The organism is Actinotalea sp. Marseille-Q4924 (genome assembly GCF_916618755.1).
In the GTDB taxonomy this organism is placed as follows: Bacteria; Actinomycetota; Actinomycetes; order Actinomycetales; family Cellulomonadaceae; genus Actinotalea.
Window position 1 is genome coordinate 341677 of sequence record NZ_CAKAKB010000004.1, and the last position, 55722, is coordinate 397398.

Annotated in this window: 54 protein-coding genes (1 of these 54 only partly in view); 20 read left to right on the forward strand and 34 right to left on the reverse strand. The window is 73.2% G+C overall.

Going from position 1 to position 55722, the window contains the following annotated elements:
• On the reverse strand, positions 1-686 hold the beginning of the coding sequence (locus tag LG379_RS14335) for a right-handed parallel beta-helix repeat-containing protein (protein WP_225755271.1). It extends 1294 nt beyond the left edge of the window; 686 of the gene's 1980 nt are visible here — the first part of the coding sequence; its start codon is at positions 684-686; its stop codon lies off the left edge, out of view.
• A 197-nt stretch (positions 687-883) separates the two neighbouring features.
• Here LG379_RS14335 and LG379_RS14340 point away from each other — a divergent pair, with 197 nt between their 5' ends.
• Complete coding sequence (locus LG379_RS14340) at positions 884-1969, forward strand: LacI family DNA-binding transcriptional regulator (protein ID WP_225755272.1); 1086 nt, start codon at positions 884-886, stop codon at positions 1967-1969.
• 144 nt (positions 1970-2113) lie between these two features.
• On the opposite strand, the gene LG379_RS14345 is transcribed toward LG379_RS14340, so the two are convergent.
• On the reverse strand, positions 2114-3073 hold the full coding sequence (locus LG379_RS14345) for an alpha/beta fold hydrolase (protein ID WP_225755273.1): 960 nt from the start codon (positions 3071-3073) through the stop codon (positions 2114-2116).
• A 61-nt stretch (positions 3074-3134) separates the two neighbouring features.
• Here LG379_RS14345 and LG379_RS14350 point away from each other — a divergent pair, with 61 nt between their 5' ends.
• Both LG379_RS14350 and LG379_RS14355 read left to right on the forward strand, forming a co-directional pair.
• Complete coding sequence (locus tag LG379_RS14350; RefSeq protein ID WP_225755274.1) at positions 3135-3770, forward strand: TetR/AcrR family transcriptional regulator; 636 nt, start codon at positions 3135-3137, stop codon at positions 3768-3770.
• A 190-nt stretch (positions 3771-3960) separates the two neighbouring features.
• Positions 3961-5127: an endo-1,4-beta-xylanase gene (locus LG379_RS14355; protein ID WP_225755275.1), complete on the forward strand. Its 1167-nt coding sequence runs from the start codon at positions 3961-3963 to the stop codon at positions 5125-5127.
• A 160-nt stretch (positions 5128-5287) separates the two neighbouring features.
• On the opposite strand, the gene LG379_RS14360 is transcribed toward LG379_RS14355, so the two are convergent.
• Entirely contained in the window at positions 5288-6685 is a 1398-nt protein-coding gene (locus tag LG379_RS14360; RefSeq protein WP_225755276.1) for a hypothetical protein, read from the reverse strand.
• A 219-nt stretch (positions 6686-6904) separates the two neighbouring features.
• Here LG379_RS14360 and LG379_RS14365 point away from each other — a divergent pair, with 219 nt between their 5' ends.
• Positions 6905-7726 (forward strand): nuclease-related domain-containing protein, encoded by an 822-nt coding sequence (locus LG379_RS14365; protein WP_225755277.1) that lies wholly within the window; start codon positions 6905-6907, stop codon positions 7724-7726.
• A gap of 13 nt (positions 7727-7739) precedes the next feature.
• Here the strand turns inward: LG379_RS14365 and LG379_RS14370 are convergent, their stop codons facing one another.
• From LG379_RS14370 to LG379_RS14415, 10 genes are all read right to left on the reverse strand, one after another.
• Complete coding sequence (locus LG379_RS14370; protein WP_225755278.1) at positions 7740-8960, reverse strand: ABC transporter permease; 1221 nt, start codon at positions 8958-8960, stop codon at positions 7740-7742.
• On the reverse strand, positions 8957-9850 hold the full coding sequence (locus tag LG379_RS14375; RefSeq protein ID WP_225755366.1) for an ABC transporter ATP-binding protein: 894 nt from the start codon (positions 9848-9850) through the stop codon (positions 8957-8959). Before LG379_RS14375 ends, LG379_RS14370 begins: the two co-directional genes overlap by 4 nt.
• Positions 9851-10019: 169 nt before the next feature.
• On the reverse strand, positions 10020-10895 hold the full coding sequence (locus LG379_RS14380) for a bifunctional 2-polyprenyl-6-hydroxyphenol methylase/3-demethylubiquinol 3-O-methyltransferase UbiG (RefSeq protein ID WP_225755279.1): 876 nt from the start codon (positions 10893-10895) through the stop codon (positions 10020-10022).
• A gap of 77 nt (positions 10896-10972) precedes the next feature.
• The gene (locus tag LG379_RS14385) at positions 10973-12085 is read right to left on the reverse strand and encodes a hypothetical protein (RefSeq protein ID WP_225755280.1); all 1113 of its coding nucleotides are present in this window, start codon (positions 12083-12085) and stop codon (positions 10973-10975) included.
• A 59-nt stretch (positions 12086-12144) separates the two neighbouring features.
• The gene (locus LG379_RS14390; RefSeq protein WP_225755281.1) at positions 12145-12333 is read right to left on the reverse strand and encodes a hypothetical protein; all 189 of its coding nucleotides are present in this window, start codon (positions 12331-12333) and stop codon (positions 12145-12147) included.
• Between the two features lie 243 nt (positions 12334-12576).
• A complete protein-coding gene (gene yicI, locus LG379_RS14395) occupies positions 12577-14844 on the reverse strand; it encodes an alpha-xylosidase (RefSeq protein WP_225755282.1) in 2268 nt (755 codons plus the stop codon).
• Positions 14841-15737 carry a carbohydrate ABC transporter permease gene (locus LG379_RS14400; RefSeq protein ID WP_225755283.1) on the reverse strand — a complete coding sequence of 299 codons (897 nt, stop codon included), beginning with the start codon at positions 15735-15737 and terminating at the stop codon, positions 14841-14843. The genes yicI and LG379_RS14400 overlap by 4 nt, the downstream gene beginning before the upstream one ends.
• Before the next feature lie 3 nt (positions 15738-15740).
• The gene (locus tag LG379_RS14405) at positions 15741-16709 is read right to left on the reverse strand and encodes a carbohydrate ABC transporter permease (protein WP_225755284.1); all 969 of its coding nucleotides are present in this window, start codon (positions 16707-16709) and stop codon (positions 15741-15743) included.
• Positions 16710-16764: 55 nt separating this feature from the next.
• Positions 16765-18096 carry an ABC transporter substrate-binding protein gene (locus LG379_RS14410; protein ID WP_225755285.1) on the reverse strand — a complete coding sequence of 444 codons (1332 nt, stop codon included), beginning with the start codon at positions 18094-18096 and terminating at the stop codon, positions 16765-16767.
• Between the two features lie 106 nt (positions 18097-18202).
• Positions 18203-19225, reverse strand: coding sequence for a LacI family DNA-binding transcriptional regulator (locus tag LG379_RS14415; protein ID WP_225755286.1), 1023 nt, complete (start codon positions 19223-19225; stop codon positions 18203-18205).
• 254 nt (positions 19226-19479) lie between these two features.
• Here LG379_RS14415 and LG379_RS14420 point away from each other — a divergent pair, with 254 nt between their 5' ends.
• Positions 19480-20280, forward strand: a complete 801-nt coding sequence (locus tag LG379_RS14420; RefSeq protein ID WP_225755287.1) for a hypothetical protein — start codon at positions 19480-19482, stop codon at positions 20278-20280.
• Here LG379_RS14420 and LG379_RS14425 read toward each other — a convergent pair.
• Complete coding sequence (locus LG379_RS14425; protein ID WP_225755288.1) at positions 20265-20798, reverse strand: DUF4240 domain-containing protein; 534 nt, start codon at positions 20796-20798, stop codon at positions 20265-20267. The genes LG379_RS14420 and LG379_RS14425 overlap by 16 nt on opposite strands.
• 10 nt (positions 20799-20808) lie before the next feature.
• Positions 20809-21228, reverse strand: a complete 420-nt coding sequence (locus LG379_RS14430) for a glyoxalase/bleomycin resistance/extradiol dioxygenase family protein (RefSeq protein WP_225755289.1) — start codon at positions 21226-21228, stop codon at positions 20809-20811.
• A gap of 93 nt (positions 21229-21321) precedes the next feature.
• Between LG379_RS14430 and LG379_RS14435 the strand changes: the two genes are divergently transcribed.
• Together LG379_RS14435 and LG379_RS14440 are read left to right on the forward strand one after the other, a co-directional pair.
• On the forward strand, positions 21322-21798 hold the full coding sequence (locus tag LG379_RS14435; RefSeq protein ID WP_225755290.1) for a pyridoxamine 5'-phosphate oxidase family protein: 477 nt from the start codon (positions 21322-21324) through the stop codon (positions 21796-21798).
• A gap of 52 nt (positions 21799-21850) precedes the next feature.
• The gene (locus LG379_RS14440) at positions 21851-22333 is read left to right on the forward strand and encodes a hypothetical protein (RefSeq protein WP_225755291.1); all 483 of its coding nucleotides are present in this window, start codon (positions 21851-21853) and stop codon (positions 22331-22333) included.
• Here LG379_RS14440 and LG379_RS14445 read toward each other — a convergent pair.
• From LG379_RS14445 to LG379_RS14460, 4 genes are read right to left on the reverse strand one after another with little or no spacing between them, the layout of a single operon-like run.
• Entirely contained in the window at positions 22314-23498 is a 1185-nt protein-coding gene (locus LG379_RS14445) for a PP2C family protein-serine/threonine phosphatase (RefSeq protein ID WP_225755292.1), read from the reverse strand. The two genes, LG379_RS14440 and LG379_RS14445, sit on opposite strands and share 20 nt — an antisense overlap.
• Positions 23499-23504: 6 nt before the next feature.
• The gene (locus LG379_RS14450; RefSeq protein ID WP_225755293.1) at positions 23505-24305 is read right to left on the reverse strand and encodes an alpha/beta fold hydrolase; all 801 of its coding nucleotides are present in this window, start codon (positions 24303-24305) and stop codon (positions 23505-23507) included.
• 43 nt (positions 24306-24348) lie between these two features.
• Positions 24349-25503: an RNA polymerase sigma factor gene (locus LG379_RS14455; protein ID WP_225755294.1), complete on the reverse strand. Its 1155-nt coding sequence runs from the start codon at positions 25501-25503 to the stop codon at positions 24349-24351.
• Positions 25504-25510: 7 nt separating this feature from the next.
• Entirely contained in the window at positions 25511-25918 is a 408-nt protein-coding gene (locus LG379_RS14460; protein WP_225755295.1) for a YciI family protein, read from the reverse strand.
• A gap of 225 nt (positions 25919-26143) precedes the next feature.
• Between LG379_RS14460 and LG379_RS14465 the strand changes: the two genes are divergently transcribed.
• Positions 26144-26830 (forward strand): hypothetical protein, encoded by a 687-nt coding sequence (locus LG379_RS14465; protein ID WP_225755296.1) that lies wholly within the window; start codon positions 26144-26146, stop codon positions 26828-26830.
• A gap of 58 nt (positions 26831-26888) precedes the next feature.
• On the opposite strand, the gene LG379_RS14470 is transcribed toward LG379_RS14465, so the two are convergent.
• Positions 26889-27884, reverse strand: a complete 996-nt coding sequence (locus LG379_RS14470; RefSeq protein ID WP_225755297.1) for an SDR family oxidoreductase — start codon at positions 27882-27884, stop codon at positions 26889-26891.
• 99 nt (positions 27885-27983) lie between these two features.
• Positions 27984-28682, reverse strand: a complete 699-nt coding sequence (locus LG379_RS14475) for a calcium-binding protein (RefSeq protein WP_225755298.1) — start codon at positions 28680-28682, stop codon at positions 27984-27986.
• 339 nt (positions 28683-29021) lie between these two features.
• On the opposite strand from LG379_RS14475, the gene LG379_RS14480 reads away from it, so the two are divergent.
• Positions 29022-29378, forward strand: coding sequence for a hypothetical protein (locus LG379_RS14480; protein WP_225755299.1), 357 nt, complete (start codon positions 29022-29024; stop codon positions 29376-29378).
• Here LG379_RS14480 and LG379_RS14485 read toward each other — a convergent pair.
• From LG379_RS14485 to LG379_RS14515, 7 genes are all read right to left on the reverse strand, one after another.
• A complete protein-coding gene (locus LG379_RS14485; RefSeq protein ID WP_225755300.1) occupies positions 29365-30198 on the reverse strand; it encodes an HpcH/HpaI aldolase/citrate lyase family protein in 834 nt (277 codons plus the stop codon). The two genes, LG379_RS14480 and LG379_RS14485, sit on opposite strands and share 14 nt — an antisense overlap.
• A complete protein-coding gene (locus LG379_RS14490) occupies positions 30183-30899 on the reverse strand; it encodes a 2-keto-4-pentenoate hydratase (protein ID WP_225755367.1) in 717 nt (238 codons plus the stop codon). The genes LG379_RS14485 and LG379_RS14490 overlap by 16 nt, the downstream gene beginning before the upstream one ends.
• 94 nt (positions 30900-30993) lie before the next feature.
• Positions 30994-32109 (reverse strand): 3,4-dihydroxyphenylacetate 2,3-dioxygenase, encoded by a 1116-nt coding sequence (gene hpaD, locus LG379_RS14495; RefSeq protein ID WP_225755301.1) that lies wholly within the window; start codon positions 32107-32109, stop codon positions 30994-30996.
• Positions 32110-32122: 13 nt separating this feature from the next.
• Positions 32123-33691, reverse strand: a complete 1569-nt coding sequence (gene hpaE, locus LG379_RS14500; RefSeq protein ID WP_225755302.1) for a 5-carboxymethyl-2-hydroxymuconate semialdehyde dehydrogenase — start codon at positions 33689-33691, stop codon at positions 32123-32125.
• Positions 33688-34413, reverse strand: coding sequence for a GntR family transcriptional regulator (locus tag LG379_RS14505; RefSeq protein WP_225755368.1), 726 nt, complete (start codon positions 34411-34413; stop codon positions 33688-33690). The genes hpaE and LG379_RS14505 overlap by 4 nt, the downstream gene beginning before the upstream one ends.
• Positions 34410-35993 (reverse strand): fumarylacetoacetate hydrolase family protein, encoded by a 1584-nt coding sequence (locus tag LG379_RS14510; protein WP_225755303.1) that lies wholly within the window; start codon positions 35991-35993, stop codon positions 34410-34412. Before LG379_RS14510 ends, LG379_RS14505 begins: the two co-directional genes overlap by 4 nt.
• A 182-nt stretch (positions 35994-36175) precedes the next feature.
• Positions 36176-37861 carry a thiamine pyrophosphate-binding protein gene (locus tag LG379_RS14515; protein WP_225755304.1) on the reverse strand — a complete coding sequence of 562 codons (1686 nt, stop codon included), beginning with the start codon at positions 37859-37861 and terminating at the stop codon, positions 36176-36178.
• A gap of 104 nt (positions 37862-37965) precedes the next feature.
• On the opposite strand from LG379_RS14515, the gene LG379_RS14520 reads away from it, so the two are divergent.
• Complete coding sequence (locus LG379_RS14520) at positions 37966-39855, forward strand: FAD-binding monooxygenase (protein ID WP_225755305.1); 1890 nt, start codon at positions 37966-37968, stop codon at positions 39853-39855.
• Positions 39856-39876: 21 nt separating this feature from the next.
• On the opposite strand, the gene LG379_RS14525 is transcribed toward LG379_RS14520, so the two are convergent.
• Positions 39877-40632, reverse strand: coding sequence for a DinB family protein (locus tag LG379_RS14525; RefSeq protein WP_225755306.1), 756 nt, complete (start codon positions 40630-40632; stop codon positions 39877-39879).
• A 136-nt stretch (positions 40633-40768) separates the two neighbouring features.
• Here LG379_RS14525 and LG379_RS14530 point away from each other — a divergent pair, with 136 nt between their 5' ends.
• On the forward strand, positions 40769-42391 hold the full coding sequence (locus LG379_RS14530) for a cation:proton antiporter family protein (protein ID WP_225755307.1): 1623 nt from the start codon (positions 40769-40771) through the stop codon (positions 42389-42391).
• Positions 42388-43206 carry a trans-aconitate 2-methyltransferase gene (locus LG379_RS14535; protein ID WP_225755308.1) on the forward strand — a complete coding sequence of 273 codons (819 nt, stop codon included), beginning with the start codon at positions 42388-42390 and terminating at the stop codon, positions 43204-43206. Before LG379_RS14530 ends, LG379_RS14535 begins: the two co-directional genes overlap by 4 nt.
• Positions 43207-43216: 10 nt before the next feature.
• Here the strand turns inward: LG379_RS14535 and LG379_RS14540 are convergent, their stop codons facing one another.
• On the reverse strand, positions 43217-43771 hold the full coding sequence (locus LG379_RS14540) for a helix-turn-helix domain-containing protein (protein ID WP_225755309.1): 555 nt from the start codon (positions 43769-43771) through the stop codon (positions 43217-43219).
• Between the two features lie 75 nt (positions 43772-43846).
• Here LG379_RS14540 and LG379_RS14545 point away from each other — a divergent pair, with 75 nt between their 5' ends.
• Entirely contained in the window at positions 43847-45385 is a 1539-nt protein-coding gene (locus LG379_RS14545) for an FAD-dependent oxidoreductase (RefSeq protein WP_225755310.1), read from the forward strand.
• Positions 45386-45405: 20 nt separating this feature from the next.
• On the opposite strand, the gene LG379_RS14550 is transcribed toward LG379_RS14545, so the two are convergent.
• Complete coding sequence (locus LG379_RS14550; RefSeq protein ID WP_225755311.1) at positions 45406-45783, reverse strand: hypothetical protein; 378 nt, start codon at positions 45781-45783, stop codon at positions 45406-45408.
• A 100-nt stretch (positions 45784-45883) separates the two neighbouring features.
• Complete coding sequence (locus tag LG379_RS14555; RefSeq protein WP_225755312.1) at positions 45884-46291, reverse strand: NYN domain-containing protein; 408 nt, start codon at positions 46289-46291, stop codon at positions 45884-45886.
• A 202-nt stretch (positions 46292-46493) separates the two neighbouring features.
• Here LG379_RS14555 and arr point away from each other — a divergent pair, with 202 nt between their 5' ends.
• Both arr and LG379_RS14565 read left to right on the forward strand, forming a co-directional pair.
• Complete coding sequence (arr, locus tag LG379_RS14560) at positions 46494-46934, forward strand: NAD(+)--rifampin ADP-ribosyltransferase (protein WP_225755313.1); 441 nt, start codon at positions 46494-46496, stop codon at positions 46932-46934.
• Positions 46935-47027: 93 nt separating this feature from the next.
• Positions 47028-48479, forward strand: a complete 1452-nt coding sequence (locus tag LG379_RS14565; protein WP_225755314.1) for a hypothetical protein — start codon at positions 47028-47030, stop codon at positions 48477-48479.
• Positions 48480-48507: 28 nt separating this feature from the next.
• Here the strand turns inward: LG379_RS14565 and LG379_RS14570 are convergent, their stop codons facing one another.
• Positions 48508-49023 carry a pyridoxamine 5'-phosphate oxidase family protein gene (locus tag LG379_RS14570; RefSeq protein ID WP_225755315.1) on the reverse strand — a complete coding sequence of 172 codons (516 nt, stop codon included), beginning with the start codon at positions 49021-49023 and terminating at the stop codon, positions 48508-48510.
• An 80-nt stretch (positions 49024-49103) separates the two neighbouring features.
• Here LG379_RS14570 and LG379_RS14575 point away from each other — a divergent pair, with 80 nt between their 5' ends.
• On the forward strand, positions 49104-49580 hold the full coding sequence (locus LG379_RS14575; RefSeq protein WP_225755316.1) for a hypothetical protein: 477 nt from the start codon (positions 49104-49106) through the stop codon (positions 49578-49580).
• Between the two features lie 34 nt (positions 49581-49614).
• On the forward strand, positions 49615-50067 hold the full coding sequence (locus LG379_RS14580; RefSeq protein WP_225755317.1) for a hypothetical protein: 453 nt from the start codon (positions 49615-49617) through the stop codon (positions 50065-50067).
• Here the strand turns inward: LG379_RS14580 and LG379_RS14585 are convergent.
• Positions 50051-51082: an aldo/keto reductase gene (locus LG379_RS14585; RefSeq protein ID WP_225755369.1), complete on the reverse strand. Its 1032-nt coding sequence runs from the start codon at positions 51080-51082 to the stop codon at positions 50051-50053. The two genes, LG379_RS14580 and LG379_RS14585, sit on opposite strands and share 17 nt — an antisense overlap.
• 144 nt (positions 51083-51226) lie before the next feature.
• On the opposite strand from LG379_RS14585, the gene LG379_RS14590 reads away from it, so the two are divergent.
• Genes LG379_RS14590 through LG379_RS14600 form a run of 3 tightly spaced genes read left to right on the forward strand, consistent with a single transcriptional unit; the run spans position 51227 to position 55705 of the window.
• Positions 51227-54127 (forward strand): hypothetical protein, encoded by a 2901-nt coding sequence (locus LG379_RS14590; RefSeq protein WP_225755318.1) that lies wholly within the window; start codon positions 51227-51229, stop codon positions 54125-54127.
• A complete protein-coding gene (locus LG379_RS14595; RefSeq protein WP_225755319.1) occupies positions 54117-55013 on the forward strand; it encodes an ABC transporter ATP-binding protein in 897 nt (298 codons plus the stop codon). The genes LG379_RS14590 and LG379_RS14595 overlap by 11 nt, the downstream gene beginning before the upstream one ends.
• Positions 55010-55705 carry an ABC transporter ATP-binding protein gene (locus tag LG379_RS14600; RefSeq protein ID WP_225755320.1) on the forward strand — a complete coding sequence of 232 codons (696 nt, stop codon included), beginning with the start codon at positions 55010-55012 and terminating at the stop codon, positions 55703-55705. Before LG379_RS14595 ends, LG379_RS14600 begins: the two co-directional genes overlap by 4 nt.
• Positions 55706-55722: the final 17 nt, after the last annotated feature.

The window sequence follows — 55722 nt, forward strand, 5'->3', positions numbered from 1 at the left end:
GCCTGGGCCAGCTCGAAGCCGCGGACGGTGATGTAGTCGAGGTGGCTGCGCTCGGGGTAGAAGACGGCGGGGCGCACGTTGATCTCGACGAGCTCGGCGTTCGGGTCGGCGTCGTGGAAGTTCGCCCGGATCGTCGTGACGTCGTCGGACACCTCGGCGTGCCAGACGTGGACGGTCTGGTCCGGGTCGACGAGCTCCGTGTCCAGAGCGGTCCAGGAGTAGCGCGTGCGGGTGCGGCGCTCGGGCTCGTGCAGGTCGGCGCGGTCGTGCACCTCGTAGAACGAGCGCCCGTTGAGGTAGACGTCGCCGCGGTGGGCGAGGACGCCCCCCGGCCCGGGGTGCAGCCAGTCGCCGACGACGGTCTCGGCGAACGGGTTGAAGTCCCCGAAGAGGGTGTTCGGCACGTCGGCCCGCCAGACCGTGCCCTCCTCGCGCACCCAGCCGGTGACGATCTCGGAGCCCTTGATCGCGACGTGCTCACCCGGCGCGGCCTCGAAGGTGATCCGGCGGTCGTCGCCGATGCCGCCACGGACGGGTCGGACCCACTCGCGGTAGGTGCCCTCGTGGACCTGCACGGTGTCGCCGGGCATCGCCGCGCGGGCGGCCCGGTTGATCGTCCGGAAGGGGGCGTCCTGGGTTCCGTCGGCCCGGTCGGAGCCGGTGACGGCGACGTGGAACGTGGTCACGGGAGTGTCCTTCGATCGGGGCCGGGACGGAGACGACGTCGTCCTCCGGGCGTCTGCTGTGGGGAAAATGTTTCCACTGCGACGTGCTGCTGTGGCGACCCTAGGCGGCGTCCCCGGCGATGGGAAGTCCTGTGCGACCGACGAGGGCGCGACGCCCTGCACGCCTGCTCAGGAAAATGTTTCGCTAGAGTGCCTCCATGTCGCCGGTCCGCACGCGCCGCCCCACGCTCGAGCAGGTCGCCGCCGCGGCCGGCGTCTCGACGTCCACCGCGTCGAAGGTGCTCAACGGCCGGCCGAACATCTCGCCCGAGACGCGTCGTCGCGTCGAGGCGGCGATCGACCAGCTGGGCTACGCACCCACGACCGGGCCTCGTCCGGGTGCCACGCCGCGCACCGCCGTCGTCGTCTTCCGGACGCTCTCGGACATCTACGCCATGCGCGTGCTCGAGGGCGTCCTCACCTCGGCGCGGGATCACGACGTCGAGGTGCTCGTGGACGTGCTCGACCTGCCCGGGAGCGGCGCGGTGCCGCTGTCGTCGGCCTGGGTCCGCAGGCAGGCGGCTCGGGACCGGACCGGCGTCATCGTGGTCACGGCGGAGCTCACGGCCGAGCAGCACCGCCTGCTGGGGACGTCCGGCGTCGCCGCCGTGCACGTGGACCCGGCCAACCCGCTGGATGACTCGACCGTCTCGGTGGGCTCGACGAACTTCTCCGGCGGTGTGCAGGCCACGCGGCACCTGCTGAGCCTCGGGCACCGCCGGATCGCGTTCGCGGGAGGGCGGCAGGGCTTCCAGCCCTCGGCCGAACGCCTGCAGGGCTACCTCAGCGCCATGCGGTCGGGTGGGGGAGAGGTCGACGACGCCCTGGTGCGCTCGCGTGCCCACACCTTCGAGGCCGGCGTCGAGATGGCCGACGACCTCCTCGCTCTGCCGGACCGGCCGACGGCGGTCTTCGCGGCGTCGGACTCCATCGCGCTCGGGGTGCTGTCCGCGGCCCAGCGCCACGGGCTGCGCGTCCCGCAGGACCTGTCCGTCGTCGGCTTCGACGACAGCTCCGCGGCGGCCACGTCGGCACCCGCGCTCACCACCGTGCGGCAGCCGATCGTCGAGATGGGACGGGTCGCCCTGCGCACCCTCCTGCAGCTGGCCCGCGGGGAGGGCGTCGACTCCCACCACGTCCAGCTCTCGACCACGCTCGTGGTCAGGGAGTCGACCGCACCCCCCGCGACCGCTCGGCTCGACTCGTCGTCGGGGACACCGGACCGGGATCCCGGAGAGCGGTAGGCCCCGGGGGCGGACGCCGGGCCGTACCGGGGCTTGCCCCACTGTGCCGTCGGGACGATGAAGTTATCGGTCATCGGGCGAGCCGTTTCACGATGCGCGTCGACAACCTCGACTCCACGGCGGCCGGGCGGGTGTCGGGACGGCTCAACCGTCGGCCACGACCGAGGGTGAGGCGCGCGCGGCAAGCCAGCCGCGGATGGGCGTCGCGACCGCCGCCGCGTCGGACACCCACGGCGCGTGCCCGTACGGCACCGTGGCGATGGTCGCCGTCGGCATGAGTTGGACGGCTCGCCCGCCGACCGCGGGCGCACCGAAGGCGTCCCGCTCGCCCCAGACGAAGAGCGTCGGCGTGCGGATCGTCCGCAGGTCGTCGGGGGTTATCGACATCCCGCGGCGCGCGCCGCGGGGGCCGACCGTCGCGTGCAGGAGGTCTAGCCACGCGCTGCGGCAGTACGGCAGGCGTTGCATCGCGACCAGTACCTCCACCATCGCCCGGTCCGCCGCCGTCTCGCCGAGGGGGTCTCCGGACATCCGCAGCTGCATGCGGGCGTTCTTCGGCGACGGTCGCTGCATCGCGAGCAGAAGCCGCCCCAGACCACGGACGCCCATGACCCGCATGGGCAGCGGTGCTGATGTGGTGAGGAGCAGGGCGGGGCAGCCGACGTGGACCATGCCGTGGACGCGGTCGGGGCGAGCCAGTGCATATCGAGTGATCCACCACGAGCCCATGGAGTTCCCGAGAAGCACCGCGGAGCGCAGCTGGAGGGCGTCCAGGACGTCATCCAAGAAGCGGACGGCGACGTCTCCCAGGGGAGTCGTGCCGAGGTCGGCAGGTGGCGTGAGCCCGAACCCGGGCCTGTCGACGGCGATCGCGCGGTAGCCGTGGAGATGAGCGAGGAGAGGACCCCAGGTGGCGCCGGTCGCGCCGCCGCCGCTGACGAGCACAACAGGGGGCCCGTCACCGCCCGTGTCGATCATGTGCACCGGTCCGCCGGCGGTCTGGAGGTCGCGCACCTCGCCACGGACGTGGTGCGCGTCGAGGAGGTCACGCTCTGCCCCGACGTACGTCGCCATGGCGGCCTCGTCACGCTTGACCTCATCCATCACGGCTCCTCAGACGCGGTTGACAGGATGTCAAGTGCAGTCTGCGCTTACGCTTGACGACGTGTCAACCAAGTCGACGGACGAGTCATCCCGGCGGGTCACCGCGACACGTGGCGACTACGGCGACCCCGCCACCCGGGCGAGGATCCTCGAAGCCGCGTGGCGACTCGTCGAAGAAGGCGCCGAGGCGTCCATGGGTGCGGTCGCGCGGCGAGCAGGTGTCTCCCGCCAAGCGGTGTACCTGCACGTCGGCGATCGAACCGGCCTCCTGGTCGCCCTGGTGGACCACATGGACCGCTCGCTGGGCCTCGAGGAGCGCGGGCGCGAGGTGTTCGCGGCGCCGTCAGCCGTCGACGGCATCGAGCGGCTGCTCGGCATGCTCGCTGTGGCGCACGAGGGGATTGCGCCCGTCGCGCGCATCCTCGAGGCAGCCCGGCGGACGGACCCTGATGCCGAGGCGGCATGGGCAGACCGGATGGGCCGACGACGCGCAGGCTCTCGGCATCTGGTCGAACGACTCGCCGCGGAGGGAGGCCTCGCGGCCGACTGGGACGTCGAGTCGGCGGCGGCGCTGCTCTACGCGTTCACGCTGCCGGCCATGTGGGACGCCCTTGTCGTCGAGCAGGGGTGGACCGCGGAGCAGTACCGAGACCGGCTGACCGCTGCGCTCAAGTCCGCCCTGGTGCGAGGCGCGTGATCGTTTGCGGGCGCGAGGCCCGGATGACAGCTGCCCGCCCTCGAGCACCCGCGCCGTGGCTGCGCAAGAGACGAAGGTCATTCCGTTCGACGTCTTGCGAAATCGTTATCGACATCGTTACCTTGCTCACACCGGATTAGTTCGGCGGCTGACCTAATGCCGCCGAACCTGTGATCGGAGAGGAACAACGATGTCCCATCCCACGACCATGAGGCGCGTCGCCGCCGTCGCCGCGACGGCGATCACGGCTGTCGCCCTGACGGTGCCCGCGGCTCAGGGCGCCCAGCCGGAGGAGACGCTGCGCTCCGAGGCCCCGCGCGACCTCAAGATCGGCAGTGCCGTCTGGGGGCAGAACGAGCTCCTGGACTACGACCGCAAGAACCCCACCGAGTTCCAGCGCATCCTCGCGGCCGAGTTCAACTCGATCACGCCCGAGAACGACATGAAGTGGGCCGAGATCCACCCGGAGCCCGGCGTGTACGACTTCTCGGGCGCGGACGCCGTCGTCGCGTTCGCCCAGGCCAACAACCAGGAGGTCCGGGGCCACACGCTGCTCTGGCACAGCCAGAACCCGCAGTGGGTCATCGACGCCAGCGCCACCTGGACCTGTGAGGAGGCGCGCGACGTCCTCGAGGAGCACGTCCGCACCGTCGTCGGCCGCTACGCCGGCGAGATCTACGAGTGGGACGTCGCCAACGAGATCTTCCAGGACGACTGGGACAACGGTGGTGTGCGCCTGCGCACCGAGGCCAACCCGTTCCTGAAGGCATGCGCCGAGGACCCGGTCGCCCTCATCGGTGACGTGTTCCGCTGGGCGCACGAGGCGGACCCCGAGGCGGTGCTCTTCCTCAACGACTACAACGCCGAGGGCATCAACAACAAGACCAACGCCTACTACGCGCTGGCGCAGGAGCTGCTCGCCGACGGCGTGCCCCTGCACGGCATGGGCGCCCAGGGTCACCTGAGCCTGCAGTACGGCTTCGACGACTCGATCCAGGCGAACTTCGAGCGGTTCGCGGCCCTCGGCCTGAAGGTGGCCGTCACCGAGGCCGACGTCCGCATGCCGCTCGGCGAGGACGGCGAGCCGACGGCCGAGCAGATCGCCCTCCAGGCGGAGCGTTTCGACAAGATGCTGCAGGCCTGCATCAACGTCGCGGCCTGCACCAGCTACACCGTCTGGGGCTTCGACGACGCGCGCTCCTGGGTCCCGGGGGTCTTCCCCGAGGGCTACGCCACGATCATGACCGAGGAGTTCGAGAAGAAGCCGTCGTACTACGCGCTGCTCGAGAGCCTCAAGGAGGCGACCCCCGGCAAGTCCCCGCGGACGCCCCCGGGTCTGAACAAGCTGAACCGGTGACCTCACCGCGTTGACGCGACGATGGCGCGTGGGCCCACAGGGTCCACGCGCCATCGGCGTTAAGGGGTCCGACTCTCGTCTACCTGTGATCTGCGACGACGCCAGCGCCGGCTTCGTGAGAGTCCCCGCAGGCTCGTCATGCCCGAGCTCGGCCCAGTCCCTACTCCGACGCCTGAGCGTCCCGACGATCGGCGACCGATGCTGCCTCCGCACCGTCCTGCGATGAAAGGGCGGTGGAGATGAGAGCGGGAGCAACGGACTCCTGTTGCGCTGTCGCCTCGGCGTCCGAACGCATCCGCGGTGGTGCGGCAGACCACGCCTTGAGGTTCTGCATGACGTGCGCATAGAAGGTGTCGATCGCGTCGAGGACCGAGTCGATGAACGAGCCTCGGCCCCGCCCACGCTTCGTTCCCATCGGGCTGGTCAGCGCGACCCGGAACATCCGGATCTCTCGCGCCGGATCGGCGACGAGCGACCCTGGGTCTTCCCGGACGTCTCGCAAGAGCTCGGCCGTGCCGGACCCGCGACTGTGGGCCGCAAACGCCTCAACCCTGAGCACGTCAGGCGCGTTCTTGAGCTGCCGGATCAGCCAGTTGACCCTCGTCGTCGCACGCCCCTCCTTCGGAGCGTCGATGTCGACGTGGCACGTGACCGTTCCAGCGCGGAGGTCGGCAGTGAGCACCATAGGCCCGACCGTGGAAGGAATCTTGATCGAGCCCTCGAGGCGGCCGTCATGACACAGCGATGCGATGAGCGACTGCGTGCGCAGTGCGGGCTCAGCAAGCTCCTTCCGTGAAAGAGCTGGAGTGACCTCGGCTCCCAGTTGCCGACCCAGGTTCAGACTGGCGAAGCGGAGCAACGCGTCGAAGCGCGAGGCCACCTCGGCGACGCCCTTGTCCCCGTTGCGCAAGGTCGCGCTGCGGACGGACTCGCGGACGGTGACCCAGGAGTCGCTCATGTCCTCGAACTCCATAGCACCGGACTTTGGGTGCTCCAGATATCGGATGAGCTCGCCGAGGATCCACGCCTGGTCCGGGTCTGCGACTCCCCGGAACTCCTTCTGCATCACGGCTTCTGAGAGCACCTGGGTCCAGGAGAGATGGTGCAGCGCGACCTTACGGGTCTTGCGCTTGTCCACCTTGGTGGGGTGCTGGCCATCGACCGCGGGGATCTCGTTGGAGATCGTGAGGACGGCGTCGTAGCTCCTCTCGCGCGCGATATCGAGGTAGTTCTCCAGCTGCTCGGCGACGAGTGCGTTGTTGCCGGTCTTGACCTCGACGAGAGCCGTCCAGGTTCGCTGCCCGCGGCTAACGCGGATCAGCCCGTCCGGATAGAGCCTCTTCTCGCCTAGGACGAAGGGAACCTCGATGTAGGTGTCGACGGAGCCGGCCGGCGCGCCGAACGGCTTGGTCAGTGACCTGCCGAACTCCTTGACTGACGTCATCACGGCGAGAAGTGCGGATGTGGCGCGACGCTCCTGCTCCTCTGCGCCGTTGATGCCGGAGGTCGGAATGAGTCGGGCTTCATTCCAGGCCTGCTCGACGGTCGACTCGTTCACGGTCCGCACTGACGCCATGAGTCATCACCCTAGTGACGCCAGACGACACGATGTCCCAACAGGGTCCCCCCGGCGTGGCGTCACGCCTGTCCCACGCTCAGGTACGACGACGAAGGGGGACAGGCCGGGCCTTCAGCGCGAACCTGCAGCGGATCCGGACGAGGCCGCGGCCGGCAGAGGTTCCTCAAGACCCTGTGTTGGGCAGACGATGAGATTGGCATGCTCACTACCGTTGGAGACCGGCTCGCAGCCAGACGCAACCGTCGGCGGGCAGGCTCCCGGGCCCGAGAGAAGTACACGGAGATGCGGCGCGCCTGGCTGCGCCGGAACCGAAAGTTCTGGGTACTGGTCGCCGTCGTCGTCTGGCTGATCTTCTGGTGGCTGATGCGACTCTTCCCTGGCGATCACTCCTGGTCCACCGCCGCCTTTGCAGGAGCACTCACCGCGACGTTCTTCGCGGTGCGTCAGAGCCCACCGGTGGGTATCGCGTCCTGGGAAGAGGGCGCCTTCGGGGAGGAGGAGACGGCCAAACAGCTGGGCCACCTGGAGAGGGAGGGATGGGTCGTACTCCACGACCTGGCCAACGGTTCCGCGAACTTCGACCACGTCGTCATCGGTCCGAACGGCGTGTTCTGCCTGAACTCCAAGTGGTCGGCTTACCGGCTGGAGGCCGGTCCCGACGGACGTCTCCTCGCGCGGCACAGGTACGACGAGGACGTCTATCAGGACATCCACGGCAAGGTGCGGCGCGCTAAGGCGGAGGCGGCAGCATTGAGCGAGCGAATCGCTCAGCGGTGTGGCACCAAGCTCTGGGTCCAGCCCGTGATCGTCTGGTGGGGAGAGGTCGAGAACGGTGGGCGGCTCGTCGACGGTGTCGGTGTGGTCCAAGGAAAGCGCTTGGCTGAGCGACTGAGAGCTCAGACAGGCCGGCCGGTCCAGGGCTTTGACGTCGTCGTCGCGTGCCTTCGCCCGGGCCGTCACTCACGCCGTCGTGCGAGCGATCGAAAGGCAGGGCTCAGCGATTCCGTCCGGGGGTCCTGACGCTGTCATCTGGTCACCCCCGGTTGCCCAGGACGGTGCGCACGGGAAGCCGGGTCGAGTACTGGATCGAGCCGTAGCGGAACAGGCGCACGGCCAGCCGGAGCGCGAGGACGCCGAGCACGAAGAGCTCGACGACGACGATCGTCGCCTCCCACCCGCTGAGCGTGCCCAGCGCGTTGCGGAGCAGGGCGGTCGACGGCGCTGTGTACGGGAAGTACGTGAACACCTGCACGACGAACGACTCCGGCTCGCTGATGACCAGCCCGACGACGTACAGCGGCAGGAACACCAGGATCGCCAGCGGGGCGAACCAGTTGCCGGCCTCCTTGACGGTGGGCACGGAGGCGCCGATCGCGACGAGCGAGCCCGTGAACAGCACGAACCCGCCGGCGAAGAGCAGGAACGCGACGGTCAGCGTCCGCGGGTCGACCACCAGGCCGGACAGGTCGAGGTCCGGGAGGTCGAGGTTCTCCCGGAAGAAGACGAACGCCACCACGCCGGGCACGAGGAGGATGCCGAGCTGCACCAGGCCCAGCAGGAACACCGACACGATCTTGCCGACGATGAGCGTCGTCGGGTTCATGGTGGTGAGGATCATCTCGGTGACGCGGTTCTCCTTCTCCTCCAGCGTGCTGGTGAGCATCTGGTTCCCGAGCATGATCACGCTGAGGAAGAAGAGGAGCAGGAAGGACAGGGGCAGCACTGCGGCCTCGAAGCCGGGGACGGTCTGCCCGGCGTCGTCGTAGGTCTGCGCCGTGACGGTGATGTCCCCGCGGGCGAGCGCGACGAGCTCCGGGGAGCCGATCCGGTCCTGCGCGGCCGTTCCGAGCAGGCTGCGGGCGACGGCGGCGTAGCGGTCGTTCGCGAGGGGACCGGCGTCGACGCCGTGCACCTCCACGGCCGTGGTGGTCGGGTCGGCGGGGACGACGACGTGCGCCTCGACGCGGCCGTCTCGCACGTCCCGGATCGCCGCGTCGTCGTCGGGGACACGCGTCCCGCCGAAGTCCGCAGCGAGCTCGTCGTCGACCAGGCCGGAGGCGTCGGTGAAGGTGAACGAGAACGCTTCCGGTTGCCCGGGGACCTCCTCCTCGAGCCGCTCGTTGCTCATCACCACCAGTGCGAGCACGGCGACGACCAGCAGCGGGACGCCGAGGGAGGCCAGCCAGAAGAACCGCCTCCGGAGCACTCGCAGGACCTCGAAGCCGACCACCGTGCCGAGGTTGTGCCGTCTCATCGGGAACCCACCTCGCCGTACACGCGCAGGAAGACGTCCTCGAGCGAGGTCCGGACCGGGGTTGCCGCGCGCACCTGCACCCCCTGCTCGACGAGCGCCCGCACGACCGCTGCCGTGTCCACCCCGTCCCGCAGGGCGAGGTCGGCGACGTGCTCGCCGGCCGCGGCTCCGGGAGGAGCCGGTCGCGCGACGACGTCGTACCAGGGGCTGGGTAGCAGCGACCCGGCGTAGCGGACCCGGAGCGCGGGGGAGCCGTACTGCTCCTGGACCTCAGCGACGGTGCCGTACGCCGCGGCCACCCCGTCCTTGAGCAGCACGATCCGGTCGCAGAGCTGCTCGACCTCCTTCATCTGGTGGGTCACCATGACGACGGTCGCGCCGGCGCGTCGCTGCTCGTCGATGAGGTCGAGGAGGAGGCGGCGGTTGACCGGGTCGAAGCCCTGCGTGGGCTCGTCGAGGACCAGGAGCTCCGGTGACCGCATGATCGTCACGCCGAGCTGGACCTTCTGCTGCTGCCCGCTCGACAGGCGGTCGACGCGTACCGCGGCCTTGTCCGCCAGGCCCACCCGTTCCAGGTAACCGCGGGACCACGACCGGGCGGCGGCGCGGTCCATGCCCTTGAGGCGCCCGAAGTAGGTCATGACGTCGAGCACGGGCTCGCGCTTGTACAGGCCGCGCTCCTCGGGCAGGTACCCCAGCCGCACACCGCGCTCCGGGCTGAACTCCGCCCCGCCGACGTGGAGCACGCCGGCCGTGGGCCGGTAGATGCCGAGCAGGGCCCGCAGCGTCGTCGTCTTGCCCGACCCGTTGCTGCCGAGGAAGCCGAACGTCTCCCCGGCGCGGACGTCGAAGGAGAGGTCGCGGACCACCGTGACCGCGCCGAAGTCCATCCGGAACCCGGCGACGTGCACCAGTGCCTCAGCCACCGAGTCACCTCCCGCAGGCCGGACCGCACCGCGCCTGCCAGTGTGCTCGCGGGTCCCGGGGTCCGCGACGGACCAAGGGCCGGGGTGGGAGGGCCCCGCTAGTCGGTGGCGGTCGGTGGTGCGGCCGGCGCGGTCAGCGGCGCCGGGCGGTCAGCGTGAAGGTCGCCGGGAGGCGCTCGGGCCGGTCGCGCAGGCGGTACTCGTCGACGTCCTCGTCGAGGACCATGAAGCCCGGGAGCGCGTCCCAGGGGACGCTGTCGTGCTCGGTCAGCGACGTGAGCTCCAGGCCCGCGTCGAGCACCGCGGTGACGATCTCGCCGATGCCGTGGTTCCACTCCATCGAGCGGGGCTGCGCGACCTTGTCGGTGCCGGCGTAGGTGTACTCGTCGCTCCAGACCAGCGGCTCCGGCCGCTCGAAGTAGGACAGCTCGAGCGCGACGGTCGTCCCTCCCGGGCCGGTGATCCATGGCTGCTGCTCGCGGTCCGGGTGCTCGGCGCCGACCGTCATCGCCAGGGCCGCGTTCAGCACGGGGTGGCCGTCGCGGATGAACAGCCGGCCGCCGGGGCGCAGCAGGTCGGCGACGGTCTGCGCCCAGCGCCGGATGTCAGGCAGCCAGCAGATGGCGCCGATCCCGGTGTAGACGAGGTCGAAGCGGCGGCCGTCGAGCGCGGTCGGCGCGGCGTAGACGTCGGACTGGACGTACTCGATGTCCACGCCCGCGCGCTGCGCCAGGCTGCGCGCCTCGTGGAGCGACGCGCCTGACAGGTCGACGCCCGTCATACGAGCGCCGAGTCGGGCGAGGCTCAGGGTGTCGGTACCGATGTGGCACTGCAGGTGGACGCCGTCCAGCCCGGTGATGTCCCCGAGCCGCGGGCGGTCGAACGCGACGACGGCCGACAGCGCGTCCGGGTCGGCCAGCAGCCGGTCGATGTCGTAGCCCTGCGCATGGATCACCGCACGGCTGTCCCAGTTCGTGCGGTTGAGCTCCAGGTACTCGTCAGCGGGCACGTCCGGGACGCTAGCAGCGCCCTCGCGTCACGCCGAGCGGCTTCACAGCCCGAGGTCACACCGGCACGGCGGAGGTGTCATCCGTCGCCCGAATCGTCCTCGTCTGGTTCCCCCGCGGCTGTGGCGTCGTCCGCCGCCTGAACCGGCAACCCGGCGCAGAGGGAGATGGCCATCGCTGCCCGCTCCTCCCATCCCTCGACACGGTCCGCTGTCGACGCGGGTCGGGCGACCGCGTCCTCGCACGCGGCCAGCCGCTCGAGCATGCCGACGTCGGCCGTCGGCTCCTCCTCGTCGGCCGCCGACCCGTCGCCCGCCACGAGCGAGGCCGGTGCGACGAGCCGTCCCCGCGCGTCGCACGAGTAGCCCGCCAGCTCTGCGCCCGCCAGCGCGACGAGCTTGTCGGCACAAGCCAGCTGCGCGGCGTCCAGGGCACGCGCCCCGCGGCTGTAGTCGGCCACCACGAAGAGCCCGACGATCCCCGCCACGACGACGAGGCTCAGGATCCGAGACTGCCGGCCGTCGAACACCTGACGCTGACGCGTCTCCAGGACACGGACGGCGGCCTGGACCGCCGCGGCACGGTGCGCGTCCGCGAGCCGGTCGGCCTCGGCCTGCAGCTGCTCGGCTCGCGCGGTCGCCCGGGCGCGCTCCGACGAGCCGGCCTCGAGCGTCGCAGCCTGCGCGGCGTACCGTCGCGCCGTCCGGGCGAGCCGGTACTGCCGCCCCTCCACAGCGGCGACGTCGGCTGCGAGCTCCTCGTCGGCGAGGTCGTCGAGCGGAGCCCGGGCGGCACGGGCCTCCCGGTGCGTGAGGTCGTTGGACCTCCCCGCCTCCTTCCGCGTCGCGTCCCAGGGGGTGCGCGCGTCGGGGATGGTGTCGGTGTCGAAGACGATCCGGCGCTGCGCCGCGAAGAAGAGGCCCACGAGAAGGACGGCGCCGCCCAGCGCGGCGAGAGCGGCCACCCCGGCGACGACGATGAGCCACTCCCGGCCTTCCGGCACCGGTGCGATGTCCTTCAAGGTCGCCCAACCCACGCCCGCCAGGACGGCCGTGGCCAGCGCCCCGACGGCCGAGCCGTACGTCCTGAGGTGCTCACGCATCTTCTCGAGCTGGGCTCGGTTGTGGGCGATGCCGGCCTCCAGAGGAGACGGCGCCGTCGCTCCTGCCGCCGGCTCGTCGGCCTCCTTCACGGGGGCCGTCCCGACGAACCGATCCCAGAGCTGTCTCAGCCCGGTGCCGAGCCGCCGGATCATGGCTGGCGTCGACGCGTCACGAGGCCGGCGAGCCGGAAGAGGATGTCGTCGAGCTCGTCCGCGAGCCCCACGAGGTCGTCCGCGACGTGGTCGTGAACGGGGGCCGCGGCTCGAAGTTCCTCGCGGAAGGCGTCGCCGTGTGCCAGGAGGGCGGCGAGGTCAGGCGCGGTGCGCTTCTCTGGCATGCCCCTGCGTCCGTTGTGAGTCATGACGCCTCCCCCGGGCGGTCCGGTCACCCTCCGAGCATGGCCAAGTTCCCCCGCGATGGAAAGGGGCAGTGGTCCTCACCGGGTGCTCGCTGCTGCATGGGCGTGGCTGCTGACGGCGGAGGAACCCGGGCGGACGCGCCTGGTGACCCGGCTCGAGGCCCGGTACGAGCCCGCGCGCAGCAGTCGGTCCACCTCACGAGGAGACCCTGACCAGCGGTCTCAGCGCACCCGGACCCGGGCAGTCCTTCCGGTCGCCGCAATGGCGACCTGCTGACCGGAGCCTGAAACCTCGAACGTGACGCGGAGCCCGTCGGGGTTCACCACGTCGACCTCGGCTCGCGTCTCCCCATCGCCGGCGTACACCTCCAGCGTGAGGCCGTCGAGGTAGTCGTAGTCGGGTCGGTCCTCGCGGGCGCCGCGGGGAAGCACCGCGCCCTCGCGGACGTACAGCGGCAACGAGTCGAAGCCGTGGGTCTCGCGGACCCATCGCTGGCCGGTGACCTTGTCCCCGGTGAGCAGGTGCGTCCACGTGCCTGCGGGCAGGTACACGTCGACCGTGCCGTCCGCGGACATCACCGGGGCGACCAGCAGGTCGGGACCGAGCATGTACTGGCGGTCCAGGTGCGTCACGGCTGGGTCGTCGGGGAACTCGAACAGCATGGGCCGGGCGACGGAGACGCCGGTGCGGGCGGCGTCGGCGCCGACTGAGTACAGGTACGGCATGAGGGAGTTCTTCAGCCGCGCGAACTGCCGGGTGACGGCCACGGCCTCGTCGTCGAAGGCCCACGGGACCCGGTAGCTGTCCGAGCCGTGCAGCCGGGAGTGGCTCGAGAGCAGGCCGAAGGCGGTCCAGCGCTTGTACACGGCCGGGTCGGGTGTGCCCTCGAAGCCGCCGATGTCGTGGCTCCAGTAGCCGAAGCCCGACGCGGCCAGCGACAGGCCGCCGCGCAGGGTCTCGGCCATCGAGGCGAAGGTCGAGGTGTTGTCGCCCCCCCAGTGGACCGGGAACTGCTGGCCGCCGGCGGTGGCGGAGCGCGCGAACAGCACCGCCTCGCCCTCGCCCTTGACCTCCCGGAGCACCTCGAAGACGGCCCTGTTGTACAGCTGGGTGTACAGGTTGTGCATCACCCGCGGGTCGGTGCCGTCGTGCCACACGACGTCGGTGGGGATCCGCTCGCCGAAGTCCGTCTTCAAGGCGTCCACCCCCTGTGCGAGGAGGCGGCGGAGCCGGTCCTGGAACCAGCGGACGGCCTCGGGGTTGGTGAAGTCGACCAGGCCCATCCCCGCGACCCACATGTCCCACTGCCACACCGAGCCGTCGGGCCGGCGCACGAGATACCCCTGCTCGGCGGCCTCGGCGAACAGCCCTGATCGCTGGGCGATGTAGGGATTGACCCAGGCGCACACCCGCAGGTCTCGCTCCTCGTGCAGGCGCTTGAGCATCCCCTCCGGGTCGGGGAACACGCGGGCGTCCCACTCCAGGTCGGTCCAGCTGAACTCGCGCATCCAGAAGCAGTCGAAGTGGAAGACGCTCAGCGGGATGCCCCGCTCACGCATCCCGTCGACGAACGCGTTGACGGTGGCCTCGTCGTAGTCCGTGGTGAAGGAGGTCGACAGCCACAACCCGTAGGACCAGGCGGGAACGGCGGCCGGCCGGCCGGTCATCCGGGTGTACCGGTCGATCACCTCCTTCGGGGTGGGCCCGTCGATCACGAGGTACTCCAGCGCCTCGCCGGGGACGGAGAACTGCACGCGCTCGACGGACTCGGACCCGACCTCGAAGGAGACGTGCTCGGGGTGGTTGACGAGCACCCCGTAGCCGCGGCTGGTGAGGTAGAACGGCACGTTCTTGTAGGCCATCTCCGAGCTGGTGCCGCCGTCCGCGTTCCAGATGTCGACGGTCTGGCCGTTCTTCACCAGCGGGCCGAACCGTTCGCCGAGGCCGTAGACGGTCTCGCCGACGGCGAGGTCGAGCTGGCCGTGCAGGTAGGCGCCCGGGGCGGCCAGTCCGGTCGACGTCACACCCGTCAGCCCCGCGGGCTCGGCGCTCACGGTGGAGTGCTCGGCCAGGGTCAGGTAGCCGATCGACTTGGGACCGGAGCCGGTCAGCCGCGTCCCTTCGTGCCAGAACGAGAGGTCCCACGGCTCCCCGTCCCGGATCTCCGCGCGCAGTGCGCCCGACGTCAGCGAGGCGCCGTCGGCAGTGGTCGCGACCCGGCCGGCGTCGGCGGGCTCGTCGAGCTCGAAACCGCGCCGCGGGCGGCCCCCGGTGTGGTGCTCGACGCGGACCTTGATCACGCCCTCCGCGGGTGCGGTCAGCGTGACCGTCAGCACCGGCAGGTTGAGGACGTTCCCCCGCGACCGTATCGGCCGCGTGGGGGCGGTGATCACCAGCCGGTCGTCGTCGGCGGCGACGTCGTAGGCCTCCCGGGCGTAGGCCGCCGTCACGCCCGGTCGCAGGGCCCAGAACCCGTCGGTGAACTTCACTTCACTGCTCCTGCCGTGATGCCGCGCGTGAGGGTGCGCTGGAAGATGAGGAAGAAGACGATCGTCGGGATGACGCAGAGGAGCGTCGCCGAGATGAGGGTGGTGACGTCGGTCTGCCGCTCGCCGGACAGCTGCTCCAGGACGAGCGGGACCGTCTGCGAGGCCGGCTGGTTCAGGAACGACAGCGGGAGCAGGAACTCGTTCCATGTCCAGATGAAGAAGAACACCATGAGCACGCTCAGCGTCGGCCGGGAGATGGGCCCGATCACCGAGCGCAGGGTGCGCCACCGGCTCGCGCCGTCCAGCGCCGCCGCCTCGAGGATCTCCTTGGGGAAGGTCCCGTACATGCTCGCGAGCAGGTACGTGCCGAAGGCGCCCTGGATGACGGTGAACGTGATGATCACCGACCAGGGGTTCGACAGCAGGTGCGCCCTGTCGTACATCGTGAACAGCGGGTAGACGAGCATCTCCTGCGGCAGAAGGTTCGCCATGAGGAACAGCAAGGTGAGCCACGTGCGCCCCCGCACCCGGCCGATGCCGATCGCGAACGCGTTGAGCACCGAGATCACGACTGCCAGCAGCGCGACCATCCCGGCGATGAAGACCGAGTTCCACAGCGCCCGCGGGAAGTTCTTCGTCACCCAGAAGTTCACGACGCCGTCGGTGTAGAACGACCGCGGGAAGTCCAGCGGGCCGGATGTGGCGTAGTCCTGCGGCGACTTGAACGCGTTGAGCAGCAGCATGATCAGCGGGAACGTGATGACCAGCGCGAGCACGACGGCCAGGGCCACGAGCAGCCACTCACCGACGCTGTGCGGACGACGGCGTCGCGGGACGGCGGGCGCTGGGGCGCGCTCGGTGGAGGTGCGGGCGGGGATGTCGACGGTCGCCACGGGTCACGCTTCTCTCTGCTCGGCCCGGCGCTGAGCGCGCAGGAACAGCACGGCGACGACGGAGACGACGACGGTCACCGAGGTGGCGATCGCCGCTGCGTAGCCCTTGTCGGTGCCGTTGCCGAAGAACTGGATGTAGGCGTAGTAGGACGGCACGTAGGTCGCCTTGTTCGGGCCGCCCTGGGTGAGGATGAACACCGGGCCGAAGACCTTGAGCGCCGCGATCGTCGTCGTCAGGGTGACGACGAAGATCTCCGGCCGGATCATCGGGCGGGTGATCGCCTGGAAGCGCCGGAACCAGCCGGCTCCGTCGAGCTCCGCGGCCTCGTACAGCTCGGGGTCGACGCGCTGGAGGGCGGCCATGAAGATCACGACCGGGTAGCCGATCTGGACCCAGACCATGAGGAGCATGATCGAGAACAGTGCGGTCGCTCCGGTGCCGCCCACCCAGTTGATCGCGGTCTCCTGGCCGGTGATCGCGGTGAGGAACTGGTTGAGCACGCCGCTGGAGCTCGGGTAGAGGACCCAGCCGAAGAGGACACCGGCCACCGCGATCGGGATGACCTGGGGCAGGTAGTACGTCGCCCGGAGGAAGCTGGCCGCCTTGCCGGAGAAGCGCCGGCCGATGACGTCGAACAGGATCGCGGCGAGCAGGAGGCCGACCAGCGTCGGCACCACGACCATCGCGATGATCATGAAGAAGATGTTGCGGAACGACATCCAGAACGCGGCGTCCCCCATGAGGTCGGCCCAGTTCGCCAGACCGACGAACTCCGGTGTCGTGAACCCGCCGCGCCAGGACATGAAGCTCAGCGAGACGTTGTAGAGGATCGGGTAGACGACGATCGTCAGCGTCAGCAGGATCCCGGGGATGAAGTAGACCCAGTAGCCGATGGACCGCCCGTTCCCCGTGGGGATGCGGGGGAGGTCCTCCGGGGTCCGGGTGCGTGCGGCACGTGTCCAGGCGCTCATGTGTGCGGTCTCCGTCCGAGGGTGCCCGGGCCCTGGGGGCCCGGGCGCCGTTGGCTCAGCGGTACTGCTCGGTACCGGTGTCGTAGTCGGACTGGAGCTGGCTCTCCGTCTCCTCGACGGTGAGGGAGCCGTTGATGAGGCCCTGCATCCCGGCGTTGAGGTCGTCGTAGAACGTCGAGGTCGGCCAGTCGGGGTAGAAGGCGAGGCCGTCGCGCTCGAGGACGGTGTTGAACAGCTCGATGAGCGCCTGCGCGTCGGGGTCCGTGATGTCCTCCGGGTCGGCGGCGACCGGCAGGCCGCCGGCGTTGCCGAGGATCGCCTGGACCTCGGGGCGCATCGTGATGTCGATGAAGTACGCCGCCATCTGCGTGTGCACCTCGTCGGTCACGGTGGGGATCACCCAGAGGTTCCCCGAGCTGCCCGGGACCAGCGTGGACCCCGGGAAGTCCGTGACGCCGAAGGTGAAGTCCGTGATGTCAGCCAGGAAGCGCCCGTACCACCAGGAGCCGGAGTAGAAGAACGGCGACTCCCCGTTGATGAAGGCGAGCCCGGCGTCCTCAGCCGTCATGCCGGTCGAGGTCGGGGCGATGAAGCCCTGCTCGACCCAGTCGGCGATGGCCTGGGTGCCCTGGTCGACAGGGTCGGCGGCGAAGTCGACGGGGGCGTCGTAGAGCTGGTACGCGTCGACGAACTCACGGTCGGCCTCGTTGAGCGTGAGCTGGTACCACAGCTGTCCCGCGGGGTACTCCTGCGCCGACGTCGCCAGCGGCGTGACGCCCTCGTCGACGAACGTCTGCATCGCGGACTCGAGCTCGTCCATCGACGTCGGGACCTCGACGCCGTACTCGTCGAGCATGTCCTGGTTGTAGTACAGGAAGACGAACTCGCCGTAGTTCGGGACGCCGTAGTGCGTGCCGGAGCCCATGACGCCGTTCTCCGCGTACATCGTCGTGGTCTGCAGCGACTCGGCCAGCTTGTCGCCCCAGCCGTAGGACTCGTAGAAGCCGTCCAGGCTCTGCAGCACACCGAGCGAGGACAGCGCTCCTGCTGTCCCGTTGCCCTTGTTGTACTCGGACAGGTCCGGTGCGTCGGAGGAGACGAACAGCTGGCTGGCGGTGTCGCTGAGGTCCTCGAAGGCCGTGATCTGGTAGTCGACCGTGGCGCCTGTCTCCTCCTCGAACGTCTCGGCGGCCGCGCGCCACGCCTGGCCCATCGCGGACTCGTCGTTCTCGTACACCAGGACGGTGAGGGTCTCACCGGCGAAGTCGTTGTCCCCGGACGCCTCGGCAGCGGTGCCCGACTGCCCGGAGCCGCCGGACGAGCACGCCGCGAGGGAGAGGGCGCCGACGGCGGCGATCGCCGTCATCCCGTGCTTGCGGTACTTCATGGTCCTACCTCCTTGTAGATGGCCCGTGGGCCGGCTGGGTCGTGCGTGTGAATCGTCGAAGCGCTTCGACAGTGGGTGTGGGGGACGGGCAGCGGAGTGCGGGGCGTCACGTGATCCGGCGGGGCGGTGGTGCCGGGGCCGTCGAACCGTGCGGCCGGTGCGACGCGGGGACGAGCGTGACGCCGCCGGGGGCAGCGGTGCCTTCGATGAGGCCGACGAGCATGTCGACGGCGACCGGGCAGGTCAGCGCCGGGTCGAGCGGCCAGGCGTCGAACGGCAGGGGTGCTCGGCTGGGGTCGGGGGTCATCCCGACCGCGACCACCGAGACATCTTCGGGGACGCGCAGGCCGCGGGCGGCGAGGACGGCGGGCAGTGACGCCGCGGTCTCCTGCACGGTGCTGAGGACGATGGCCGTGAGGTCGGGGTGGCGGTCGAGGAGCTCCTCCACGACGCCGTCCGGTGCCGCCGGGTCCGGGTGGACGACGGTGTGCCGGATCCCGAGCTCCTCCGCGCGCTCGATGAACGCCTGCTCGATCCGGAGCGGGTAGTTCGCCTCGCGGGCGATGACCTCCTGCGTCTGCGAGATCAGGCCGATGCTGCGGTGGCCGCCGGCGTGCAGCCGGTCGATCGCGTCGACGGCTGCGGCGCGGAAGTCCAGGTCCACGCAGGACAGCCCGGTGGTGTCGAGGGGCAGGCCGATGAACACGACGGGGCAGTCCAGCGACCGGGCCAGCTCGGCGCGCTCGTCGTGAGCGGCGACGTCGAGCACCACGATGCCGTCTGCGAGCGACGTCGCGGCGGACCGGCGCATCCCTTCGAGGGCGTCGTCCTGGACGAGGAGGAGGGTGTCGTAGCCCTGGTCACGGGCCGCCGTGGTCACGGCCATCGCGAACGCCATGTGCGCGCTGTGGTCCGTGTCGGGATGCAGGGGGGTCGTCACGGCGATGACCTGCGTGCGCCGAGCGGCCAGCGCGCGCGCTGCCGCCCTGGGGGCGTAACCCAGCTGCGCCGCCGCCGCCAGCACGCGCTGCCGTGTCTCCTCGGTGATGGCCCGCTTCCCCGAGAGCGCGTACGACACCGTGGAGATCGACACGCCCGCAGCGCGAGCCACGTCGTCGATGGTTGGCATGTCGGAACTTCGTCCTTGAGCGGTGTCGAAGCGCTTCGACGGAAGAATAAGTTCAACGAGTCGCCGAATGCAAGAGGCGCGGCCGGATCGTTTGGCGTCCCCGATCCCCGTGAGCCGGTCCAGCGCCTCTGGCGCACCGGCCTCGCGTTCCGCCCGCGGGACTGAGGAGCCGCCGGGCGGCCGGCGCCTCGCCGTGACGGGCCGCCGGTCCTTCGTCCCTGCCCGGAGGTCCGCGGCGTCCCTATGGTCGGAGCGTGGGAACGGTGCCGGCCCCGGTGGGCGAGGTGGGGCCCGGCTGCGAACCGCTCGCCGAGGGGTTCCTGCGTGAGCCCGTCTCGACCTGGTCGAGCCTGGCGTTCGTGGTCGCCGGCGTCGTGATCGTCGTGCTGGCTCGCCGGCGACGACGGCGCCTGGGGGTCCCGGGCGAGGGGGGACTCGTCGAGCCGCCGTCCACCGCGTACGCCGCCCTGGTGGCGGGGATCGGCCTGGGCTCGGTCGTCCAGCACGGGCCCAACCCGATCTGGGCCGACCTGGCCCACGACCTCCCGCTCCTCGGTGCCCTCGTGCTCATCGCCGCCGACGCCGTGGCCGACCTCTCCGGACGGGCACGGTCGTGGTGGTGGTGGGCCCTGCCGACGGCGGCGCTCGCGCCCGTCATCCACCTCTGGCCGACGGCCGGGGACATGGCGCAGGGCGGCGTGGCTGTGATCGCGGTGGTGATCAGCCTCGTCAGGGCCGGGCGGCGGCCGCTGCTGCGGCCGCCGATCCTGTGGACGCTGGTCCTGCTGGCGACCGGAGGGCTGATCGAGATCCTGTCGAGCCCGGGGTGGCCGTTGTGCGACCCCGCGACCCGGTGGTGGTTCGGCCACGCGGTCTGGCACGTCCTCGTCGCGGCCGGCCTGGCCGTCCTCTCCGGGGCGCTCGGCCGGCGACAGGCTCGGACGGGCCCAGCCGGTCCCGTCCGCGGGACGGTGAGTGCGATGCGGCGTCGACCCGGGCGACGGACGCCGGTCACCGCGCCCCGTCGTCCTGCGCCGCGTCAGTCCTCGTCGTAGGCGAGGGCCGCGAGGCGGGGCAGGCGGACGCGCATCTCGTGCTCGTCGTCGAAGTCCCACATGGCCTCGAGCTGAGGCAGGGCGGCGCGATCCGTGTCGGGGAGCTCGTCGCCCGTCAGCGACTCGTAGACGTCCCACGCCACGGCGAGCATCGCCTCGCTCTCCAGCTCCTCGCCCGCGGCCATCGCGGCGCGCACGGCGGGGACGTCGGCGAGGCTGTCCGGCTCACCGACCGCCGACTCGAACGTGTCCCGGCCCTGCGCGACCAGCCACCCGCGGAAGTAGTCGAAGCCGTCGTCGGACGCCCCGCCGTTGACGAGGTACGCCGCCGCCCACAGGTCGGTCGTGTAGGAGTCGGCGAGCAGGTGGCTCAGCGCGGCGTCGAACGCGAGGACGTCCTCGGGACCACGCTCGGCGAGCTGTGCCGCGAGCGCCTCCACCACGGCGTCGGTGTCGGTGGGGTCCTCCACCTCGTCGCGGGCCGTCTCGACGAAGTCCCAGAGCTCCGTGGGGTTCACACCCGCAACGCTAGCCCTCGCCGACCTCTCCGCGGTGGGCCTCACCGTCGTCCTGGATCACCAGGAGCATCGTGCCCTGCGGGTCCCGCAGGTACGCGACCCGCTCGCCCCACGGGGTGTCGGTCGGTGGCACCGTCACCTCTCCACGGGCTCGGGGCGCCGCGACCACCGCGGCGTCGAGGTCCGGGACGTAGATGCACAGGTCGACGGCGTGGCCGCTCGCCGGGAGCGGGACCTCTCCGTACATCGTCGGCGAGGTCCCCAGCGCCAGAGCCACGCTCGACCGTCCGATCCGGAGCGTCAGGTACTCCGGGACACCGTCGTCCGGGAACCGGTAGCTGACCTCGGCCGCGAAGGTGTCGCGGTAGAACGCGAGAACGGGCTCGATCGCGTCGACGTGGAGGATCGGGAACACCTCGCCGCTGCTCATCCCGTCACGCTACGCCGATGTCCCGGCGCGATCGCCACCACCTGGGGACGGCGGTCCCACGCCGGCGACGCACCTCGCTGCCACGATGGCGGCATGGCCACCTGGGGTGAGCTCTCCCGAGGCGATCCCGACCTCGCCGCCACGGCGAAGGGCCTGCTCACGGTCCCCGGCACGGGCTTCGGCTACCTCGCCACCGTCGGCCCCGACGGCGCGCCCCGCATCCACCCGGTCATGCCGGTCTGGGCGGCCGGGTCGATGTTCGCCTTCATCGGCCCCTCACCGAAGCTCCGGGACCTCGAGCGCGACGGCCGCTACGCGCTGCACTCGACCGGCTCTGAGGACGTCGACGACGAGCTGATGATCGTCGGCCGGGGCGTCGTCCGGGGCGAGGAGGAGCTGCGGGCGGCGGCCACGGCCGCGTGCCCGTTCGTCCCGGCGGAGGACACGGCGCTCGTCGAGCTGTTCCTGGACCGGGTGATGTGGGCGCACTACGCGCCCCGCGGCGTGTTCCCGCCGCAGTACGTCGTCTGGCGCGACGGCGCGGGTGGCCCCGGGTCCTCCGAGCGGTGAGGAGCGGTCCTTCGTCCCTGGCGCCGCAGGCCGCCGGTGCCAGCCTGACCGTATGAGCAGTGATGCGGTCCAGGTGACCCCGACGCGGTCCGCACGCGTGACGACGCTGGTCCTCGAGGCGCTCACCGCCGTGGGCGCCGCCGCCGGCGTGCAGGGCTTCCTGTCCGGCACCTTCGACGTGCTGGTCGACCAGCTGAACGACGCGTGGCCGCTCGTGCAGGGCCGCGTCCTCCCCGCGGTCGCCCTCGGCGCGTTCGTCGCCCTGCCGCAGGCCGCCGCGTTCGTCCTCGGCGTGCGGCGCCATCGCTGGGCCGCCGAGGCCGGGCTGGCCGTCGGCGCGACGCTCGCCGCGTGGGTGACGCTCCAGCTGCCGCTCATCGGCTGGACCTCACCGGTGCAGTGGGCGTTCTTCGCCGTCGGCGTCGCGGAGGTGGTCGCCGCGAGCGTCTGGCGGCGTCACGAGCGGAGGCCGGGGCTCCCGGCGGGGACTCGTGCCGCGACGGCGTCGCCGCAGGTCACTCCACCGCGACGGTGACCACGGCGATGTCGTCGCGCGCGTTGCCCGACTGGTAGGACATGACGTCCGCGAGGATCGCATCTGTCACCTCCGCGGCGCTGCCGCGGTGCTCGTCGACGACCGACACCAGGCGCGAGCTCCCGTAGAAGTGCCCGCGGCGCCGGCCCTCGGTGACGCCGTCCGTGAAGAGCACGAGGGCGTCGCCGGGGCTGAGCGTGACCTCGGTGTCGGTGAACGTGGCGCCCGGCAGCGCGCCGAGGAGGGCGCCGTGCTCACCGACGGCGACCGGTGGCTGCCCGCGCCGACGCAGCAGGGGCAGGGGGTGCCCGCCGCACGCGACCGTCGCACACCAGCGGTCGTCGGCCCGCCGCAGCCGCACGACCACCACGGTGCAGAAGCGGTCCGTCTCGGCGTGGTGGAGCACCTGGTCCAGCGTGTGCAGCACCTGGCTGGGGGAGTCGTGGTCCACCGACGCGGCGCGCACCGTGTAGCGCGCGAGCGCGGTGACGGCAGCCGCCTCTGCGCCCTTGCCCTGGACGTCGCCGAGAGCGATGACCCAGTCGTCGGTCGAGACCTGGAAGACGTCGTAGAAGTCCCCGCCGACGTACCGGCCGTCGCCCGCCGGCCGGTACGCGGCGGCGAGGTCGAGGCCGGGGATGTGCGGGGGCGTGGGCGGGATGAGCGTCTGCTGGAGGGTCTGCGCGAGCTGGAGCGCCCGCTCCTCGGACTCCTCCGCGCGGCGCTTGGCGGCGAGGACCTCCTGCTCGTACCGGCGGCGCTCGGTCGCGTCGAAGACGGCGGTCCGGATGACGAGCGGCGCTCCGTCGGCGTCGCGGTCGAGCACGGAGTTGACGAGGACGGGCAGCCGGCGACCGTCCGCGCACACCACCTCCAACGCGATCTCGCGCGCGGTCCCCTGCATGTGCAGCGTCGGCGCGTAGTGCGTCTCGTGGTAGATCCGGCCGCCGACCGGCAGCAGGTCGATGAACCGCCGTCGGCCGACGAGGTCCTCGCGCCGGTGGCCGGTCCACGCGAGGAACGTCTCGTTGACGCGCACGACGACGCCGTCCGGCGTGGTCGACAGGTACCCGCACGGCGCGCGGTCGTAGAGCAGCTCCGGGTCGTCCTGGAGGAGCGCCTCGTGGAAGGCGGCGTCGGCGCGCTCGCGCTGCGGGGTCGGCACGGGCGCTCAGTCCCGCACGAAGGCGGCGATCGCAGCCGTCGTCGCCTCGGGTGCGCTGAGGTTGGGGCAGTGGCCGGTCACGTCGAGCAGCACGAGCTCGGCACCGGGGATCGCGTCGCGGACGTACTCGCCGACGGCGACGGGCGCGATGACGTCGTCGGTGCACTGCAGGACGAGCGTCGGCACGGTGACGTGAGGCAGGTCGGCGCGGTTGTCCGAGAGGAACGTCACGTGGGCGAACCGGCGGGCGATGTCCGGGTCGGTCCGGCAGAAGCTCGCGGTCAGCTCCGCGCCCAGCTCCGGACGGTCGGGATTGCCCATGATCACCGGGGCGATGGCGCTGGACCAGCCGAGGTAGTTGCTGTCGAGGGAGTCGAGCAGCTCGGTGATGTCGGCCTCGGTGAAGCCGCCGGTGTAGCCGTCGTCGGCGTCGGTGTACCGCGGTGACGGGCTGACGAGGACGAGCTTGTCGAAGCGGTCGGGCTCCGCGGCGGCGGCGAGCACCCCGATCATCGCCGAGACGGAGTGGCCCACGAAGACGACGTCCGCGAGGTCCAGCCCGTGGAGGATCGCCAGGACGTCCTCGGCGTAGCCGTGCAGCGAGCCGTGCCGGACCGGGTCGTACGCGGAGGGGTCGGAACCCCCCGCGCCGACGTGGTCGAACGCCACGACCCGGAACGCGTCCTCGAAGTGCGGGGCGACGTGCCGCCACATGTTCTGGTCGCAGCCGAACCCGTGCGCGAAGACGACCGGCTGCGCCCCGGGCACGCCGGAGACGCTGATGTTGTGCCGGTCGACCAGGTCCACCCGTCGAGGGTACGGACTTCGTGTAGGGACGGCTCGGGGAGCGTCAGCGTGGCCCGGCGTGGAGCCGCGCCGCCTGATGCAGCAGGTGGTCGCGCTCCGCGGTGCTGGCCGCCGTCCGCGCCGCCTCCGCGTACAGGCCGGCCGCCACCACCACGTCGCCGGCCCGCTCGCGCAGGTACGCCGAGGCAGCGGTGTGCCGGGGCAGCGACGGGTCGACGTCGGCGAGCGCGGCGAGGCCGGCATGCGGACCGTCGGCCTCTCCGACGGCGACCGCGCGGTTGAGCCTGACCACCGGGCTGTCGGTGAGGCGCAGCAGCTCGTCGTACCACTCGACGACCTGCAGCCAGTCCGTCTCCGCCGCGGTGGGGGCGTCCGCGTGCAGGGCCGCGATCGCGGCCTGCGCCTGGTACTCCCCGAGGCGGTCCCGGGAGAGGGCCGCCTGCAGCAGGTCGACGCCCTCCCTGATCAGCGGCGTGTCCCATCTGCTGCGGTCCTGCTCCGCGAGCGGCACGAGGGCGCCGTCGGGGGTCGTGCGGGCGGCCCGCCGCGCGTGGTGCAGCAGCATGAGCGCGAGCAGCCCGCTCACCTCCGGGTGGTCGACGACGGCGGCCAGCTGGCGGGTGAGCCGGATCGCCTCGGCCGCCAGGTCGACGTCGCCGGAGTAGCCCTCGTTGAACACCAGGTACAGGACGCGCAGGACGGTCGCGACGTCGCCCGGCTGGTCTAACCGCACGCCGGCGACCGTGCGCTTGGCGCGGCTGATGCGCTGGGCCATGGTGGCCTCGGGCACGAGGTACGCCGCCGCGATCTGCCGGGTGGTGAGACCGCCGACGGCGCGCAGCGTCAGCGCCACCGCGGAGGCGGGCGTGAGCGACGGGTGCGCGCACAGGAAGTACAGGTGCAGGGTGTCGTCCGCGGAGGGTGCCGGCCCCGCCGCCGGCTCGGCGTCCACGGCAGCCTCCCGACGGCGGCGGGACGCCTCCGAGCGCGTCGCGTCGAGGAACCGGCGCCACGCCACGGTGATGAGCCACGCCTGCGCGTCGCGCGGGGGATCGGCAGGCCACGCGCGGACCGCCTCGACGAGCGCATCCTGGACGGCGTCCTCGGCCGCCGCGAAGTCGGCTCCGCGGCGGACGAGCACCCCGAGCACCCGTGGCGCGAGGGTCCGCAGCAGGACCTCGTCCACGGGGGTGCTCATCGCCGGCTCACTCGGTGATGGTGGCCGGCATCGACAGGAAGGGACGCAGCTCGAGCCACTCGTGGATCGGCCGGCCGCCGGCGCCGGGTGCGGCCGACAGCTCGCCCGCGAGCTCGACGGCCCGCTCCTGCGACTCGACGTCGATGATCATCCAGCCGGCGATGAGGTCCTTGGTCTCGGCGAACGGGCCGTCGGTGACCGGCGGACGTCCGTCACCGTCGTACCGCACCCACAGGCCGTCCGGTGCCAGGGCCTGGCCGTCGACGAACTCGCCGGTCTCGCGGAGCCGGTCGGCGAAGTCGTCCATGTACTGGATGTGGGCCGTGACCTCCTCGGGGGTCCACTGGTCCATCGGCACGTCGTTCAGGGCCGCCGGGTTGCCGCGGTAGTGCTTGAGCAGCAGGTACTTGGCCATCGGTCCGTCTCCTCGTGGTGGTGCGGCCCATTCTGGCCGCGCTCGAACCAGGGACGCAGCCGCGCGGCGGTTCTCGACATCGGCGCCGGGATCTCGAGCCCTCTGTGTGCTCAACGGCGGCGGCGACGTGCTCCCTGAGTTGCGGGACGTGCTCGTGGCACGCACGGTCAGGGCTCGCACTGCCGACGTCCGAGGCTCTCTCGGGCAGAAGAAGGGGACAGCATCTTGGCTCACGAGAACAGCAGCACCGCCCGCGGACCCGTCACGGACCGCACGCCCGGGCAGACCCGGGTCGACGACGGCGTCCACGGCGCGACACCGGCCCACGACGTCCACGTCGTCGACCACGACCACCGGGACCGGTTCACGCAGCCCACGCGGCGTCAGGAGCTGGTGAGCTGGGGTGCCGTCTGGGCCGGCCTTGTCGTGACCATCGCCGTGTTCCTCCTCCTCCAGCTCGTCTTCTTCTCCCTCGGTGCGCTCGGCCTCGGCGAGGGCTCCGAGGCCTCGGGAGGCATCATCAGCGCGGTCATCGCCCTGGTGGCGTTCTTCCTCGGCGGCATCACCGCCGGTGCCACCAGCGTGTGGCGCGAGGGCAGGGGCGGGCTGTTCCACGGCATCGTCCTGTGGGCCCTGGGCATCGTCGCCATCGTGTTCCTCACCCTCTTCGGGGGCGGCGCGCTGTTCGGCAGCCTCGCGGACGTCCTGGGCCAGACCGCGCGGATCCAGCAGTCCGCCGGTGCGCCCGACGTCGACATCCAGAGCGCCATCGACTCCGCCCGGACCGGCGCACGCTGGGCCGTCCTCGGCCTGCTGCTGCCGCTCGTGGCCGCCGCGGTCGGCGGTCTCGTCGGCGGGAAGCTCGGCTCGAAGGCGCCGGACGCCACGCCGGACCCCGTGACCTCGCACTGATCCCGCTTCATCCAGCGGTGACCCAGCGCTGACCCAGCGCTGACCGGCGGGGCGCGCGTCAGCGCACCGCGAACCGCTCGACCAGCCGGTCCATGAGCGCGTCCGTGCGCTCGTCCACCACGCGCCGCGCCGGGTCCGCGTCGTGCCACTCGACCATCTCGCGGGCGCCCTGCTCGAAGCGGACCGTCGTCGCGAAGTCCGGTACCAGGGTGCGCAGCTTGGTCGTGTCGAAGACCGACGAGTGGGTCTTGTCGCCGAGCAGGCTGGCGCCCCACTCCGGGTCCTCGGCGGCGATGACGTCGGACGGGACGTGGACGATCCGCAGGTCGTCGACGCCGGCCGCGTCCGCCAGGGCGCGGGCGATCTGGTCCCAGGTGAGGACGTCGTCGCCGGTGATCGTGAAGGCCTCGCCGAGCGTGCGCGGGTCGCCCAGCAGGGGCACGAGGCCGCGGGCGAAGTCCGTGTGGTGGGTGAGCGTCCACAGCGAGGACCCGTCCCCGTGCACGACGACCGGCTTGCCCTGGCGCATCCGCTCCACGACCGTCCAGCCCGCGTCGAACGGGACGAGGGTCCGGTCGTACGTGTGCGACGGGCGCACGATCGTCGCCGGGAACCCCTCCTCGCGGTACGCCTGCACGAGCAGGTCCTCGCAGGCGATCTTGTCGCGGGAGTACTGCCAGAACGGGTTCCGCAGGGGAGTGGACTCGGTGATCGGCAGGCGCTCGGCCGGCGTCTGGTACGCCGATGCCGAGGAGATGAACACGTACTGACGCGTGCGTCCACGGAAGAGGTCGAGGTCCGCGCGCACGTGGTCGGGGGTGAAGGCGACCCAGTCGACGACGGCGTCGAACGTGTGGTCGCCCAGGGCGTCCCGAGCGGACGCCGGGTCGCGGACGTCGCCGTGGAGCACCGTCGCGCCCTCGGGGAGCGGCCGGGACGACGTCGTGCCGCGGTTCAGGACGTACAGGTCGAGGCCGCGCTCGACCGCCAGGGCAGAGCACGCGGAGCTGATGATGCCGGTGCCGCCGACGAACAGGACCTTGAGGGGGCTCATCCCCGTGACGCTAGACCTCGAGGTCGGCTGTCGCAGAGGAGACGGCGGGCGACGGGCCGGGAGCCGAGCACCCGGCCCGTCGCACCGCGGTGCCAGCGGTCAGCCGGTCATCTCCGCGGACGCGACGACGTCGCAGTCCTCTGCGGAGTCGGTGCCTTCCGCACCGATGCACCTGTCGTGGCTGCTCGCCTCGGGGAGCGGGACGCCGGGCGGTGGTCCGCCGGCACCCGGCGGCAGCTCACCGGCCATGGTGTCGTCGCCGCGTCCGCCGTTGATCTGGTCGTCACCGGGGCCGCCGGCGAGCAGGTCGTCCCCGTCCTGACCGAGGATGACGTCGTTGCCGAACCCGCCGATGATCTCGTCGTCGCCCGCCCCGCCGTGGCCGACGTCGTTGCCGACCGCCAGCGCGAGGAAGTCGTTGCCGGGGCCGCCCGCGACGTGGTCGTCACCCGGCCCGGGGAGGATCTCGTCGTTGCCGGCACCGCCGTCGATGTGGTCGTCCCCGCCCGGTGCGCGGACGTTGCCGAAGAACGTCGTCGTGTCGCCGAGGATGATGTCGTCCCCGCCGCCGCCGCGGATGAGGTCGTCCCCGAGGAGACCGCAGATGAAGTCGTCGCCCTCGGTGCCGATCAGCCGGTCGCGACCGTCGGTGCCGATGATGACGTTGTACTGACTGAGGTCGATGAAGGGCGGGACGGCGCAGTCCTCCGGGACGGTGACGTCGGCGAGCGCGGGCGCGGCTCCCAGCAGGGGCAGCGCGAGCGCCAGGGGCAGGGCAAGTGCGCGGGGTCTTCTCATGGGTGTGGCTCCTCGTGACACGACGCTGGGTGACGAGGCGGGGCGCCGGGCTGCGAGGCAGCGGGGCCAGTCCGCGTGGGAGGAGGGCAGCCCGCGGGCGGCCCACTCCGGTGACGTGCGGCACTCGTGGCGGGGAGGGTCCGGCCGTGTCCCCTCGCCGACGTGAACGGGCCCCATGCTCGTCCTGGCCCCGTCATGGTCACAAGGGCTGTGGTCGGGCATATCACTCGAAAGAGGGCGTCGTCGACGGCCGCGTGCGGTGACGACACCCGGGCGGACCACGCGGTGCCCGTCGGCCCCGTGGGAGCGTCGGGGTGGTCCGACACCCAGGGGGCAGTGGTGCGCGCACGACAGCACGAGGCGTCGCCGGTGGGTCCGCAGGGGCGCGGCGGGGTGCCGCTGGGGCGGGTGCACCTGCTGTGGGCCGTGCCGGTCGCGCTCCTCGGCGCCCTGGCCCTGACGGTCGCGGCCGGGGTCCTCGCGTGCGGCATCAGCGGCTGCTCGGGCGGCGGGTTCGGGCCGGTGACGGACTACCGGCTGATCGCCGTGGCTCTCCTGCTGGTCGCCGGCGTCGTCCTCGCCGCCCCGGTCGCGCTCATCGCGTGGACGGGGCGACGAGCGGTGCGGTGGACGGCCGCGGCAGCCGTCGGGCTCGCCTGGGTGCTGTGGGCGGCGCCGGGGGTCATGGGGCTGTGACGGCCGGGGCCTCCTCGCCACCTCGACGGTAGCCCGACCAGTCCGCGGCGAGGGCCTCGGAGCCGCGCGCCAGCAGCGCGACGTCGGCGCCCACGGCCACGAACGACGCGCCGGCCTCCAGGTACTCCCGCGCCACGGCCGGCTCGAACGCGTTGACGCCGACCGGCGTGCCGGCCGCCCGCACGGCGTCGAACGTCCGGCGGACGGCGGCTACGACGTCGGGGTGGCGCTGCTGCCCGAGCAGGCCCATCGACGCCGACAGGTCGGCCGGGCCCACGAAGACGCCGTCCACGCCGTCGACCGCCGCGATCTCGGCGGCGTTCTCCACGCCCTCGGCCGTCTCGACCTGCACCAGCAGCGACACGTGGTCCGCCGCCTCCGCGAGGTACCCGTCGACCCGGTTCCACCGCGCCGAGCGGGCGAGCACCGAGCCGACGCCGCGGCGACCGTGCGGCGGGTAGCGCACGGCCTGGACGGCGGCGCGCGCGTCGTCGGCGGAGGACACCATCGGCACGAGGACGTTCTGCGCGCCCAGGTCCAGCACCTGCTTGAGGACGACGACGTCGCCGATCGGCACCCGCACGACGGGCGTCACGGGGTAGGCGGCCACGGCCTGCAGCTGCGCGAGGACGGACTCCAGCCCGTTGGGGGAGTGCTCCATGTCGACGAGCAGCCAGTCCAGTCCCGCTCCGGCGCAGATCTCCGCCACCAGCGGGCTGCCCGAGCACACCCACATCCCGACGAGCGGTCGGCCGCCGTCGGGCGCCTCCTGCTGCGCCTGGAGCGCGTGGCGGAACGTCGGGGTCAGACGAAGCGGCATGAGACGGTCCCCTGCTCTCGGAAGTCGGCCAGCACGGTGTCCCCAGGGTGGACCCAGACGGGTCGGGTGAAGGAGCCGGCCAGGACGAGCTCTCCGGCCTCGAGCCGTTCGCCGTGCTGGGCGAGCTTGTCCGCCAGCCACGCGACGCCCCGGGCCGGGTGGTCGAGCACCGCCGCAGCGACGCCCGACTCCTCGATCGTGCCGTTGCGACGCAGCACGGCGCACACCCACGGCAGGTCGACGTCGCCCGGCCGCACGCGGGTGTCGCCGACCACCATGCCTCCCATCGCGGCGTTGTCGCTGATCGTGTCGACGATCGTGCGGCCGGCCATCTCGATGCGGGAGGAGAGGATCTCCAGCGCCGGGACGACGTACTCGGTCGCGCGCAGGACGTCGTCGTCGGTCGCGCCCGGGCCGACGGGCTCGGCGAGCCGGAACGCGAGCTCGACCTCGATGCGGACGTTCGAGAACCGTCCGTGCTCGATCTCCGCGCCGCTGGGGAACACCATGTCCTCGAAGATCGCGCCGTAGTCCGGCTCGTCGATGCCGGTCGCGGCCTGCATGACCTTCGACGTCAGCCCGATCTTGCGGCCCACCGGCCGGCGGCCCGCGCCGATCGCCCGACGGCGCCACTCGCCCTGGACCGCGTAGGCGTCGTCGACCGTCATCCCGGGGTGGCGCACGGTGAGCAGCGGGACCATGGTGCGGTCGCGCTCGGCGGCGGCGAGCTCGTCGGCGACCGCGGCGACGTCGTCGGCGGACAGCGTGCGGGGGGTCACGGCCGGATCCTCGCGTTCACAGCTGGTGGCCCAGCTTGTACTCGCCCTGCTTCCACGACGGCAGGGCGTCGGGCTCGTCCGCGGGGCGGGTGTAGGAGAACCCGTCGGCGCCGATCGTCACCGCCATCTCGCTGGTGTCGGTGCGCGCGACGACCGGCTGCGGGTCGCCGTCGAGGTCGAGGACCAGCGACGCCTCGGTGTACCAGGACGGCACGACGGGGTTGCCCCACCAGTCGCGGCGCTGGTTGTCGTGCACGTCCCACGTCACGACGGGGTTGTCCGGGTCGCCGGTCCAGTAGTCCTGCGTGTAGATCTCCACGCGGTGCCCGTCCGGGTCGCGCAGGTACAGGTAGAACGCGTTGGAGACGCCGTGCCGCCCCGGCCCGCGCTCGATCCGGTCCGACAGGCGCAGGGCGCCGAGCTTGTCGCAGATCGCGATGATGTTGTGCTTCTCGTGCGTCGCGAACGCGATGTGGTGCATGCGGGGCCCGTCGCCGCCGGTCATGGCGGTGTCGTGCACGGTGGGCTTGCGGCGCATCCACGCGGCGTAGGTGGTGCCCTCGGCGTCCTGGATGTCCTCGGTGACCCGGAAGCCGAGGGTCTCCATGAACGCGACCGCCCGCGGGACGTCGGGGGTCACCTGGTTGAAGTGGTCCAGCCGCACCAGCGCGCCCGGCGTGTGCAGGTCGTAGCGCCACGCGAGGCGCTCGACGTGCTGGACGTCGTGGAAGAACTCGTACGGGAACCCCAGGGGGTCCTCCACGCGCACCGTGTCGCCGAGGCCCCGCACGAACCCCTGCGCGCGACGCTCGACGCGGCAGCCCAGCTCGGAGTAGAAGGCCACGGCCTTGTCCAGGTCCTCCGGCGTGCGCACGCGGTAGGAGAACGCGGCGGCCGCGGCGACGGGACCCCGGCGCAGCACGAGGTTGTGGTGGATGAACTCCTCGAGCGTGCGCAGGTAGACGGTGTGCTCGTCCTCCTCGGTGACGACCAGGCCGAGCACGTCGACGTAGAAGTCGCGGGAGGCGGCCAGGTCCGTGACGACGAGCTCCATGGACGCGCAGCGGACGATGTCCGGCGGCGGGGCGGCCGGGGTGGGGATGCGGCCGCCGTCGGGCGTGAGGTCGGTCATCGCTGGTGCCCTCTCACTCGTCGGCCGTGGCAGCGACCTGGTCGGCACTGGCGGGCGACCGGGGACCTGTCTTGCCAAAGGTGGGGTGGTGCGCCTCGCCCAGCGTCACGTGCACCGCCTGCTGGTGCGTGTAGAAGTCGATCGACCGGTAGCCGCCCTCGTGCCCGAGCCCCGACGCCTTGACGCCGCCGAACGGCGTGCGCAGGTCGCGGACGTTGTTGCTGTTCAGCCACACCATCCCGGCCTCGACGGCCTGGGAGAAGGTGTGGGCGCGCCGCAGGTCGTTCGTCCACACGTACGCGGCGAGGCCGTACCTCACGCCGTTTGCCAGGGCCAGCGCCTCCTCGTCGGTGTCGAACGGGGTGATCGCGACGACCGGCCCGAAGATCTCCTCCTGGAAGATGCGGGCATCCGCGGCGACGTCGGCGAACACGGTCGGCGCGACGTAGTTGCCGGTCGGGAAGCCGTCGGGCCGCCCGCCGCCGGCGACCAGGCGCCCCTCGCCCTTGCCGATCTCGACGTAGCGCATGACCTTGTCGTAGTGCTCCGGGTGCACCAGCGCACCCACCTCGGTGGTCGCCTCGTGCGGCGGGCCGACGACGACGCGCCGGGCCTGGGCCGCGTAGCGCTCCACGAACTCCTCGTACACCTCGCGCTGGACGAGGATCCGGCTGCCGGCCGTGCACCGCTCGCCGTTGAGCGAGAACACCCCGAAGATCGTCGCATCGATCGCGGCGTCCAGGTCCGCGTCCGCGAAGACGACGGCGGGCGACTTGCCGCCGAGCTCCATCGACAGGCCCTTGAGGTGCGGGGCGGCGTTGGCGAAGATCAGCTGTCCGGTGCTGCTCTCGCCGGTGAAGGAGATCAGCGGGACGTCCGGGTGCTTGACGAGCGCGTCGCCGGCCTCCTCGCCCAGGCCGTTGACGAGGTTGAACACCCCGCGTGGCAGGCCCGCCTCCTCGAAGATGCCCGCCCACAGCGATGCCGACAGCGGCGTGAACTCCGCCGGCTTGAGCACGACGGTGTTGCCCGTCGCCAGCGCCGGACCGAGCTTCCACGACTCGAGCATGAACGGCGTGTTCCACGGGGTGATGAGGCCCGCGACGCCGATCGGCTTGCGGTTGACGTAGTTGATCTGCCGGCCGGGCACCTTGTACGCGTCGTCGGCCTGGGCGACGACGAGGTCGGCGAAGAACCGGAAGTTCTCGGCGGCGCGGCGCGCCTGTCCGAGGGCCTGCGTGATGGGCAGGCCGGAGTCGAAGCTCTCCAGCTCGGCGAGGCGGGCGTCGCGCGACTCGACGATGTCCGCGATGCGGTGCAGCACGCGCGAGCGCTCGCGGGCGAGCATCCGCGGCCACGGCCCGTCCTCGAAGGCGCGCCTCGCGGCCGCCACCGCCCGGTCGACGTCGGCCTGCTTCCCGGCGGCCGCGTGGACGTACGTCTCGTTCGTCGTCGGGTCGAGCACCTCGAAGGTGGCGCCGTCGGCGGAGTCGACGTGCTCGCCGTCGATGTAGTGCCGGACGCGGTCGGGCAGGTCGGCGGGGGCGTGGGCCGTCGCCGGCTCGGTGCGGGTCTCGCTCATGGGCTTCCTCCGGTGAGGGCCGTGGGGTGCTCGTGGTGCAGGTAGGCGGTGAGGGTCGCGGAGCGGTGCTCCCGGGCGGCCCGCTCGATGTCGGCCAAGGCAGCGCCGGCCTCGATGAGGGCGACGATGCCCTCGTGCTCGCGCACCGACTCCTGCGCGCGGCCGGGCACGAAGCTGAACGTCGAGTCCCGCAGCCGCCCGAGGCGGGACCACTCCGCCGTGACGAGCTCGAGGAGGCGGGGGTTCGGGCAGGAGGCGAAGAGGACCGCGTGGAACTCCTGGTTGAGCGCCGTGAAGGCGTGGGGGTCGAAGTCGTCCAGCGTCGCCACCAGCCGGTCGTTGACCTCCCGCGCGCGGCGCAGGTCGGACGCGGTGAGGCGCCGGGCCGCGAGCGCCGTCGCCGCGCCCTCGAGGACGGCGAGGGTCTCCATGCTCTGCCGGTACTGCGAGTCGTCGATCATCGCGACGTGCGCGCCGACGTTGCGCTCGAACGTCACCAGGCCCTCGGCCTCGAGCCGCCGGATCGCCTCGCGCACCGGCACGACGCTCATCCCGAGCTCCGCCGCGATCGCGGCGAGGACGAGCCGGTAGCCGGGCGCGTACTCGCGGCTCGCGATGCGCTCGGCGAGCCAGTCGTAGGCGCGCTGGGACTTGCTCGCCGCCGCGGAGGTGGCGACGGGCGCCGTCGTCGGTGGCCGCCTCTCCCCGGCGCGGGCGCTCATCGCTGCGCCCGCCACGCCTCGTACTGCTCGCGCCACTGCGCGTTCATGGGGAACAGGCCGTCGACGGGGTGCCCGGCCGCGACCTGCTCGGCGATCCACGCGTCCTCGTCCTCCTGGGCGAGGGCCGCGTCGACGACCTCCTCGACCAGGCCCGGCGGGATGACGACGACGCCGTCGCGGTCGCCGACGACGACGTCGCCGGGCTGCACCGTCGTCCCGCCGCAGGCGATGGTCAGGTCCGCGTCCCACGGCACGTGCCGGCGGCCGAGCACCGCGGGGTGGGCGCCGCGGGAGTAGACGGGGATGCCGACCTCGGCGACCGCGTCGTGGTCCCGCACGCCTCCGTCGGTGACGATGCCCGCAGCGCCACGGGCGTGGGCGCGCAGCGCGAGGATGTCGCCCAGCGTGCCGGAGCCCTCCTCGCCGCGGGCCTCGATGACGATCACCTCGCCCTCGCCGACGGCGTCGAACGCGCGCTTCTGGGCGTTGTAGCCGCCCCCGTGGGAGGCGAACAGGTCCTTCCGGTGCGGCACGAAGCGGAGCGTGCGGGCGGTGCCGACGAGCTTGGTGCTCGGGTGCATCGGCCGGACGCCGTCGATCGTCACGTCGTCGAGGCCGTGCCTGCGCAGCTGCGCGCTGAGGCCGGCGGTCGGCGCACGCATGAGCTTGTCGCGCAGGTCGGGTGTGAGGCGGAACGGCGCGCGCCCCGGGTCGGGTCCCGGCGCGGCGTCCGACGCCGGCTCCGGGTCGAGCCCCGCCGCCTCGCGCGACCCCCACGCCTCGGCGCGCTGGACGTCGTCGGCGGCGGGCAGCGAGCCCAGGTCGCCGTCGAACGGGTGCTCGCCCTGGGTGACCGTCGTGACGAGCCGGCCCGTGCTGGGCGCCCCCGGCGCCGCCGGGGCGTCGACCTCGACCTCGACGACGTCGCCCGGGGCGAGCACGCTCGAGCCGGCCGGCGTGCCGGTGAGGACGACGTCGCCGGGCTCGAGGGTGAGGTGCTGGGAGAGGTCGGAGACGAGCTGGGCGAGCGGGAAGATCAGCCCGTCGGTCGTGCCCTCCTGCCGCAGCTCGCCGTTGACCCAGGTGCGCACGCGGAGGGCGTCGGGGGCGAGCGCGCGGGCGTCGAGCAGGGCGGGGCCGAGAGGCGTGAACCCGTCGCCGCCCTTGGACCGCACGTTCGAGCCGCGGTCGTTCGCGCGCAGGTCGTACAGGCCGAGGTCGTTCGCCGCGGTGACCCAGGCGACGTGGTCCCACGCGCGGTCGAGCGGGACGCGGCGGGCGGCCGTGCCGATGACCAGCGCGACCTCGCCCTCGAACGCGAGCAGCTCGGTGCCCGCGGGTCGCTCGACGGTGCCGCCGCTCGCCGCGACGGAGCTGGAGGGCTTGAGGAAGTACGACGGGTGAGCCGGCCGGCGGCCGCGCTGGTCCGCGCGCGAGGCGTAGGACAGGTGGACGGCGACGACCTTGCCGGGTCGCTGGGGGAGGGCCGCGAACCGCTCGTCCGCGGCGGCGAGGGCGCCGTCGTCGGCGGGGTCTGCCGCGCGCGCGGCGTCCGCACCGGTGCTGGTGTCGTGACTCATGAGCTCCCTCGCTCCTGGATCCCTCGGATCGTATACGACCCCGCCCGCCGAGGCGTCGGGGCCCGTCCTCCCGCCGGCCTCACGCGAGACAGCGGGTCGCCGCCGAGACAGCGGCTCCCCACCCGCTGTATCGGCGCACGTCCGCTACCTCGGCGGCTCCGGATAGCGGGAAGGGTGGGTGGTCAGGGGTTCGTGCCGGCGATCTCCTCCCAGTACGGGGCGACGACGGCGCCCGAGATGCGCAGGTCCAGCAGCAGGAAGGGGCGCTCGGCGGCCGGCCGGGCCACCCACGCCGCGAGCACGTCGAGGTCCTCGACCGTGCGGACGACGACGCCCTGCGCGCCCAGCGCCGCTGCCAGCCCCGCGAAGTCGACGTCGGGGATGAGCATCGGCTCGCGGGCCAGGCCCTTGCGCCCGTAGTTGTGGATCTCCGCGCCGTAGGCCCCGTCGTTCCAGACCACCGCCAGCCCGCGGCCACCGGCGACCCGGACCGCCGACTCCAGGTCCGACAGCGCCATGAGCCCCCCGCCGTCGCCGGTCGTCAGCACCACCGTCGCCTCGGGCCGGGCGAGGGCCGCACCCACGACGCTGGGGAAGCCGAGCCCGATGGCCTGGAACGCCGTGCCCACCATGACCATGCGGTCCGGTGAGGCGACCGGCCAGTACATGTTCGACCAGCCGAGGAAGTGGCCGCCGTCGGAGACGACGACCCGGTCCTGCGGCAGCAGCGCCGCGAGCCGCGCCGCCGCCGAGCGTGGGTCGAGGCGCCCGTCCGGTGCGATGCCGTCGCCCTCGTCCCGCCGCAGCACCGCCGCGACGTCCACGGACTCGCGCCAGCCGCGGAGCGCCGCGCGGCCGGAGGCATCGGCCTCGCGCTCGGCCTCGCGCACCCTGCCGAGCTCGTGGAGCACGGCCTCCGCCACCACCGCGGCGTCCCCGCGGACGTACCCGGCCACGTGCGGGTGCGTCGCGGCCGGGGCGACGTCGACCTGGAAGACCCGCGTGCCGGGTGCGAACAGCTCGCCGAACCGCATGGTGAACGGGTTGAGCGACGCGCCGAGGACGACGGCGACGTCGGCCTCCCGCACGAGCGCCATCGCGCCGTCGGCGCCGAACCCGCCGGCGACACCGAGGTCGAACTCCGCCCGCGGGAACACCCCGCGCCCGAGCGCCGTCGTCGCGGTGAGGGCGCCGGTCGCGTCGGCGAGCGCACCGAGCACCTTGCCCGCGTCGGCCACCCACGCGCCGCGACCGGCCAGCAGCAGGGGCCGGCGTGCGGAGGCGAGGGCGCGCGCGACGTCCCGCACGACGCCGTCGGCGAACGGCCCGCGCGGGGCGAGCGGCGCCGGCAGGTGGGGTGCGGTCGTCTCCGGGACGGGTCCGGCGTCGAGGGTCGCGACGTCGTACGGGATGGCGAGGACCGTGGGGACGCGGTAGGTCAGCGCGTGCTCGACGGCGATGACGGTCGTGGCGGCCGCGTCCGCGCGGCCCACCGTGTAGGTGCGGGCCCCGACGGCAGACGCCATGGCGATCTGGTCGACGTCCCAGGGCCGGGGCCCGGAGGTCGGCTCGTCGCCCACCACGAGGACGAGCGGCACGTGCGCCTGGACCGCCTCGGCGAGCGCGGTGAGGGTGTTCGTGAAGCCGGCCCCGTACGTCGTGGTCGCGGCGGCGAGACGCCCGGAGGCGCGGTGGAAGGTGTCGGCGGCGACGACGGCGCCCGCCTCGTGCCGGACCGCCGTGAAGCGGGCGGCGGTCTGGCGCTCGAGGGCGTCGAGGAAGTACGCGTTGCCGTTGCCCATGACACCGACGACGTGGTCGACGTGGGCGGCGAGCGTGACGGCGACGTGTGCTGAGACCGTCGGCATGGGGCGGGCCTCCACCTGCGGGCGACCAGGGGCCTCGTTGCCCCTGAGGTGGGCATCATATACGATCCGTCCACCTCGACAGCGGCGTCAGGAAGTCGGTTGCCATGCAGTTCCACCACCACGGCTACGTCTCCGGCGACCCGCGCGTCCAGCCCGCCGCGGGCATCGGCCTGGACCGGCCGGAGGAGCTCCCCGACGAGGTCGACGTCCTCGTCGTCGGGACGGGGCCGGCCGGCATGATCGCCGCCGCACAGCTGTCGCAGTTCCCCGACATCCACACGCGCGTCGTCGAGCGGCGGGACGCCCGCCTTGCGATCGGGCAGGCGGACGGCATCCAGGCGCGCAGCGTCGAGACGTTCCAGGCGTTCGGCTTCGCGGGACGGATCGCCGAGGAGGCGTACCGCATCACCGAGATGTGCTTCTGGCACCCTGACCCGGCGGACCCCTCGCGGATCGTCCGCGGCGAGCGGCCGCCGGACGACCCGGCCGGAATCAGCGAGTTCCCGCACCTCATCGTCAACCAGGCCCGGGTGCTCGACTACTTCGCCGAGTTCATGGCCCACTCGCCGAGCCGCATGAGGCCGGACTACGGCTACGAGTTCCGCGGTCTCGAGCGCACCGACGACCCCGACCACCCCGTCACCGTCACGCTCGTCCGCACCGCGGGGGAGGCGGCCGGGCAGGAGAAGGTCGTGCGGGCGAGGTACGTGCTCGGGGCCGACGGCGCCCGGAGCGCCGTGCGGGCGTCGATCGGCTGCACGATGGAGGGGACGTCGGCGCTGCACGCCTGGGGCGTCATGGACGTCCTCGCGGTCACCGACTTCCCCGACATCCGCCTCAAGTGCGCCATCTCGGCCGAGCGGGGGAACATCCTGCTCATCCCGCGCGAGGGCGGGCACCTGTTCCGGATGTACGTCGACCTCGGCGAGGTGACGCCGGAGGACCACCACGCGATCCGCGCCACGACGATCGACCAGATCGTCGCCCGGGCCGACGCGATCCTGCACCCCTACTCGCTGGACGTCCGCGACGTCGCCTGGCACAGCGTCTACGAGGTCGGGCACCGGATCACCGACCGGTTCGACGACGTGCTGCCCGAGGAGGTCGGTACGCGGACACCCCGGGTCTTCATCGCCGGCGACGCCTGCCACACCCACAGCGCCAAGGCGGGCCAGGGCATGAACGTCTCCATGCAGGACGGCTTCAACCTGGCGTGGAAGCTCGGCTACGTCCTGTCCGGCCGCAGCCCGGAGAGCCTGCTCGCGACGTACTCCGCCGAGCGACAGGTCGTGGCGCAGGCCCTCATCGACTTCGACAAGCAGTGGTCGACCCTCATGGCGAAGAAGCCGGGGGAGGTCGACCCCGCCGAGCTCGCCGCGTTCTACGTGCGCACCACCGAGTTCCTCTTCGGCTTCATGACGCAGTACGCGCCCTCGATGGTCGTCGCCGAGCCGACGCACCAGGGCCTCGCCACCGGCTTCCCGGTCGGCAAGCGTTTCAAGTCCGTGCCGGTGGTCCGCGTCGCGGACGCCAACCCCCTGCACCTGGGCCACCAGCACCGCGCGGACGGCCGCTGGCGCGTCTACGCCTTCGCCGACGACGGCGCCCCGGCGCCCGGCTCCGCGTTGGTGCGGTGGGCAGAGTGGATGGCCGGCTCGCCGGACTCGCCCGTGCAGGCGCACACCCCGGAGGGCGCGCAGCGGGACAGCGTGCTCGACGTCAAGGCGGTGCTCCAGCAGCGGCACGCGGACGTCGACCTGGCGCAGGTGCCCCGTCTGTTCCTGCCGCGGACCGGGCCGTTCGAGCTGGTCGACCACGAGAAGGTGTTCGCCGTCCACCCCGACGAGGACATCTTCGAGCTGCGGGGGGTCGACCGGGGCGGGTCCGTCGTCGTCGTGCGGCCGGACCAGTACGTCGCGGGGGTGTTCCCGCTGGACGCGACGGCGGAGCTCGCCGCCTTCTTCCGACAGCACCTGCTGGTGCGCGGCCGGTAGCTCAGGGCTGCGCCCGGTCGCTCACGGCTGCGCGGCGATCGCGTCGAGGTCGCGGACCGCGTACCGGTGGTGCTCCCACTCCTCCTCGAGGATCGTGTGCAGGCAGCCCAGCACGGTCACGGAGTGGTCCGGTGCCCAGGGGTTGCGGCGCGGTGCCGCCAGGTCCTCGCGCGTGACCGTCGCCAGGAGGTCCCGCACCATCGCGAGCCGCTCCGCCCGCACCTCCAGCACCTCGGCGTACGTCGGCGTGCTGTGCGAGAACACCGACATGTCGTGGCCGTCGGTCCCGTACTCCTCGTTCGGCTGACCGATCGGGTGGAACGGCTGGTCGACCTCGAGGACCGCGCGGCGCAGCCAGGTGTCGGTCGCCATGACGAGGTGGCGCAGGGTCTGGGCGAAGGACCACTCGCCGTCGACGGAGACGTCCGGGGTGCCCGGCGGCATGGCGGCGACGCGGTCCAGCGTCGCCGCCCAGGTGCTCTCCAGCGCCGCCCAGGCGGCGCGGAGGCCGGCCGGGTCGGGGGCACGGCGCTGCGAGCGACCGGGGAACCGGCGGTCGAGCTCGGCGTCGACGAACGGGGCGACGTCGACACCGTTGACGAGCAGGGCGGCCTCCTCGCCGGTGAGCCACGGCGCGTCGATGTCCGCCCCGGCGACGTCGGCCCCGCGCATGACCACCCCGGACAGGTCGGACCGGACGAACCGTGCACCGCGCAGGTCCACGTCCTCGAACCGCGCGCCCCGCAGGTCGTCGGCCCGGGTGAAGGTCGCCCCCATGACGTCTCCTCGTCGATCGCCGCGATGACCCGCCTGCGGGCCGAGGCCCACCCTGGCGCAGGACTGCGCGGAGCGAAAGGTTCCCTCGGGGCCGGAGCGCCCGCGACAATGTCCCCAGCACCGGGCAGGAGGCCGCATGGAGCTGGGCCTGTACCTCGCGGCCGCCGTCGTCGGTGGCCTCGTCGCCACGGCCGTACGCCTCCCGCCGCTGGTGGGCTACCTCGTGGCGGGGTTCGCCCTGGGCGCCCTCGGTGCGCCCGAACCGGCCGGGCTCGAGCAGATCGCCGATCTCGGCGTGGTGCTCCTGCTCTTCGCGATCGGCCTGAAGTTCGACGCGCGGACGCTGCTGCGCCGGGAGATCTGGCTGACGACCAGCCTCCACCTGGTGCTGTCGACCGCCGTCGGCATGGGGTTCCTCGGCCTGCTCGGGGTGGTGGGTCCGGCGCTGGTCGCCGGTGAGTCGGTGGGCGGGCTCGCGCTCGTGGGGTTCGCCCTGTCCTTCTCCTCGACCGTCTTCGTGGTCAAGGTCCTCGAGGACCGCTCCGACGCGACGTCGCTGTACGGGCGCATCGCCGTCGGCCTGCTCGTGCTGCAGGACGTCGTCGCGGTCTTCTTCATGGCGTTCGCCGGCGGCGAGGTGCCGTCCCCGTGGGCGTTCGCCCTGGTCCTGCTCCTGCCGGCCGCATGGCCGCTGCACCGCATCTGGGACCGGATCGGCCACGGCGAGCTGCAGGCGCTCTTCGGGGTGACGGTCGCCGTCGCGCTCGGGTGGGGACTGTTCGAGGCGGTCGGTGTTCACGGCGAGCTGGGCGCGCTGTTCATGGGCGTGCTGCTGGCGAAGCACCCCAGCGCGTCGGAGCTGTCCCGGTCGTTGATGACGTTCAAGGACCTCATGCTCGTCGCGTTCTTCCTGCAGATCGGGCTCCACGGGCGTCCGGGCCTGGAGGAGCTGCTGCTCGCGGCCGCGCTGCTGGTCGTGCTGCCCTTCCAGGTCGCGTTCTACGCGGTGCTGCTGTGGGCGATGCGGCTGCGCCGGCGCACGGCCTTCCTCGCCGGCCTGGTCCTGGCCAACTTCTCGGAGTTCGGGATCATCGTGGCCGCGGTCGGGGCGACCGCCGGGCTGCTCGACGAGCAGTGGGTGGTGGTCGTCTCCCTCGCCGTCGCGTACAGCTTCGCCGTCTCCGCCCTCATCAACCGCCGCGGCGTGGAGCTGGCGACGCGGATGGTGCGGCTGCTGCCGCACCACAGCACCGCGCAGCTGCACCCGGACGACCGCCTCGTCGACGTCGGCCACTCCGACGCCCTCGTGCTCGGGCTCGGTCGGATCGGCGCTGCCACGTACACGCACCTGCGGGACGGGTACGGCCTGTCCGTGGTGGGCGTCGAGCACGACCAGACGCGCGTCGCGGAGCTGAGCGGCCAGGGGTTCGAGGTGCTCCGCGCGGACGCCACCGACGTCGAGTTCTGGACCCGTGTGAAGCGGGCCGGTCAGGTGCAGGTCGTCGTCCTGGCGATGCCCTTCCACAGCGCCAACCTCATCGCGCTGGCCCGCCTGCAGGCGGCCGGGTTCACCGGCAGGGTCGCCGCCGTCGCGCGGTACGACGACGACGTCGCCGAGCTCCGCAAGCACGGGGCCGACGCGGTGTTCCACCTCTACGGCTCTGCCGGCACCGCGCTCGCGGACCATGCCGCCGAGGCCGTCTTCCTGGACCGGAGGGCGGCGGGGCGCGCGCCGGAGAGCACGCCGGAGAGCACGTGACGCCGGAGCCGTACGCCGGCCTGGCGCGCACGTTCGACACGGCCGCCGAGCTGTACGAGCGGGTCCGGCCCAGCTACCCCCAGGGCGTCTTCACCGACCTCGCGTCCGGCTCGGACCTGCGCGGTCGCCCGGCGCGGGTGCTGGAGATCGGCGCCGGCACGGGCAAGGCGACACGCGGCCTGCTCGAGCAGGGCTGGGCCGTCGTGGCCCTCGAGCCGGGCCCTGCCCTGGCGGCCGTGGCGCGGCGGGCGCTGGCCGGGTGGGGCGACGTCGAGGTCGTCGTCGCCCCGTTCGAGACGTGGGAGCCGGGGGAGCGCGCGCCGTTCGACCTGGTCGTCGCCGCGACGTCCTGGCACTGGCTCGACCCGGCGGTGGCGTACCGCCGTGCCGCGGAGCTCCTCCGGCCCGGGGGTCACCTCGCGATCATCGCGACCGAGCACGTGGCGCCCGCCGCCGACGGCGACCCGTTCTTCCAGGAGGTCCAGCACCTGTACGAGGAGGTCGGGATGGGCGACGGCCAGGGCGGGCCGGGCCCGCCCGAGGCGGTCCCGGCGCCCGACGTCGCGGCGATCGCGGCGAGCGGGTTCTTCACCGAGCCCGTCGTGCACCGGCACGTGTGGGGCTGCGACTACGCGGCGGAGGAGTACCTCGCGCTCCTGTCCACCTACTCCGGGCACATCGCGGCGCCTGCCTCGCAGCGCGAGGCGCTGTTCACGGGCATCCGGCGGCTCGTCGCCGACCGGCCGTCGCGGTCGGTGCGCAAGCACTACCTGGCCATGCTCCAGCTGGCCCGGCGCCGGGACGAGGCGGCCTGACCGCGGACGCCTAGGGCTGCTGGGTGTGCGTGTGCATCCGCGCGCCGGACGCGTCGAAGATGCTGATGACCTGCGCCGGCCGCGGGCCTGCGGCCGAGAGCGCGTGGGGGACGCGCGTGTCGAACTCCGCTGCCTCGCCGCGGGTGAGGGTCAGGTCCTGGTCGCCCAGCCGCAGCCGCAGCCGGCCGGAGAGGACGTAGAGCCACTCGTAGCCGTCGTGCACGCGCAGCTCCGGCAGGGTCGCGACCGGGGGGTAGGTGATCCGGTAGGTGTGGATCGCCGAGCCCTCGGGTGCGAGCGGCGCGATCTCCATCCCGTCGCGGTGGACCACGGGCCGGCGGACGCGGGGGTCCGGCGCCTGGAGCCCGACGAGGTCGTCGATGCGGATCCCCAGCTGCCTCGTCAGGGGCAGCAGGAGCTCCAGGCTCGCCTGCCGCTTGCCGGCCTCCAGGCGGGACAGGGTGCTCGCGGACATCCCCGCGCGGGAGGCCAGGTCGTCGAGCGTCCACCCCCGCGACTGCCGGGCCGCGCGCAGCCGCGGACCCACGTGCCTCAGCTCGTCCACCACGACCCCACCGTCCCGCTTGCCGATTCAGCAAGGAGTCTTGCACATTCACGACTCGCCGGGGAGGCTCGGGCCATGGAGATCGAGACGTGGGACGTGGTGGTCGTCGGTGGCGGTGCGGCGGGACTGAGCACGGCGCTCATGCTGGGGCGGGCGCGACGGCGCGTGCTCGTGCTGGACGGCGGGAGCCCGCGCAACCGGTTCGCCGCGCACATGCACGGCGTCCTCGGGCACGACGGGCTGGACCCGGCCGAGCTGGTGGCCCGGGGTCGCGAGGAGGTCGCGCGCTACGGGGTGGAGGTCCGCACCGCCGTCGTGGAGCACGTCGCGGACGTGGCGGACGCGGTCGCGGTCCGGTGTGCCGACGGCACGGAGCACCACGCGCGGGCGCTCGTCGTCGCCACCGGCCTCACCGACGAGCTGCCGGACGTCCCCGGGCTCGCGGAGCGCTGGGGCACGAGCGTCCTGCACTGCCCCTACTGCCACGGGTGGGAGGTGCAGGACCGGCGGCTGGGTGTCCTGGTCACCTCACCGCTCGGCCTGCACCAGGCGGAGCTGGTGCGGCAGTGGAGCGACCGCGTGACGGTGTTCACGGCGGCGGTCGGCGGCGTCGAGCCTGAGGTCGAGCGGCGTCTGCGGTCGCGCGGCGTCGAGGTGGTCGCCTCGTCCGTCGTCGAGGTGGTCGGGGAGGGCGACGGGATCGCCGCGGTCCGCACCGCCGACGGCGACGTCCCGATCGACGCCGTCTTCACCGCCGCGCGGCTGCGGCCGCACGACGCGTTCCTCGCCGACCTGGGCCTGGCGCGTGCCGAGGGCCCACTGGGCAGCGCCATCGAGGTGGACCCGACGGGGCGCACGAGCCACCCGCGGGTCTGGGCCGTCGGCAACGTGGTCACGCCCGGCGCGAACGTGCCGATGGTCGTCGGAGCCGGGGCGATGACCGGCGGGACCGTGAACATGGCTCTCGTCACCGAGGAGTTCGACGCCGCGGCGGCCGACGTCGCCCCGGCGACCTTCTGGGAGGAGCGGTACGCCGGGTCGGACCGGGTCTGGTCCGGCAGGCCGAACAGCACGGTCGTCGACGTCGTGGCAGGCCTGGAACCGGGCCGCGCGCTCGACCTGGGGTGCGGGGAGGGCGCCGACGCCATCTGGCTGGCCGGGCACGGCTGGACCGCCACCGGCCTGGACATCTCGCCCACGGCGATCCGGCGCTCCACGGCAGCGGCGCGGGCCGCCCGGGTCCCACCGGAGCGCATCCGCTTCGTCGCGACGGATCTCGACGCGTGGTCGGCGGACGAGCGCTTCGACCTGGTGACGGCGAGCTTCCTGCACTCGCCGGTGGCCCTGTCCCGCACCGACATCCTCCGGCGGGCCGCCGACCGCGTCGCCCCGGGTGGCCACCTGCTGATCGTCTCGCACGCGGCCGCGCCGCCGTGGTCCACGCACCAGCACGAGCACACCTTCCTGACGCCGGACGACGAGGTCGCGACGCTCGACCTGGACCCGGGCACGTGGACCACCGTGCTGAGCGAGACCCGCACGCGCGCCGCGACGACGCCGGACGGCGAGCAGACCACCCTCGACGACGGCGTCGTCCTGCTGCGCCGGCGCTGACGCGGGTCGGTCCGACCAGCTCAGCCGGCGATCGGCTCCGAGACCCACGCGGAGATGTTCGGGTTCCTGGGCGAGAACACGACGCGGAACGACCGGGGCGACGTGGCGTCGGGCAGCTCGATCGCGGTGCGCCCGTCGCGCGCGGCAGCCGTCGTCGAGAGGGTCACCCACCCGCCGTCGTCGGACCGGTGCTGCAGGAGGACGGACCCGGGGAGCTCCGCGTGCAGCACGACGCGCGACGGGCCCTCCGTCCGCAGCGCCGTCCGCGCCGCGCGCTCGCGGTCCCTGCGGCTGACCGCACCGACCGGTGCGGACACGGCGATGGACGCATCGCCCGCGTTGCCCCCCGCCCCGGGCCACGACATGGCCTTGAAGGTCCTCTCCGGCTGCTCGCTCACGGTGTCCCCCTCGTCCTCGCGCTCCGGTCCGATCAGGCTATCGCGATGATCATCCGCGCGGGAGCGCCGGACGGGTGGCGTCGGACGGGCCCGTCGCCCGTCAGCCGGACGGGGCCTCCACGGCGTCGCGGAGCCAGCCGGCCCCGCGCGTCCGGGCGCCGCGGGCCTCGACGCGCTCACGGAGCGCCCGGTCCGAGGTGACCACGAGGACGTCGTCGTCGGGCCGTGCCGCGACGACGTCGACGATCGTGGCGTCCCCGTCGCGGGGCGCACGGACCACCTCGAGGCGATCGCGCTCGGGCGCGACGGCGTCGATCGCACGCCCCTCGAGGACGACGACGAGCCGGCTCCCGGCGAGCTCCGGGTCGGCACCCGGGGCCTCGGCCGCGTCGACGAGCCCGAGCAGCAGCCGTTCGGCCGCTCCCACCCGGTCCTTCCACCAGCCGTCGGGCCGGGCGCCGACGACGTTCGCCGCGTCGACGACGAGCACGCGGGTCGGCGTCGTCATCCTGGACCTCCGGGTATGGCTCCGGGACGGCGCGCCGCACCGGGCGCGCCCTGTGGGGGGCCTTCACCGTGGCACACGCGAACGCTCTGGTCGTCCGCGGCCCGTTCTGCCACGGTGAGGAGCGGACGCCGACGACGCGAGACGGTCCGAGAGCCGCCGGCGTGCAGACCCATCAGCCCGGAGCGGCCCGGAGGGGGAGCGCATGGAGGCGGAGCGCACCACGGACGAGACGCCGACCGCCGTCGAGGACGACGGACCGTTCTTCCACGGCACGAAGGCCGACCTGCGCGTGGGCGACGTCCTCGAGCCGGGCCGGGCGTCGAACTACGGGACGCGGCGGACGGCCAGGTTCGTCTACCTCACGGCGACGCTGGACGCGGCGACCTGGGGAGCCGAGCTCGCCGTCGGCGCCGGGCGTGGCCGCATCTACCGCGTGGAGCCCACCGGACCTCTCGAGAACGACCCGAACCTCACGGACAAGCGGTTCCCCGGCAACCCGACGCGGTCGTACCGCACGCGGGACGCGGTGCGGGTGGTGGGCGAGGTCGAGGACTGGCAGGGCCACCCACCGGGGGTGCTCCAGGCGATGCGGGACCACCTCGAGCAGCTCGAGGCGGACGGCGTCGAGGCGATCGAGGACTGACCGCGCGGGCAGCGGGGCCGCCGTGGCCGCGCTGCGTGGAGCATTCGGGTGACGCCCGGTCGCATCGTCCGGACGCGGACCTACGGTGCTGCCATGACAGCAGGGGTGGGGACGAGGGTGGGCGAGATCTGCGGGATCCCCACCCTGCACATGGACAGGCCGGGACTGACCAAGGCGGCGCTGTACGTCGGCGCCGGCTGGGCAGACGAGACGTTCGCGTCCCGCGGCGTCACGCACACCGTCGAGCACCTCGTCATGCACGGCACGACGCGGGGCCGGTTCGAGGCGAACGCGTCCGTGATCATGCACCGGACGGGCTTCTGGGCGACGGGCCGCACGGAGCAGGTCGGCCGCTTCCTCGAGGAGGTCGCGGCCGGCATCCGCGCGCTGCCGCTGGACCGGCTCGAGCACGAGGCGAAGGTGCTGCAGGCCGAGGCGGGCGAGCCCGGGTACGGACCGCACGACGCGATGCTCAAGTCGCGCTACGGGCACGAGGGGCCGGGACTGTCCATGTTCTGGGGGTCCGGCCCGCTGGCGACGGACCCGGACGTCGTCCTGGAGCACGCGCGCCGGTGGTTCGTCCGGGGGAATGCGGTGCTCGCCGTCGTCGGGCCGATGCCGGACGGCCTCGACCTGACGCTGCCCGAGGGCGAGGCGCCGCCGCGGACCTTCACCGACATCAGCCGCCCGGGCGTCGTCACCTTCGACGTCCAGGACCCCGTCGTGTCCTTCGTCGTGCCCGACGGCGTCGCCGCGCGCGCCGTCGCTGGCGCCATGGGGCACCGGCTGGAGGAGGACCTCAGGCACGGCAACGGCGAGGTGTACGGGATCGTCCCCGAGGTCATCCGGCTGCCCGGCACCGGCACCCTGCTCGTCCAGCTCGCTGCCAAGAGCGGCCCCGGCGCGGCGAAGACCGTCGCAGAGGCGATGGCCCGGGAGCTGGACCACCGCGTCCGCACGGGCGTGACCGCCGACGAGCTCGAGGAGATGCTCGAGTGGTGGGACGTCGCGGACAGCGACCCGGACGAGGTCGGGGACCTGGAGATGGAGGCGGAGCGGCTCCTCAGCGGGCTGCCGCCGCTCACGTTCGCCGAGGCACGGGCCCGGGCCGAGGCGCTCCGCCCCGCCGAGGTCGCCGCGATGATGCGCGACGCGTCGGCCACCGCACTGCTCATGGTGCCGCGCGGCGTCGAGCCGGAGACGCACCTGCCCGACGGGACGAGCTGCGCCGCCTCGGACGTCATGACGACGACGCCCCTGCGACGCCGGTTCCGCGCCAAGGCGCCGCGGGGCGTGGCGCTGGGCTTCGACGGCGACGTCGTGGAGTGCCGCGACGAGGACGGTGACGTCCACAGCATCCGGGTCGAGGAGATCGTCGGGGTGGGCGTCGACGGCGCGGCCCGCGAGCTCATCGGCCGGGGTGGTTGCTTCATCACCGTGGACCCGCGCGACTTCGCCGGTGCGGACGCGATCGTCCGCGCCGTCGACGCGCGCGTCCCGGCCGGCCACCGGTTCGACCTCGCGGCGTGGTTCGCCGGGACCTGACGCGGCCGCCGCACCCGGCCCTGCCGCCTCAGCGCAGCAGCGCCTCCAGGTCGGGGGCGTAGACGGTCATCCAGTGCGGCTGCAGGCGGTAGTAGACGACGTCGGTGTCCCAGTCGAAGGCGTCCCCGCCGTAGAGCTCCTGCAGGTACGTCCGCACCTCCGCCCAGTCGGTCGCGGGGTCGGCGCCGAGGGGGTTGAGCTCCTCCACCCGGCCGTGGGCGAAGACGCCCAGGTCCTCGCCGCGCAGGTGGGCCACGCTGGCCGCCGGCCGTGCGGCGAGATGCCCCGCCTTCGCCGCCGAGCGGGCGGTGCCGAAGACCCACCGGCCGTGCCAGAAGTGGCCGTCCGCGCCGCTGATCCGCGGCTCCCCGCTCGCCGTGACGGTCGAGAGGGCAAGGGTGCACATGCCGGTCAGCACCGCGGTCAGCTGCGCCGCGGTGATCGTGCGGCTCGCCACGATCGACCTCAGGTGGCCCGTGGAGCGGGAGAGGGACGCGTCGAGCAGGGCCTGGAGCTCGACGAGCTCGTCAGTGGTCTCGTGCACGAGAACGACGGTAGACCCGCCCACCGACATCGGATCGCCCCGGTCGCTCAGGACGTCCCGGTCCCGGTCGACAGTCCTGCGTGAGCATCTTCCGACGGCGGGCCGGGCGTGACGGGGACGCGCGTGGCGCGGAGCCGTACGACGCGACGAGCGCCCCGCCCCCGCCGACCGGTGAGCCGTCGCCGCAGGTGCACGAGCTCGCCTCCTTCGCGCTCGCGCACGCCGTCCGCTCGGTGGTGCCCGAGGGCGGGCCGCTCATCCCGTTCACGCTCCTGGAGACCGCCGAGGGACGCTCGCTGCACCGGTTCGCCGGTGAGCTGGGCGCGGCGGTCGAGCACGCCCGGCACCAGGTGCGGGGCTCGGGAGCCGTGCGCGCCGCCGTGGCGTGGGACGGCTACCTCACGAGCGAGGGCCGGCGCGAGGACGCGCTGTTCGTCCAGGCGTCCGAGCCGGGTCAGCCCAGCGTCGTCGTCGCGCACCGGTACGTCGAGACGGCCGACGGCGCGCGGGCCGTCGGTGAGCCGCTCACCGTCGGCCGCGGGGCGCCCCTGCTCTGACCGGCGCACCAGGGCCGTGGGGCAGAGTGGGGCGGTGATCAGTCTCCGCTCCCTCGCCCGCACAGCCCTCGGTGGCGCCCTCGCGTTCGCCGGGACGACCCACCTGACGGTCGCGCGCGAGGAGTTCCAGGCCCAGGTGCCGCCGTGGTTCCCGGCGGACCCGGACGCCGTCGTCGTGGTGTCGGGGTGGGTCGAGATCGCGCTCGGGCTGGCCCTGCTGGCGGCGCCACGGCGTCACCGGTGGGTCGTCGGGTGGGTCGTGGCGGCGTTCTTCGTGGCGATCTTCCCAGGCAACGTCTCGCAGCTCGTGACCCGCACCGACGGGTTCGGGCTGGACAGCGACGCGGCCCGCGCGGTCCGGCTCCTGTTCCAGCCGCTGCTCGTGGTGTGGGCCCTGTGGTCCACGGGTGCGTGGGGGGAGTGGCGGGCGCGTCGTCGCGGGACGACGACGGCGCGCCCGCGGGACGCCGTCAGCGACCACCGGTGAGCTTGCGGTCCCGCTGCTGAACCCCCGCCGTCCCGTAGGGGTAGTCGTCCACCCGCGGGGCGCTGACCTCCGTCAGGCGCCGCAGCTCCTCCGGGGCGAGCTCCAGGTCCGCGGCGCCGAGGTTGTCCGTGAGCTGCTCGACCGTCCGCGCGCCGAGGATCACCGACGTCACCGCCGGCTGGGCGGCGAGCCAGGCCAGCGCGACCTGCGACATGGACGCCTCGTGCGCGTCCGCGACCTCCCGGACGACGTCCAGCACCGCCCAGGTCCGCTCGTCGGCGTTGCGCGCCGCCCACGCCTCCATGCCCCGCGCCGGGTTCTCGCCGAGCCGCGTCGCGCCGGTCGGGTCCACGTCGCGCTCGTACTTGCCGCTCAGCCACCCACCGGCCAGCGGGGACCACGGCAGCAGCCCCATCCCCGCGTCCAACGCCGCCGGCACCACCTCGTGCTCGATGTCGCGGACGAGGAGGTTGTACTGCGGCTGCAGGGTCACCGGCGCCGCCCAGCCGTGCGCCCGCGCGACGTGGACCGCCTTGGTGAGCTGCCAGCCGAGGAAGTTCGAGAAGCCGTAGTAGCCGATCTTGCCGGCGGCGACCGCGTCGTCGAGGAAGCGCAGCGTCTCCTCCACCGGGGTGTGCGCGTCCCAGGCGTGGAGCTGGTACAGGTCGACGTGCTCCACGCCGAGGCGCCGCAGCGACGCGTCGAGCGCCGTCCGCAGGTGACGGCGCGACAGCCCCAGGTCGTTCGGGCCGGCACCCATGGGGAACCGGCCCTTCGTGGCGAGGACCAGCTGCTCCGCGTCGGTCGGGTGGGCGGCGAGCCAGCGGCCGATGATCTCCTCGGAGACGCCGGTGCTGTAGACGTCGGCGCTGTCGACGCACGTGCCGCCCGCCTCGACGAAGGCCGTGAGGATCGCACCGGACGTCTCCTCGTCCGCCTCCGCGCCGAAGGTCATGGTGCCGAGCGTGTGGGTGGAGACGACGGTGCCGCTGCGGCCGAGCGTGCGGTACTGCATGGGGTCCTCCTCGCGGACGTGACGGTGTGCCACGTCGACCCCACCACCGTGCGGGCTGCTCCGCCCGGTGAGACGGGTCCGGATCGTCCAGCGAGGGGGCTTGATCGCTACAGTGCGGTCGAGATCCAGGCATGAGGGGGGCCGATGGCGCCGGGCCGACTGGGAGCGCGACCACTCCCCGGCCTGCCCCCGCTCTGGCGGGCCGCGCCGGGGAGGCTGCTCCGGACCGCCGCCTGGTTCTGGACGCTCGCCGCGGCGACAGCACTCCTCGTGGCGGCCGTCGTCTCGATCCCGCTGTTCGAGCGATCGGTCGCGGCCGGCGCCTTCGACGCGGAGATCAGCGCCGTCGACCCCGACGACGTCGGCCGCAACAGCCCGAACGTGCGCGTCATCATCCCGGGCGTGCTGCCGGAGCGCCTGGACGAGCAGGCGCGTGAGCTCCTGGACGACGTGCCCGTCCTCACGACGCCCGTCGTGTCCACCTTCGGCTCCGCCGAACGGCTGAGCCCGCGCGTCGTCACCTCCTTCGTGCGGGCGGGGGACGCCCAGGTCCGCGCGACGCTGCACCACCGTGACGGCGCGGTCGAGGCGCTCGCCGAGGCGCTGGGCGTCCCCGCCCGGCCCGGCGCCTGGATCGCGGAGGACGTCGCCGCGGAGCTCGGCGTGGAGGTGGGGGACACGGTCCTCGCCGCGGTCCAGATGCGCGTCGGCTCGAGCGTCACCGACCCCGCGCCGCAGGCGGTGCCCCCGGAGGACGGCTCGGAGCCGGAGCCGCTGCCCCCCGCCACGGTCGAGGTGGTCGGGGTCTTCCCGACCGCCGAGGACTCCGTCCTCCCGGCGGTGGTGGACGAGGACGCCTTCGTCACGACCCCGCGCGACCTGCCCACAGCCGGTGACGGCAGGGGCCGCTCGGCACTCCTCCTCGTGGACCGCGAGTCCTTCGACCGGCTCGTGCTGGCCTCCGGGGAGCAGCCGATGTGGGTGGCCGACCTCCGCCTGCCGACCCGCCCCACAGCGGACGAGGTGCGGCGGGCCGCCGCCGCCGTGACGGAGCTGAGCCGGCAGGCCTTCCGGGAGGGCGGCAGGATCCAGCTCATCTCCGAGGGCGCCCTGCCCCAGGAGACCGACGCGCAGCTCGCGACCGGCCTGCGGGAGATCGTCGACCGCGCCGAGGTGACGACGCGCGTCGCGCAGGACCAGGTCCGCTCGACCGCGTGGGCCGGGGTGGCCTTGGGCGTGCTGGCCGTCGCCGGCGGCGCGGTGCTCCTCCACGCCGGACGCCGCCACGAGTACGGCCTGGCCACCAGCGTGGGGCTGCGCCCGGTGTCCGTCGTCGGCCTGGCGACCCTCGAGGCCGTGCCGCCGCTCCTGCTCGGCACGGCCCTGGGCGCCGTCGTCAGCCGGCTGGGGGTGCCGCTCATCGGGCCGTCCCCGGACGTGGGTCCCGACGCCCTCGCCGTCACCCTGGCCTGGTCGGCCACGGCGCTCGCGGTCGCCCTCGTCGCGGTCGGCCTCAGCGCTGCCATGACGGCTGCCGCCATGACGCGCACGGCAGCACCGGGCTTCGGCCGACGGCGCCGCGGGGTCCCCTGGCAGGTGCTCCTCCTCACGGCGTCGGTCGTCACGGGTGTCGGGCTCGCGGACTCGGGCGCGGCCCGGTCGCCGGGGATCCTCGCGGTAGCGTTCCCCGTCCTCGTCGCGACCACCGTCGCGGGTCTTCTGCTCGCGGCCGTGCGCGTGCGCCCGCCGTGGCGGGGGACGGGTCGGGACCGGCTCGGGACGGCCGGCTGGCTCGCCACGCGCCGGGTGCGCCGGTCGCCGCGCGAGGCGACGGCGACCGTGGTCGTGGTCGCGGTCGGGACGTCGCTGGCGGTGTGGTCCGTGGCGGCCGACCGGGGCGTCGACCGGGGCGTCGACGACAAGGTCGCCGTCGTCGCCGGCGCCGAGACGCGCGCCGACATCGCCGGTCCGTGGGAGGCGGCGGACCTCCCGGCCCCGCTGCCGGACGCCCCGCCGGAGGTGGGTGATCCCGACACCGCGGAGATCCTGGCGCCGCCCGTGCCCGAGCTCGACGGCAGCACCTTCGTCTGGCGGGCCGCCGTCACCGTCCCGCCGCGGTTCGGCCAGCTCGACCTGCTCGTCGTCGACGCCGCGACCTTCGCGGAGCACGCCCTCTGGGGTGCCTCCGGGGCGCTCCAGCCCGGTCGCGACGCGCTCGCCCTCCTGGTCGACGGGCCGGTCCAGGCGGAGGCGCGGACCGGCAGGGCGACGAGCAGCCCCGAGCTGCCCGTCGTCCTCGTCGGCCCGGCGTGGTCGGCGGACCCCGGCACCGTCAGCGGCGCCGACGAGTGGAGCTTCCGCTACCGGCCGGTCGCCCGCGTCGCGGCGTTCCCCGGCGTCACGGGGCGGGCGCTCGTCGTCGACGCCACCAGCTTCCTCAGCACGATCCCCGGGGCCGTGCACCCGTCCGTGGAGCGTCCACCGATCTCCCCGCCCACGGTCCTCGACACCGAGCTGTGGTCGACGCGGCCTGTCGCGGAGGTGACCGACTTCCTCGCCGCACGCGAGGTGAGCGCGCCGGTGCAGACGCGGACCGAGGCCGAGCAGACCCCCGGCCTGCGCGGGGCGTCCTGGCCGCTGGACTACCTCGTCGCCCTCGGCGCGTGCGCTGCGCTGCTGGCCCTCGTCGCGATGGTGCTGCACGGCGTGCGCGCCGCGGACCGGGACCGACTGGGGGAGGTCATGCTGCGGCGCATGGGCATGCCGGCGGCACGCCTGCGACAGGCCCGAGCCCGCGAGGTGGTGTGGGCGCTCGGCCTCGCGGGGCTGGCCGCGCTGCTGACCGTCGGCGGGATCGCCGTCGCCGGCCCCCCGCTCGTCGACCCGGCGCCGCGCCTCGCGCCGCTCGTCCGGCCGATCGTGACGTGGGGGGACGTCGTCGTCCTCGTGGTCGCGCTCGCGGCCGCGACCGTCCTGGTGACGACGGTCGCGCGACGGCGGTCCGCGGCCGTACCGGTGGGGGAGGTGCTGCGCGGTGAGGACTGAGGCGGTCCCGGCGCCGGCGGTTCCCGAGAGCGGCCAGGTGACCGTCGTCTGCGAGGGCCTCGTGCGCGTGTACCGGTCCGGGACGGGTGAGGCCCATGCGCTGCGCGGTGTCGACGTGACGTTCCGCGCCGGCGCCGTGACCGCGATCGCCGGGCCGTCCGGCTCGGGCAAGTCGAGCCTGCTGCGGATGCTGGCGCTGCAGGACCTGCCCAGCGCCGGCCGGCTCGTGCTGCTGGGGAACGACGTCGGCTCGCTGCGACGGCGCGGCGTGCGGCGCCTGCGTCGTCGGCACGTGTCGTTCGTCGAGCAGCGCTCCTCCCGCGGCCTGTTCCCGCACCTCACCGCCGCGGAGCACGTGCACCAGGTGGCCGTCCTGCGCGCCGACGACGGCGCCGCGGCTCCGGGCCGGAGGTCGTCGGGCAGGGCGCTGGACGCCATGGCCGTGCTCCGCACCGTGGGGCTCGAGCACCGCGCCGGGAGCCGCCCCGCCACGCTGTCCGGCGGGGAGCAGCAGCGCCTCGCGGTCGCCCTCGCCCTGCTGGGCACCCCGGACGTCGTGGTCGCCGACGAGCCCACCGCCGAGCTGGACCACGACAACACCGACGCCGTCCTCGCGGCGCTCGCCGGGGCCGCCGACCGCGGCAGCACGGTCGTGCTGAGCACCCACGACGAGCGGGCGCTCCGCGTCGCCGACCGGGTGCTCCGGCTGCGCCACGGCGTCCTGTCCTCCGAGCAGGTGCTGCGCGGCCACCACCTCGCGACGATCGACTCCACCGGCCGGGTCCAGCTGCCGCCCGACGCCCTGCTGCACTTCCCGGACGGCCGGGCGCTGCTCGACGTCACCGAGGACGGCGTGGTCCTGCGACGCCCGGACGGCACGCCGTGAGCGGCGCCCACGTGCGCCCGGTCGCCCGGGATGTCGTCCTCGTCGCGGACGCCGTGACGGTGCGCTACCGCTCCGGCCCGGCCGTCGTCACCGTGCTGGACGGCGTGTCGCTCACCGTGGCGGCGGGTGAGGTCGTCTGCCTGTCGGGGCCGTCCGGGTCCGGCAAGTCGACCCTGTGCCACGTCGTCGCGGGGTTCGAGGACCCGTCGTCGGGCACGGTCACCGTCGCTGGGCAGGGACCCACGGGCCTGCACGACTGGGCCGCGATCGCCGTCGTCCCGCAACGGCTCGGTCTCGTGCCCGAGCTCACCGTCGCGGAGTCGGTCGCCCTGCCCCGGGCCCTGCGCGGCGCCGCCGCGGACGCCGCCCACGACGGCGGGGCAGGGCTTCCCTCGGTGCAGAGCCTGCTCGCCGAGCTGGCGCTCGACGGCCTGGGCCACCGGTACGTCGGCGAGACCTCCATGGGCGAGCAGCAGCGGACGGCGATCGCGCGGGCGAGGTCGCTGGACCCGACCCTGCTGGTCCTGGACGAGCCGACGGGCAGCCAGGACGACGAGCACGTCGACCGGGTGCTGGCAGCGATCGGCGGCGCCGCCGTGCGGGGCTCCGCGGTCCTCGTCAGCACGCACGACGACCGGGTCCTCGCCGTGGCCGACCGGGTGGTCGGGCTCAGCGACGGTCGGGTCACCTGATCGCGCGCGCGACCGGG

Bases quoted from the DNA above. Each gene is read 5' to 3' on its own strand.
- LG379_RS14530 (WP_225755307.1), top strand. From the start codon at position 40,769: ATGGAGCTGGGCCTGTACCTCGCGGCCGCCGTCGTCGGTGGCCTCGTC.
- arr (WP_225755313.1), top strand. From the start codon at position 46,494: ATGGAGGCGGAGCGCACCACGGACGAGACGCCGACCGCCGTCGAGGAC.
- LG379_RS14340 (WP_225755272.1), top strand. From the start codon at position 884: ATGTCGCCGGTCCGCACGCGCCGCCCCACGCTCGAGCAGGTCGCCGCC.
- hpaD (WP_225755301.1), bottom strand. From the start codon at position 32,109: ATGACCGACCTCACGCCCGACGGCGGCCGCATCCCCACCCCGGCCGCC.
- LG379_RS14345 (WP_225755273.1), bottom strand. From the start codon at position 3,073: ATGGATGAGGTCAAGCGTGACGAGGCCGCCATGGCGACGTACGTCGGG.
- LG379_RS14405 (WP_225755284.1), bottom strand. From the start codon at position 16,709: ATGAGCGCCTGGACACGTGCCGCACGCACCCGGACCCCGGAGGACCTC.
- hpaE (WP_225755302.1), bottom strand. From the start codon at position 33,691: ATGAGCGAGACCCGCACCGAGCCGGCGACGGCCCACGCCCCCGCCGAC.
- LG379_RS14455 (WP_225755294.1), bottom strand. From the start codon at position 25,503: ATGAGCACCCCCGTGGACGAGGTCCTGCTGCGGACCCTCGCGCCACGG.
- LG379_RS14545 (WP_225755310.1), top strand. From the start codon at position 43,847: ATGGAGATCGAGACGTGGGACGTGGTGGTCGTCGGTGGCGGTGCGGCG.
- LG379_RS14475 (WP_225755298.1), bottom strand. From the start codon at position 28,682: ATGAGAAGACCCCGCGCACTTGCCCTGCCCCTGGCGCTCGCGCTGCCC.
- LG379_RS14410 (WP_225755285.1), bottom strand. From the start codon at position 18,096: ATGAAGTACCGCAAGCACGGGATGACGGCGATCGCCGCCGTCGGCGCC.
- LG379_RS14440 (WP_225755291.1), top strand. From the start codon at position 21,851: ATGAGCAGTGATGCGGTCCAGGTGACCCCGACGCGGTCCGCACGCGTG.
- LG379_RS14590 (WP_225755318.1), top strand. From the start codon at position 51,227: ATGGCGCCGGGCCGACTGGGAGCGCGACCACTCCCCGGCCTGCCCCCG.
- LG379_RS14415 (WP_225755286.1), bottom strand. From the start codon at position 19,225: ATGCCAACCATCGACGACGTGGCTCGCGCTGCGGGCGTGTCGATCTCC.
- LG379_RS14490 (WP_225755367.1), bottom strand. From the start codon at position 30,899: ATGGTCCCGCTGCTCACCGTGCGCCACCCCGGGATGACGGTCGACGAC.
- LG379_RS14435 (WP_225755290.1), top strand. From the start codon at position 21,322: ATGGCCACCTGGGGTGAGCTCTCCCGAGGCGATCCCGACCTCGCCGCC.
- LG379_RS14565 (WP_225755314.1), top strand. From the start codon at position 47,028: ATGACAGCAGGGGTGGGGACGAGGGTGGGCGAGATCTGCGGGATCCCC.
- LG379_RS14525 (WP_225755306.1), bottom strand. From the start codon at position 40,632: ATGGGGGCGACCTTCACCCGGGCCGACGACCTGCGGGGCGCGCGGTTC.
- LG379_RS14555 (WP_225755312.1), bottom strand. From the start codon at position 46,291: ATGACGACGCCGACCCGCGTGCTCGTCGTCGACGCGGCGAACGTCGTC.
- LG379_RS14365 (WP_225755277.1), top strand. From the start codon at position 6,905: ATGCTCACTACCGTTGGAGACCGGCTCGCAGCCAGACGCAACCGTCGG.
- LG379_RS14460 (WP_225755295.1), bottom strand. From the start codon at position 25,918: ATGGCCAAGTACCTGCTGCTCAAGCACTACCGCGGCAACCCGGCGGCC.
- LG379_RS14470 (WP_225755297.1), bottom strand. From the start codon at position 27,884: ATGAGCCCCCTCAAGGTCCTGTTCGTCGGCGGCACCGGCATCATCAGC.
- LG379_RS14485 (WP_225755300.1), bottom strand. From the start codon at position 30,198: ATGCCGCTTCGTCTGACCCCGACGTTCCGCCACGCGCTCCAGGCGCAG.
- LG379_RS14355 (WP_225755275.1), top strand. From the start codon at position 3,961: ATGTCCCATCCCACGACCATGAGGCGCGTCGCCGCCGTCGCCGCGACG.
- LG379_RS14520 (WP_225755305.1), top strand. From the start codon at position 37,966: ATGCAGTTCCACCACCACGGCTACGTCTCCGGCGACCCGCGCGTCCAG.
- LG379_RS14505 (WP_225755368.1), bottom strand. From the start codon at position 34,413: ATGAGCGCCCGCGCCGGGGAGAGGCGGCCACCGACGACGGCGCCCGTC.
- LG379_RS14585 (WP_225755369.1), bottom strand. From the start codon at position 51,082: ATGCAGTACCGCACGCTCGGCCGCAGCGGCACCGTCGTCTCCACCCAC.
- LG379_RS14370 (WP_225755278.1), bottom strand. From the start codon at position 8,960: ATGAGACGGCACAACCTCGGCACGGTGGTCGGCTTCGAGGTCCTGCGA.
- LG379_RS14430 (WP_225755289.1), bottom strand. From the start codon at position 21,228: ATGAGCAGCGGCGAGGTGTTCCCGATCCTCCACGTCGACGCGATCGAG.
- LG379_RS14515 (WP_225755304.1), bottom strand. From the start codon at position 37,861: ATGCCGACGGTCTCAGCACACGTCGCCGTCACGCTCGCCGCCCACGTC.
- LG379_RS14390 (WP_225755281.1), bottom strand. From the start codon at position 12,333: ATGCCAGAGAAGCGCACCGCGCCTGACCTCGCCGCCCTCCTGGCACAC.
- LG379_RS14510 (WP_225755303.1), bottom strand. From the start codon at position 35,993: ATGAGTCACGACACCAGCACCGGTGCGGACGCCGCGCGCGCGGCAGAC.
- LG379_RS14375 (WP_225755366.1), bottom strand. From the start codon at position 9,850: ATGGACTTCGGCGCGGTCACGGTGGTCCGCGACCTCTCCTTCGACGTC.